The organism is Thermogemmatispora argillosa, from assembly GCF_059696725.1.
Genome location: NZ_AP019377.1, coordinates 2417816 through 2475486, shown reverse-complemented (window position 1 = coordinate 2475486; position 57671 = coordinate 2417816). Strand labels below are relative to the sequence as shown.

The 57671-nt window shown below is 59.6% G+C and carries 47 protein-coding genes, 1 tRNA gene and 1 riboswitch (2 of these 49 running past the window's edge); of the genes, 21 read left to right on the top strand and 27 right to left on the bottom strand.

The genetic code is table 11. The annotated features are described in order from the left end of the window. From AC6H1L_RS09690 to AC6H1L_RS09675, 4 genes are all read left to right on the top strand, one after another. Window positions 1-488: the 3' portion of an ABC transporter ATP-binding protein gene (locus tag AC6H1L_RS09690; RefSeq protein ID WP_497601288.1), read on the top strand. It extends 283 nt beyond the left edge of the window; only the last 488 of its 771 coding nucleotides appear in the window; its start codon lies beyond the left edge, outside the window; its stop codon occupies window positions 486-488. Beyond that, window positions 485-1276: an ABC transporter permease gene (locus AC6H1L_RS09685; RefSeq protein WP_497601287.1), complete on the top strand. Its 792-nt coding sequence runs from the start codon at window positions 485-487 to the stop codon at window positions 1274-1276. Before AC6H1L_RS09690 ends, AC6H1L_RS09685 begins: the two co-directional genes overlap by 4 nt. A 69-nt stretch (window positions 1277-1345) precedes the next feature. Next, the gene (locus tag AC6H1L_RS09680; RefSeq protein ID WP_497601286.1) at window positions 1346-2416 is read left to right on the top strand and encodes an ABC transporter substrate-binding protein; all 1071 of its coding nucleotides are present in this window, start codon (window positions 1346-1348) and stop codon (window positions 2414-2416) included. 360 nt (window positions 2417-2776) lie between these two features. Further along, window positions 2777-4987: a WD40 repeat domain-containing serine/threonine protein kinase gene (locus AC6H1L_RS09675; RefSeq protein ID WP_497601285.1), complete on the top strand. Its 2211-nt coding sequence runs from the start codon at window positions 2777-2779 to the stop codon at window positions 4985-4987. An 88-nt stretch (window positions 4988-5075) separates the two neighbouring features. On the opposite strand, the gene AC6H1L_RS09670 is transcribed toward AC6H1L_RS09675, so the two are convergent. Next, window positions 5076-5723, bottom strand: a complete 648-nt coding sequence (locus AC6H1L_RS09670; protein WP_497601284.1) for a thiamine diphosphokinase — start codon at window positions 5721-5723, stop codon at window positions 5076-5078. Between the two features lie 386 nt (window positions 5724-6109). Between AC6H1L_RS09670 and AC6H1L_RS09665 the strand changes: the two genes are divergently transcribed. Further along, the gene (locus AC6H1L_RS09665) at window positions 6110-7471 is read left to right on the top strand and encodes an FAD-binding oxidoreductase (protein ID WP_497601283.1); all 1362 of its coding nucleotides are present in this window, start codon (window positions 6110-6112) and stop codon (window positions 7469-7471) included. Between the two features lie 8 nt (window positions 7472-7479). Then, window positions 7480-8217: an SDR family oxidoreductase gene (locus AC6H1L_RS09660; RefSeq protein WP_497601531.1), complete on the top strand. Its 738-nt coding sequence runs from the start codon at window positions 7480-7482 to the stop codon at window positions 8215-8217. Window positions 8218-8228: 11 nt separating this feature from the next. Here the strand turns inward: AC6H1L_RS09660 and AC6H1L_RS09655 are convergent, their stop codons facing one another. The 8 genes from AC6H1L_RS09655 to AC6H1L_RS09620 form a co-directional block, all read right to left on the bottom strand. Then, window positions 8229-10832: an ArnT family glycosyltransferase gene (locus AC6H1L_RS09655; protein ID WP_497601282.1), complete on the bottom strand. Its 2604-nt coding sequence runs from the start codon at window positions 10830-10832 to the stop codon at window positions 8229-8231. 239 nt (window positions 10833-11071) lie between these two features. Then, window positions 11072-11827, bottom strand: coding sequence for a 23S rRNA (guanosine(2251)-2'-O)-methyltransferase RlmB (rlmB, locus tag AC6H1L_RS09650; protein WP_497601281.1), 756 nt, complete (start codon window positions 11825-11827; stop codon window positions 11072-11074). A gap of 204 nt (window positions 11828-12031) precedes the next feature. Then, window positions 12032-12799 (bottom strand): ribonuclease HII, encoded by a 768-nt coding sequence (gene rnhB / locus AC6H1L_RS09645; protein ID WP_497601280.1) that lies wholly within the window; start codon window positions 12797-12799, stop codon window positions 12032-12034. A 317-nt stretch (window positions 12800-13116) separates the two neighbouring features. Beyond that, window positions 13117-13584: a 50S ribosomal protein L19 gene (rplS, locus tag AC6H1L_RS09640; RefSeq protein ID WP_497601279.1), complete on the bottom strand. Its 468-nt coding sequence runs from the start codon at window positions 13582-13584 to the stop codon at window positions 13117-13119. Between the two features lie 379 nt (window positions 13585-13963). Beyond that, window positions 13964-14257 (bottom strand): 30S ribosomal protein S20, encoded by a 294-nt coding sequence (gene rpsT / locus AC6H1L_RS09635; protein WP_497601278.1) that lies wholly within the window; start codon window positions 14255-14257, stop codon window positions 13964-13966. A 68-nt stretch (window positions 14258-14325) separates the two neighbouring features. Further along, a complete protein-coding gene (locus AC6H1L_RS09630) occupies window positions 14326-14484 on the bottom strand; it encodes a hypothetical protein (protein WP_497601277.1) in 159 nt (52 codons plus the stop codon). Between the two features lie 533 nt (window positions 14485-15017). Then, complete coding sequence (locus AC6H1L_RS09625; protein WP_497601276.1) at window positions 15018-16703, bottom strand: L,D-transpeptidase; 1686 nt, start codon at window positions 16701-16703, stop codon at window positions 15018-15020. A 301-nt stretch (window positions 16704-17004) separates the two neighbouring features. Beyond that, window positions 17005-18144 carry a cystathionine gamma-synthase gene (locus AC6H1L_RS09620; RefSeq protein ID WP_497601275.1) on the bottom strand — a complete coding sequence of 380 codons (1140 nt, stop codon included), beginning with the start codon at window positions 18142-18144 and terminating at the stop codon, window positions 17005-17007. A gap of 534 nt (window positions 18145-18678) precedes the next feature. On the opposite strand from AC6H1L_RS09620, the gene AC6H1L_RS09615 reads away from it, so the two are divergent. Continuing rightward, window positions 18679-19692 carry an alpha/beta hydrolase gene (locus tag AC6H1L_RS09615; protein ID WP_497601274.1) on the top strand — a complete coding sequence of 338 codons (1014 nt, stop codon included), beginning with the start codon at window positions 18679-18681 and terminating at the stop codon, window positions 19690-19692. Between the two features lie 19 nt (window positions 19693-19711). After that, on the top strand, window positions 19712-21220 hold the full coding sequence (locus AC6H1L_RS09610) for a hypothetical protein (RefSeq protein ID WP_497601273.1): 1509 nt from the start codon (window positions 19712-19714) through the stop codon (window positions 21218-21220). A 705-nt stretch (window positions 21221-21925) separates the two neighbouring features. On the opposite strand, the gene AC6H1L_RS09605 is transcribed toward AC6H1L_RS09610, so the two are convergent. Continuing rightward, a complete protein-coding gene (locus tag AC6H1L_RS09605) occupies window positions 21926-23116 on the bottom strand; it encodes a rhomboid family intramembrane serine protease (RefSeq protein WP_497601272.1) in 1191 nt (396 codons plus the stop codon). Between the two features lie 784 nt (window positions 23117-23900). Next, complete coding sequence (locus tag AC6H1L_RS09600; protein WP_497601271.1) at window positions 23901-24536, bottom strand: MarC family protein; 636 nt, start codon at window positions 24534-24536, stop codon at window positions 23901-23903. A 156-nt stretch (window positions 24537-24692) separates the two neighbouring features. Between AC6H1L_RS09600 and AC6H1L_RS09595 the strand changes: the two genes are divergently transcribed. Next, a complete protein-coding gene (locus AC6H1L_RS09595) occupies window positions 24693-24896 on the top strand; it encodes a hypothetical protein (RefSeq protein ID WP_497601270.1) in 204 nt (67 codons plus the stop codon). Window positions 24897-25071: 175 nt separating this feature from the next. Here AC6H1L_RS09595 and AC6H1L_RS09590 read toward each other — a convergent pair whose 3' ends face one another. After that, window positions 25072-25455, bottom strand: a complete 384-nt coding sequence (locus AC6H1L_RS09590; protein ID WP_497601269.1) for a GlsB/YeaQ/YmgE family stress response membrane protein — start codon at window positions 25453-25455, stop codon at window positions 25072-25074. 381 nt (window positions 25456-25836) lie between these two features. On the opposite strand from AC6H1L_RS09590, the gene AC6H1L_RS09585 reads away from it, so the two are divergent. Genes AC6H1L_RS09585 through AC6H1L_RS09575 form a run of 3 tightly spaced genes read left to right on the top strand, consistent with a single transcriptional unit; the run spans window position 25837 to window position 28356 of the window. Then, entirely contained in the window at window positions 25837-26319 is a 483-nt protein-coding gene (locus AC6H1L_RS09585) for a hypothetical protein (protein WP_497601268.1), read from the top strand. Window positions 26320-26321: 2 nt separating this feature from the next. After that, complete coding sequence (locus AC6H1L_RS09580; RefSeq protein ID WP_497601267.1) at window positions 26322-26966, top strand: hypothetical protein; 645 nt, start codon at window positions 26322-26324, stop codon at window positions 26964-26966. Continuing rightward, complete coding sequence (locus tag AC6H1L_RS09575; RefSeq protein ID WP_497601266.1) at window positions 26950-28356, top strand: MFS transporter; 1407 nt, start codon at window positions 26950-26952, stop codon at window positions 28354-28356. The genes AC6H1L_RS09580 and AC6H1L_RS09575 overlap by 17 nt, the downstream gene beginning before the upstream one ends. Window positions 28357-28600: 244 nt before the next feature. Here the strand turns inward: AC6H1L_RS09575 and tatC are convergent, their stop codons facing one another. The 13 genes from tatC to AC6H1L_RS09510 form a co-directional block, all read right to left on the bottom strand. After that, the gene (gene tatC / locus AC6H1L_RS09570; RefSeq protein WP_497601265.1) at window positions 28601-29437 is read right to left on the bottom strand and encodes a twin-arginine translocase subunit TatC; all 837 of its coding nucleotides are present in this window, start codon (window positions 29435-29437) and stop codon (window positions 28601-28603) included. 77 nt (window positions 29438-29514) lie between these two features. Continuing rightward, window positions 29515-29892 (bottom strand): Sec-independent protein translocase subunit TatA/TatB, encoded by a 378-nt coding sequence (locus AC6H1L_RS09565; protein ID WP_497601264.1) that lies wholly within the window; start codon window positions 29890-29892, stop codon window positions 29515-29517. Window positions 29893-30096: 204 nt separating this feature from the next. Further along, the gene (locus tag AC6H1L_RS09560; RefSeq protein ID WP_497601263.1) at window positions 30097-30399 is read right to left on the bottom strand and encodes a hypothetical protein; all 303 of its coding nucleotides are present in this window, start codon (window positions 30397-30399) and stop codon (window positions 30097-30099) included. Next, window positions 30377-31207, bottom strand: coding sequence for an RNA polymerase sigma factor (locus AC6H1L_RS09555; protein WP_497601262.1), 831 nt, complete (start codon window positions 31205-31207; stop codon window positions 30377-30379). Before AC6H1L_RS09555 ends, AC6H1L_RS09560 begins: the two co-directional genes overlap by 23 nt. Window positions 31208-31744: 537 nt before the next feature. After that, a complete protein-coding gene (acpP, locus tag AC6H1L_RS09550) occupies window positions 31745-32005 on the bottom strand; it encodes an acyl carrier protein (protein ID WP_069802715.1) in 261 nt (86 codons plus the stop codon). Then, complete coding sequence (gene nusB / locus AC6H1L_RS09545) at window positions 32005-32427, bottom strand: transcription antitermination factor NusB (RefSeq protein ID WP_497601261.1); 423 nt, start codon at window positions 32425-32427, stop codon at window positions 32005-32007. Before nusB ends, acpP begins: the two co-directional genes overlap by 1 nt. A 265-nt stretch (window positions 32428-32692) precedes the next feature. After that, complete coding sequence (locus tag AC6H1L_RS09540) at window positions 32693-33025, bottom strand: Asp23/Gls24 family envelope stress response protein (protein ID WP_497601260.1); 333 nt, start codon at window positions 33023-33025, stop codon at window positions 32693-32695. Window positions 33026-33152: 127 nt separating this feature from the next. Then, on the bottom strand, window positions 33153-34193 hold the full coding sequence (gene fabD / locus AC6H1L_RS09535) for an ACP S-malonyltransferase (RefSeq protein ID WP_497601259.1): 1041 nt from the start codon (window positions 34191-34193) through the stop codon (window positions 33153-33155). A gap of 210 nt (window positions 34194-34403) precedes the next feature. Continuing rightward, on the bottom strand, window positions 34404-34595 hold the full coding sequence (gene rpmF, locus AC6H1L_RS09530; RefSeq protein WP_112431204.1) for a 50S ribosomal protein L32: 192 nt from the start codon (window positions 34593-34595) through the stop codon (window positions 34404-34406). Window positions 34596-34684: 89 nt separating this feature from the next. Further along, the gene (locus AC6H1L_RS09525) at window positions 34685-35224 is read right to left on the bottom strand and encodes a YceD family protein (protein WP_497601258.1); all 540 of its coding nucleotides are present in this window, start codon (window positions 35222-35224) and stop codon (window positions 34685-34687) included. A gap of 162 nt (window positions 35225-35386) precedes the next feature. Further along, a complete protein-coding gene (locus AC6H1L_RS09520; protein ID WP_497601257.1) occupies window positions 35387-36052 on the bottom strand; it encodes an ATP synthase subunit B family protein in 666 nt (221 codons plus the stop codon). Between the two features lie 320 nt (window positions 36053-36372). After that, complete coding sequence (gene coaD, locus AC6H1L_RS09515; RefSeq protein ID WP_297161557.1) at window positions 36373-36888, bottom strand: pantetheine-phosphate adenylyltransferase; 516 nt, start codon at window positions 36886-36888, stop codon at window positions 36373-36375. A 1188-nt stretch (window positions 36889-38076) separates the two neighbouring features. Further along, window positions 38077-38167, bottom strand: a tRNA-Ser gene (locus AC6H1L_RS09510). 318 nt (window positions 38168-38485) lie between these two features. Here AC6H1L_RS09510 and AC6H1L_RS09505 point away from each other — a divergent pair. The 7 genes from AC6H1L_RS09505 to AC6H1L_RS09475 all read left to right on the top strand — a co-directional run bounded on the left by AC6H1L_RS09505 (window position 38486) and on the right by AC6H1L_RS09475 (window position 48693). Next, entirely contained in the window at window positions 38486-40003 is a 1518-nt protein-coding gene (locus AC6H1L_RS09505; RefSeq protein ID WP_497601256.1) for a PP2C family protein-serine/threonine phosphatase, read from the top strand. A gap of 262 nt (window positions 40004-40265) precedes the next feature. Beyond that, entirely contained in the window at window positions 40266-41033 is a 768-nt protein-coding gene (locus tag AC6H1L_RS09500) for a DUF72 domain-containing protein (RefSeq protein WP_497601255.1), read from the top strand. Between the two features lie 108 nt (window positions 41034-41141). Next, window positions 41142-41447, top strand: a riboswitch (cobalamin riboswitch). Between the two features lie 147 nt (window positions 41448-41594). Further along, window positions 41595-42584 carry an ABC transporter substrate-binding protein gene (locus AC6H1L_RS09495; protein ID WP_497601254.1) on the top strand — a complete coding sequence of 330 codons (990 nt, stop codon included), beginning with the start codon at window positions 41595-41597 and terminating at the stop codon, window positions 42582-42584. Between the two features lie 285 nt (window positions 42585-42869). Beyond that, a complete protein-coding gene (locus AC6H1L_RS09490) occupies window positions 42870-43307 on the top strand; it encodes a flagellar biosynthesis anti-sigma factor FlgM (protein ID WP_497601253.1) in 438 nt (145 codons plus the stop codon). 378 nt (window positions 43308-43685) lie between these two features. Continuing rightward, the gene (locus AC6H1L_RS09485) at window positions 43686-44048 is read left to right on the top strand and encodes a 4a-hydroxytetrahydrobiopterin dehydratase (protein ID WP_497601252.1); all 363 of its coding nucleotides are present in this window, start codon (window positions 43686-43688) and stop codon (window positions 44046-44048) included. Between the two features lie 402 nt (window positions 44049-44450). After that, window positions 44451-45254: an SGNH/GDSL hydrolase family protein gene (locus AC6H1L_RS09480; protein ID WP_497601251.1), complete on the top strand. Its 804-nt coding sequence runs from the start codon at window positions 44451-44453 to the stop codon at window positions 45252-45254. A gap of 178 nt (window positions 45255-45432) precedes the next feature. After that, on the top strand, window positions 45433-48693 hold the full coding sequence (locus AC6H1L_RS09475; RefSeq protein ID WP_497601250.1) for an ABC transporter permease: 3261 nt from the start codon (window positions 45433-45435) through the stop codon (window positions 48691-48693). A gap of 140 nt (window positions 48694-48833) precedes the next feature. Here the strand turns inward: AC6H1L_RS09475 and AC6H1L_RS09470 are convergent, their stop codons facing one another. After that, entirely contained in the window at window positions 48834-50966 is a 2133-nt protein-coding gene (locus tag AC6H1L_RS09470) for a serine/threonine protein kinase (protein ID WP_497601249.1), read from the bottom strand. A gap of 821 nt (window positions 50967-51787) precedes the next feature. Between AC6H1L_RS09470 and AC6H1L_RS09465 the strand changes: the two genes are divergently transcribed. Next, complete coding sequence (locus tag AC6H1L_RS09465; RefSeq protein ID WP_497601248.1) at window positions 51788-54562, top strand: BACON domain-containing protein; 2775 nt, start codon at window positions 51788-51790, stop codon at window positions 54560-54562. A 93-nt stretch (window positions 54563-54655) separates the two neighbouring features. On the opposite strand, the gene AC6H1L_RS09460 is transcribed toward AC6H1L_RS09465, so the two are convergent. Further along, the gene (locus AC6H1L_RS09460) at window positions 54656-55960 is read right to left on the bottom strand and encodes an MFS transporter (protein ID WP_497601247.1); all 1305 of its coding nucleotides are present in this window, start codon (window positions 55958-55960) and stop codon (window positions 54656-54658) included. A 638-nt stretch (window positions 55961-56598) separates the two neighbouring features. Between AC6H1L_RS09460 and AC6H1L_RS09455 the strand changes: the two genes are divergently transcribed. After that, window positions 56599-57671, top strand: the 5' end (the start) of a protein-coding gene (locus AC6H1L_RS09455) for a S53 family peptidase (protein ID WP_497601246.1). 1207 nt of this gene lie beyond the right edge of the window; 1073 of the gene's 2280 nt are visible here — the first part of the coding sequence; its start codon is at window positions 56599-56601; the stop codon falls past the right edge of the window.

Genomic DNA, 57671 nt, shown 5'->3' with positions numbered 1-57671 from the left:
TCGAAGAAAACGTTATGCTGGGCCTGGATATTCGTCGTGTTCCGCGCAAGAGAGCCCAGGAACAGGCGCGTGAGCTCCTCAAGCGCTTTGGCCTCAGCGACTTTGCCGGACACTATCCGGCCTCGCTCTCCGGCGGCATGAGCCAGCGGGTGGCCTTGCTGCGCACCGTCCTCTTTCATCCCTCGTTCCTCCTGCTCGATGAGCCGTTCGGGGCGCTCGACGCCCTGACGCGCCTCTCCTTGCAGATGTGGCTGCAGGAGCTATGGCAGAGCCTTAAGGCCAGCATTCTCTTTATCACCCACGACGTACGCGAGGCTATTCTGCTCTCTGACCGCATCTATGTCTTTAGCGCTCGCCCGGCACGGGTGCTGCGCGTGGTCAGCGTAGGGCTGCCGCGACCGCGGCGTCCAGAGCAGCTAGCCACGCCTGAAGCCGCTGGCCTCGAACAAGAATTGATCAGCTTGCTGCTAAAGGAGCAAACAGCATGAACGGTGGTGCCCTGGGTACGCTGCGCAAATTGGCCAGCTATGGGCCGGCCATCATTCTCGCCACTCTACTCCTCGTCCTCTGGGAGAGCTACGTACGCCTCGCCCGTGTCAGTCCTTTCATTCTGCCAGCGCCAACAGCCATGCTGCAGGCGCTGGTAGCGAATTGGGATCTGCTCTACGTGCATACCTTACAGACGCTGGTCGAGACGCTCATCGGCCTGGCCATCTCGGTGGTCCTGGGTTTGCTCATCGCTATCCTGCTGGATCTCTCCACCTGGGTTCGGCGCGCGCTTTATCCTCTGTTGCTTACCTCGCAGACCATCCCGATGGTGGCGCTGGCGCCCTTACTATTGGTCTGGTTCGGCTACGGCCTCTTGCCAAAGGTCCTGCTCGTGATTCTCTATTGCTTCTTCCCGATCGCTGTAGCCTGCGCTGATGGGCTGCTCAGCGTCGAGCCTGAGCTGATCAAGCTCCTGCGGAGCATGCGCGCCTCACGTTGGCAGATCCTCTGGTTGGTCCGCCTGCCTGGGGCCTTGCCGGCCTTCTTCTCAGGCCTGCGCATCGCCGTGACCTACAGCATCACAGGGGCCATCGTCGGCGAGTATGTCGGAGCCGAAAAAGGCCTGGGCCTCTATATGGAGACTTCGGCTAACTCCTTTGCCATGGCCAATGTGCTGGCGGCCGTCCTGATTACTGTCGTCTTGACCATTCTGCTCTTTGGCCTGGTGGCCCTCTGCGAGCGTCTGGCCCTGCCCTGGTATTTTACACAGGCGCGCACGCGCTTCTGAAGCACGGCCTTTCTGCTTTGAGCTATTTGTTGTTTTTGAAATGCATGAACGTATGAGGACAAGTCGCCCATGAGCAACAGAGCACGTTTGACTTTGAGCATTGTGATTCCGCTGCTGGTCGTGATAGTGGTCGTCGGGGCCTTCCTCTGGCAGCAGCATCTCAGCAACTCCGGGAGCGCAGGCCCCACCGGCGGCGGCACTGGCACGGTCCGCCCCCTGACGACAGTCAAGCTGGCGCTGGACTGGACGCCCAACACCAATCATACGGGCATTTATGTGGCCTTGGCCCAGGGTTGGTATGCCCAGGAGGGGATCAAACTGGAGATCCTGCCGTTCTCGTCGAATGTCTCGCCTGATGTGCTGGTCAGCACGGGCAAAGCTGATGTGGGCATTAGTTCTACCGAGGGCGTGGTCACCGATGCGGCTCTTGGTCAGCCGGTGATCTCGATTGCGGCCATTATTCAGCACAATACCTCGGCCCTGGTAACGCTGGCCAAATCAGGCTTGCGACGTCCGCGCGACCTCGACGGCAAGGTCTACGCGGCGTTTGGGGCGCCCTACGAGACGGCGGTAGTCAGCGCTATTATCAGGCATGACGGGGGCAAGGGCGTCTTTCGTAGCGTAACCCTCGATGTCGATAGTATGCAGGCTCTGGAGAGCGGGCGCGTCGATTTTGTTTGGGTCTTTGAGGGCTGGGAAGTGATTCAAGCCCAGCGCCAGGGGGTACAGCTTAACGTTTTTCCCGTGACCAGCTATGGCATTCCCGACTACTATACGCCGACCATCATTACGGGGCCGCGTCAGATCAAGGAGGAGCCAGATGTCTTGCGGCGCTTTATGGCAGCCACAGCGCGCGGCTATGAATATGCGCGTCAGCATCCGCGCGAGGCGGCGCAGATGCTGCTCAATACGGCTCCCAAAGGGACCTTTCCCGATCCCGGCCTGGTCTACGCCAGTCAGGAGTTTTTGAGTCCGCGCTACGCTGATCCGGGCCGTCAATGGGGCTGGCAGGATGCGGCCCCCTGGCATGGCTATCCCCAGTTTATCTTGAATACGGGCCAGATTAAGAATAACGCCGGTCAGGTGGTGCATACCCTTAACTTCGACTCGCTCTATACCAATGCTTTCCTGCCCCATTGATGGCGGTGATCGCGGGCACTGAGCAACTGGGCACCGCGGTCAGGGGACAGAGCGGGAAGGGCCAAGTAGTAGGTAAGTCGCGCCTGGCCATTAGGAGATAGCGTAACCCAGCAATGTGGTGACCAGCGGGAGACCGCTCGTAGAGAGGCTGCCCGCTGGTCGCTTGGCTATGAGCGGGGCTGCTCTGGGCCGCTCATGGTACTGCTACTTCTGATGAGCCCGGTGAAGGAAGCAGGCAGGGAGGGAGAAAGCAGATACCTTAGCGCACTCTCTTCGTTTCATCTAATAGATGGATAACGTGCCTTGCTGGACCTGTCTGCTCAATGAGCGGCGCTAGCCTTTGGACGAAGAATCACTGTGATGCGAGTCTCCGATCAGTATCTCTTTTGCCCGGTTTGTGGTGCCGCCAATGACCGCGATGCTCAGGCCTGTCGTTCCTGTCACGCTTCTCTCTCCTCCTCTGTTGCTCCTGCTGCTACCGCTGATCCTGGTCAGAGCGAAGGCGAGCCGGGCATCAGAGAACTTGAGCCATTAACGCTGGAAGAGCCTGCTGACAGTCGCTCTCTGGTACCGCTCTGGCCGGGCACCGTTCTGCGGGAACGCTACCACATTCTGCGCATTCTTGGGCGCGGTGGCTCGGGGGCCGTCTATGAAGCCAGCGATCTGCATGAAGGCGAACGGCGGGTAGCCATCAAAGAGATCGTGGCTTTCCATCTGGAGCCGCGTGTGGCGGTGGAGACAATGGCGGCCTTCTACAGAGAGGCCTCGCTGCTGGCGACGTTGCGTCATCCCAGCATTCCAGAGGTCTATGAGTATTTTACCGAGCAGGACTGCTGCTATTTGGTGATGGAATTTATCCAGGGCGAGACGCTAGAGGCGCGGCTGCAGCGCAGTCGCGGTGGCCGTCTTCCGCTAGATGAGGCGCTGGAGATCGCCATTCAGCTCTGCAGTGTGCTCGAATACTTGCATTCGCGCCCGGTCCCGATTGTCTTTCACGATCTCAAACCCGCCAATATTATGCTTGATAGCGCTGCCGGGCGTGTCTGCTTGATTGACTTCGGCATCGCACGGCGCTTCAAGCCGGAGCAAAGCCGCGATGTGCTGGTCCTTGGCTCCCCCGGCTATGCCGCTCCCGAGCAGTATGGCAGAGAGCAGAGCACGCCCCAGGCCGATATCTATGGCTTGGGGGCCACGCTCCATCAGATGATAACGGGAGTTGATCCCTCGGAAGCGCCCTTGCACTTTGGCCGGCTCCGCTCCTTTGATCCTTCGCTCCCTGCCGAGCTGGATGAGCTGGTCGCGCGCATGGTAGAGATCTCTCCTCGCAAGCGTCCAGCCAGCGCAGCGGAGGTACGCCGCCAGCTTGAGTTGATCCGGCTGCATCTGCCGCGTTCTCTGCGAACAAGCAGGCGTGAGCGGCGCCGGCAACCTCTAGCGCCGCCGCCGGGAAAGCGCCAACGCCCGGAGGCTCAGCCGGCGCCAACCCTGTCGCGGCGTCTACTGCTGATCGCTGGCCCCTTCGTTCTGGGGACGGTCGTGGGTATAGTGGGGGCGCATGAGCTGGATCTCCCTCTGGTGCCGGCCTCGGCAAGCCTCCAAACGCCGACGGTTTTCGCGCGCACGCCGGCAGCCCTGACCCTGCTCCCTCGTGTCAGTGTGCGTCTGGCCTTTAGCTATGCTGGCCATCAGGCTCCAGTCAGGGCTGTGGCCTTCTCCAGTGACGCCCAGTATCTGGCCTCCGGCGACCTGGCCCATAGCGTTCAGGTCTGGGAGCCCTTATCTGGTGAGCTGTTGCTGCGCTATGATGATCATCGCGCTGCTATTACCTCGCTGGCCTGGCTGCCTGGCATGCCCGTGCTGGCCTCCAGCAGCGAGGATGGCACGGTGCAGGTCTGGGATGTGTTGCAGCGGCGCCGGCTGCTGGTCTATCGGGGACACCGCGGAGCGGTGCGCGCTGTCCGGGGGTGTGGCGTGGGCTGGTTTGCCTCGGGCGGAGCCGATGGCACAGTCCAGGTCTGGGATGCTCGCACTGGCGAACGCAGCCTGTTGCTCGTCGAAGAGCAACGCGCGCCAGTCAATGCTGTGAGCTGGTCGCGCACAGCGACTCTGCTGGCCTCTGCCGATCAACTGGGCAACGTTCTGCTCTGGGATATAGGCAGCGCCCGCCTGAGTGCCCGTCAGAGCGTGGTCGATGTGCTGAGCGGCAAGCCTGTGGCTCTGCTAGCGCTGGCCTGGTCACCCGATGGCTCGCGCCTGGCGGGCGCGGGGGCCGATGGCCAGGTGATCTTGATCAGCCTGGACGGCGCTGCCTTTCTCGGCGGCCAGGTGACTTCTGAGTTTCCCTGTACGTCTCTGGCCTGGTCACCTGACAGTCGTCTGCTCCTTGTCGGCAGCGGCGCGCAGGCTACCATCTGGTTAGCCAGCACGACAGCTTATAGCCCGCTCTATACCTATACAGAGCAGGCGGGGAAAGTGGCCGCGGTAGATTGGTCGCTCGATGGTGGACTGCTGGCCTCCGCAGGAGGGAGCAGCGTGCGCGTCTGGAGCGTGAGCAGCAGCAGCAACAGTTAGCGTCTGGGATGAGGAAGGACGAGCGCGCGCCTGAATCCACCCGTTATCAAGCCAGCCGCTGCGCTGCCGGCGAGCAGGTCAGGCGTGGTCAGAGGAGATCGCTGCGTGTATGGATGATCAACAACTGACCACTGACCAGGGTGACGCTGGCTTCTGGCTGGGTCAATTGATTGCTAACGCCACGGGGGCGGCCAAAGACCAGCGTCTCCCCGTGCAGGGGGTAATAGAGGCCCACGGTAGAGATGCCATGTGCATCGCCCGCCAGAGGGAGGAGGGAGACCAGGTCACCACTGTGACCTCGGATCAGGGTGGAACCGGGGCCGCGCAGGAGCCAGCAGGTTGAAGGCCCGTCGATCAGGCGCACATGCGCCCGGTCATAAGCTGCCAGCAGAAGCACATTGGCCAGCGCATGATCGCAGCGGGCGCCGCCCAAGGCTCCCAGAATGGTCACAGTCGTTGCCCCCTGCTCGATGGCATACTGGAGCGCCAGCTCGCTGTCGGTCTCGTTCTTCTCGACTGGCGCCTGCACAAAGCGACAGCCCGCGGCCTCCAGTTGGGTTACCAGGGCCGGAGCGAGCGAGTCCAGATCTCCCAGCACAATCGTTGGCTGTCTGCCCAGCCGAAGCGCGCTCTCTGCGCCGCCGTCCGCCGCCAGGATGAGATCGGCCTGATGTAACGCCTCCTCAACCAGGATACTCGGGCGCAGCGTCCCGCCGGCAAAGATCACCGCGTGCATCTCGCCCTTGGTCTCCTTTCTCTGCTCCGTTTGCTGTTCCTCCCGCCCCGCTGGGCTTTTGCGTAGCCCAGGCGGGGCGGCTGATCTTGACTTGACAGCAGTGCATTGTACCATGTTGTCTGCATAGCAAACGAGGGCCAGAAAGGGGCAGAGGCGTGCAAAGCGACGGATAATGACGTACAATGGCCCTGGTTGGCTGGAAGGCTTGTGGCTGTCTGCTGCGCTGCTGCTGCTGCTGCTTCTCCTTCTCTAATCATCGGTGAACTGCCTGCCTCTTGCCACTGACAGACATGCTGCCTTGCCTAACTGGCCAGCACGTAGCCCTCTCGCAGGGCTATCCGTTCTACAGATGGAAGTCTTCACTTCGCACGTGGGGGAAACAAACGATGCTTTCCACGCAAGCGATACCGCAATCCTGGGGACGCTATCCGCGGGTCAAGCCAGCGCGTGTCGTCCCGATCTACTGGCGCGATCAACTGCCCGATCTGCAGGCACTGCCTGGGCCGCTGCTGGCCTACGGCTACGGTCGCAGCTATGGTGATAGCTGCCTCAATGAAAATGGTACGGTGCTGGCGGTCAGTCACCTGCGGCGTTTTCTGGCCTTTGACGAGGAACAGGGCTTGTTGCGCTGCGAAGCCGGCGTCTCGCTGGCTGAGATTCTTGATCTGATTGTGCCTCGAGGCTGGTTCCTGCCTGTCTCTCCCGGTACGAAGTTTGTATCGGTAGGTGGGGCGATCGCTAATGATATTCATGGGAAAAACCATCATAAGGCAGGAACTTTTGGCTGCCACGTCACTCGCTTTGAGCTGCTGCGCTCGGATGGCACACGCCTGATTTGCTCGCCGACTGAGAACCGTGAGCTGTTTGAGGCCACGATCGGCGGCCTCGGCCTGACGGGGCTGATTCTCTGGGCCGAGTTTCGCTTGAAGCGCATCCATAATCCTTATATCGATATGGAGCGTATCCGCTACGATTCGCTCGAAGAGTTTATGGAGCTATGTGCCGAATCCGACGAGCGCTATGAGTATACGGTGGCCTGGGTTGATTGTCTGGCCAGCGGCAGCAAGCTCGGACGGGGCATCTTTATGCGCGGCAATCATAATGAATCGCCTGAGTATGCTCGCAAGCCGCTGCCGCGCAAGCTGCCTCTGGCGGTCCCCGTTGATCTGCCGTCCTTTACCTTGAATACGTTAACGCTCAAGATCTTCAATACGCTCTACGATCATTCTCAGCTTCAGAAGCGTGTCTCTAAAGTTGTGCCTTATGAACCTTTCTTCTATCCTCTAGACTCTATCCATGACTGGAACCGCATGTATGGACGACGCGGCTTCTTCCAGTATCAGTGCGTGGTGCCCTATGATCAGGGCTACGATGTCATGAAAGAGATTCTGCAGCGTATCAGTCGTTCCGGTCAGGGGTCTTTCCTGGCAGTGCTCAAGAAGTTTGGTGATGTACGTTCGCCTGGTTTGCTCTCCTTCCCGCGTCCGGGCCTGACCCTGGCCCTCGATTTTGCCAATCAGGGACCGAAGACGCTGCGCCTCTTTGATGAGCTGGATGCCCTGGTGCGCGAAAGCGGAGGAGCGCTTTATCCGGCCAAAGATGCGCGCATGCATGGTGAGGATTTTAAGCGCTTCTTCCCACGCTGGCAGGAGTTCATGCGTTATATCGATCCGAAGTTCTCGTCCAGTTTCTGGCGACGCATGGCCCTTGTTCCTGCGCGAGAACAGTCTACCACGGTAGAGGTTTGACTATGGCCTTGCAGAAAGTTGTCATTGTAGGCGCGACCTCGGCCATTGCTTACGAGGCGGCCCAGTGTATGGCGGCCCAGGGAGCCGAGCTGTTCTTGGTCGGGCGCAACCCGGCAAAGTTGGAGACGATCGCCGCCGATTTGAAGGTGCGAGGGGCGCAGCGTGTCGAAACCTTCCTCTTGGATGCCAACGAGGTGACGCGTCATCAGGAGATGCTGGATGCTGCTGTGGCGGCCTTCGGCTGGCTGGATGGCCTGCTGATCGCTCACGGTACCCTGGGCGATCAGCGCAAGTGCGAACTGAGCGTTGAGGAGACGCTGCGTGAGTTCCAGACAAATGCTCTCAGTGTGATTGCCCTCTTGACGCTGGCGGCCAATTATTTTGAGCAGCGCGGCCGCGGCTGCATTGCGGTGATCTCCTCGGTGGCGGGCGACCGCGGACGCCCCAGCAATTATGTCTATGGTGCCGCCAAGGGAGCGGTCTCGATCTTCCTGCAGGGTCTGCGCGCTCGCCTGGCCAAGCGCGGGGTGGCTGTGGTAACCATTAAGCCGGGCCTGGTCGATACTCCAATGACCGCTCATTTGCGCAAAGGGTTGCTCTTCTCTAGTGCGCGCCGCGTTGGCCGCGGCGTCTACCGCGCCATGCAGCAGGGCCGCCCGGTGGTCTATTTGCCTGGCTATTGGCGTCTGGTCATGCTCGTGATCCGTCTGATCCCTGAGCGCGTCTTTCAGCGCCTGTCGCTTTAGCCTGTGTGCTTTCAGTGCAAGGGGATGTACATGACTTGCCCGTCAGGGCCGATCTCTAGAAAGTAAAGCGGACGCCCCGGAAAGGCCTGACGCAGACGCTCGAATTGCTCTGGTTCGCTGGCTTCTGCATAAATGATATCTCCTTGCTGTAAGAGAGGGTCATTGAGAGGAAAGAGAACGAAGTCGTAGATAGCGAGATCGTTCGTGACCACAATGGCGTGATGGACCGACGGGTGATAGATGGCCTGGAGATCAAGCCGTGTGCCGGCTGGCAGCCCGCTGTAGTTGTGGTAGAGGCTGATCTGACGGGGAGTGTAATACAGCAGGTTGCAAGCCAGTAGCCCGATGAAGAGCAAGGCCGTCAGCGGACAGGCTCGCAGCAGGGCCTTAGCTCTGGCAAGAGGCTGCCTGACGGCTGGGGCATCCTCTACCGTGGGCAAGAGAGCCACCGCTTGCTCAGGCTGGGGCGCTCTCCTTCTGGCTAACCAGCGTCTCGCTGCCTGCTCAATGGCTTCAGCGGCGAGCTGCTCGCCTTGGGCCAGTGTGATCAGGCCGCGGGCGCTCAGCATGAGCAGGAAAGGCAGCGTCTCGTAGAGATAGCGCGGCCCTAAATAGATACCGTGGTAGAAGTAGCCCACGAAGACCAGCGCGATCAAGGCCGTCCCTGCTAGCAGCAGCCAATCTACGGCCCGGCTCCGGCCACTGACGAAGGGGATTAGCAGCAGGGCCAGGGTGAGATAGAAGGGCCAGCCAAAGAGATCGATCGCCAGTATCGTGAGCTGCTCATCGAGGTTGACCAGGCCGGCAGCCAGGGTATGAGCGCCGTAGAAGCCGATGCCCTGGCCAAAGCCCCAGCGATCGCCAGCAAAGAAGAGTGTACGTGGAGTGAGCAGCGGATGCCCCGTCAGGGCCATGTTAAACAGCAGGTCGAGTATCAGAAAGACCTGGAAAATGATGACCGAGGCGATCAGCATCTGGAGCCAGGAACCTGGCCACGGATGCCAGCGCCGCCAGGCTGCCGCAAGGATGCTGCCGCTGAGCATCGCGATGTAGAGCAGGGCCACCTGCTCGCGCGTCAGGTATGCCAGACCGAAACAGAGCGCCGCCAGCGGCAGCCCCCACAGCTTACGCTCCTGCAGGAAGCACAGGAGGGCCCAGAAGCCCCAAACGAGATAGAAAAGCGTGACAGTATGGCTGAGATAAGAGGCTGCCAGATAGCTATAGAACGGCGAGAGTGTCCCCAGCAGCACGGCCAGAGTTGCTGTTAAGCGATCGTAGAGGCGGGCGGCAATCAGGCCGATGCCCAGCAGGGCCAGCGTGCCCAGCACCGGCTCAACGGCGTAGGGCAGACCCAGCCAGAAGCCGGGCACCAGCGTCAGGGCGGTACCCGGCGGATACTGGGCAAACCAGCGGCCGTCGAACTGGACCATAAAAGGGCCAGGAAAGAGATCGGGCGTTGGCGGTAAGGGCACGGCTAGCCGTCCCTGGGCATACATTTTGGCGGCGAAGACGTAGGCCGCGGCATCATAAATGTGCGGTTGGCCATTGTACTCAACACGCGCGATCCAGAGCGTGTAGCCTAGAGAGCCGCCCAAGGCGAACAGGGCCAGGGGATGGAGTGCTCCTGTTAAACGCTGCCACCGGCCTGCCAGTCGAGCGGGCAAAGTGTGGTTGCTACTGCCGCGGGTGAAGAGCTGAGGCCAGCATCGGCGCTGGCCGAGGCCAGCCCGGGCAGTCTCTCTGCTGTCGGCAAAGATCTGGAAACAACAAGTTGCGCTCGGGCCTTGGCGCAGGAAGAGCCGGAGACTGCTTGCGGCTCCTCTGACCAGCGTCAGCAACAGAAACAGAGCTGTGGCCCAAAGCAGCGAGCGCACAAGTGTATCGGCGACTTCGGCGCCGAAGGGCACGACGTCGAGTGGAAAAAAGAGGCTGCGATCGTCGAATTGTGGGGTAGCGGTGCCTGGCCGGGGAGAGTGCTCAGGAGCAAGCCAGGTCACGCTGAGACGGCGATCGTTGCGATCAAGCATTATTTGCACTACGCCGCCGGCGGCGGTCACCAGGATCAACGAACGAGGGGTTTCAGGGCGCTGTAGCTCAAGGCGCAGACGCAGCGTGCTACTGGCCGGCAGGCGCACTGTTGTCGCGGGAGCAGGCCAAGATATAGCCTGGATTACATGATTACCGCTCCAGATTTGCAGATTACGCCAGCGGCTATATCCCTCTAAATCGCGCATCCAGCTCTGAAAGCGATAGTACCATGACGACGAGAGGCTATGCATATAGGGGAGATCAAGCGTAAAATTATTGGTGCTATCACTCCCATCGATCTGATACTCATGGAGAACCGGGTCCTGAGCCGGAAAGCGGAGCTGGATCAAAGGAGCCAGATGGCCCAAAGGGACCGACTGGCTGCCAACGAATAGCGTGGTCGTATCAGCCTGGCTCACCACCTCCACCGGCAAGGCGGCCACCTGATAGCAGGCGGCGTCGAGGCCCAGCAATAGCAGCAACATGCCACTGAGCAACAAGCAGCGCCGCAGCCAACGTAACCCTGAGCGTGTCCGTCGCAGCCGCGCCTGCTCTCCAGAAAATGGAGGCCGGTAGCTATCTAACATACTCACCTGCTCCCCGGTCCAGTCCTCTCTCAAGACAGGCAGTCATCCCAGAGCCACATAAAGCTTCCCGGCTCCTCACAAGCGGCTGGCGCCAGCCATCGCATAGCTGAAGTTCTCTTCTCGGTGAGCGCCCTGAGCGCGATGCCAGGCCAGGCCTTTGATCCTGGTCTGCCATCCCTCAACGGAGAGCAGATGGCGACCTCCAAGTCACCCGCCCAAACCTGGCGCTCGCCGTCTCTTCACCGTGAGGAACGCCTGCGCTGCTCTTGCTGACGCAGGGCTTCATACAAAACGATACTTCCAGCAACAGCCGCATTGAGCGACTGAACACGCCCGCGCATAGGAATGCTCACCAGCAGATCGCAATGCTCGCGTACCAGGCGGCGCAGGCCCTTAGCCTCACTACCCACCACGAGCGCCAGTGGTCCTGTTAGATCAACCTCAGTATAGCGCTGGCGAGCCGCAGCATCCAGCCCGATGACCCAAATATTCCGCTGCTTCAAAAACTCAATGCAGCGCGTCAGATTGGTCTCGCGAGCAATTAACAGATGCTCAGTAGCGCCGGCGGAAGTCTTGACCACGGCGGGAGTAATCTCCGCGGCGCGGTGCTCTGGAATCACAACCCCATGCACGCCGGCGGCCTCAGCGGTGCGCAGCAAAGAACCCAGATTCGTCACATCCTGCAACGAATCCAGAATCAACAAAAGAGGATCTTCCCGGCGCTCTGCGGCGCAGGCAAGGATCTCATCGAGGCTAACATAGCGTCGCGACTCCACCACCGCGATACAGCCCTGGTGCACAGCGCCACTGCTTAACTGATCGAGGCGCAGGCGAGGCAAAGTCTCGATCGGGATCGAGCGGTGCTGTGCCTCCTCAACAATGGCCCGAAGGGCCGGCGCCTCGCGCAATCCCTCGGCCAGTAACAAGCGCTTCACCCGGCGCGACGAGCGCAACGTTTCCAGCACCGGATTGCGGCCCCAGACATAATCGGGCATAGCGCTCCCCCAAGATCAACGCTAGTAAGAAGATAGGACTGGACTGATCGCCAAAGCATCTCTGACCTGGCTCTGCCCTGCAGAGGTTGGGCATGCAAAGCTGGCCAAGCCTGACCGACCGCCACGCGGAGCGAAGGGAAAGGCAGCCTGTCGGGGGAGAGTAGCAGCCACAGGGGAAAGCAAGGCCGCCCTCTAGCTAACTAGCTAGGATTGAGCATCGTCCTCCTGCTCGACAGACTCCCAAGACGTAGACGCAGGCGGCAGCGACCCCTCTGCCGCTTCGGGCAGAGTGCTGAAGAGACCGGCGACCAGCTCGCGCACTGGGGCAAAGCTCCGGCGATGGTGAGGACTGACGCCATAACGGCGCAGGGCAGCAAGATGAGCCTCTGTTCCGTAGCCTTTATGGCGGTCGAAACCATAGACGGGAAACTCCTCGTGGAGACGCTCCATCAGGCGATCGCGCGTCACCTTTGCGATCACGGAAGCGGCGGCGATTGACAGGCAGCGGGCATCACCCTTGATCAGAGCGCGCTGAGGCAAAGGCAGACCAGGCAGCGTCAGCGCATCCAGCAGCAGGGCTTCGGGCTGAAGCGATAGCTGGGCCAGAGCCTCGCGCATAGCCCAACGCGTGGCCTCCAAAATATTCCGCTCGTCGATCAGCTCCACAGGAGCGATTCCCACGCCCAAGGCAAGCGCCTGCTGCTGAATCACCGCATACATCCGCTCGCGCTGCGCTGGAGTCATCTGTTTCGAATCGCGCAGCCTGGTGCATAACATCAAAGCAGCCGCGTCCTGATCGGACTCGGCTTCAGATGCGGCTATCGTCAAGCGGGCCAGCCGCTCTACAGGGAGAATCACAGCAGCAGCCACCACGGGGCCAGCCAGGCAACCGCGGCCAGCCTCGTCAAGGCCAGCGACAAAGCGATATCCCTGAGCGAGCAGCGCTAGCTCTTCCTCTAAGGTCGGCTCCATGTCCTCTCTGCTGCCTTGAACTTGCCCCTGTGCTTCCTTCTTGCTTGCAACTCTGCCGCTAGGCCAGCGAGAGACTCAGAGGCTACCCGATGAACAGCACTTCTGATCACCTGGCTAGCTCTCCGGCTGACAGCTTGCCATCGCGCTACGGCGGCTCACTCCGCTCCAGGGCTGATCGGCGCCTGAGCCATCAAAAGCGCTGTCTGTAGCGAGGTGCGCAAGCCTAGCGCTTACCGAGCGATGGAGAGAGAACGGACAAAGGAGAAGCGACAAAGCGTCTCGACAAAGCACAAGGGAAGGCTGCCGGCAAAGAAGGATTACTCTTCGCCTCCCTGCTCCTCGGCCAAAGCCTCGCGAGCCGCAGCCGCGGCAGCCTCCCGGGCAGCAATCTCGGCCTTGCGCATGGGACGGACCTCCTTCAGGCGGGCCGACTTGCCAGAGCGCTCGCGGAGATAGTAGAGCTGCTTACGACGGACGCGCGCATGACGCAGCACTTCAATCTTCTCAAGGCGAGGCGAATGGAGCAGAAAGGTGCGCTCAACCCCGATCCCATGTGCAGCGATGCGGCGCACCGTAAACGTTCGATTGACGCCGCCGCCATGTAGACGGATCACTACGCCCTCGAAAGGCTGAACACGCTCATCCTTCCCTTCACCGACACGCACAAGCAGACGAACCGTATCGCCGGACTTAATCTCTGGAACATCCTTTCGCATCTGCGAGCGCTCCACTGCCTCCAGCAGGGCACGCCCGGCGGGCTTTGGAATCTCCTGTTTCTCGGCCATATTCCCAGAAACCTCCACTCCGCTCCGTTACGCTGCCAGGGCAGACAAATGCGGAAGAAATCTCAACCACCATCCTGCGGCGATCACTCAACTATGCCCCTGCTGGCCAGCCCCTGGCTGGTTAGCCGCTGGCTGACGTACAGCAGCGCCTTAGTAAAAGGCTAACCGCAGCGCAATAACGACGGCCCGGCCAGGCTGAGCTGGCGCTGATCCCTCCGGCAGCGTTTGGATAGACGGATTGAGACAACACCACATAGCAGCGATAGATAAGCCGGCTTTAGAAAAGCGGCTCTGGACGCTGCTCTCCATCATCGTAGAGTATTGACAGCACGGACGGGAAGAACAACTCTCCTCGTTGCCTTCAGTCCCGTCGCGTCACCTAGCTAGCAGTCGAGGCCTGCTGAGCGGAGCTAGCGGCTTTAGCGCTATTGAAGAGCTTCATCAAGCGTGACTTGCGGCGCGCAGCATTGTTGGGATGCAGGACACCTTTCTTGACCGCTCTATCCAGCGTACTGATCGCATTGCGCACCGCTGCCTCAGCATCAAGGCCGCTCGCGATCGCCAGGCGAGCCTTCTTAATCGCCGTCTTAACCGACGACTTGACGCTGCGGTTATACAAACGCCGCTTGCGCTCCTGGCGCAGGCGTTTCTCCGCGGACTTCGTATTGGGCATAGAAACTTATCAAACCTCCCCGCTCCTTAGCGATAATCACACGACAGCTGCTTGTTGGCGCCTTTCACTCACACGACGAGGGCCTCGCTGCTCGTCTTAGCAGCTCGCCCGTTATAGCCTTGCTCTCTGCTCTCCTTGAGGAGCGCGCCTCGGCGGTGGGGTCCAGCGCAGGTGCTGCGTCGTTCGTTATAGCCCAACAACGCAGGCACCCCATCTGTCTGAGACATCGGAGATGAAGATCCCTCCCAGCCAGGGCGGTCTGTCTAATCTGGCCTTGCCGCCTGGCCTGTGCTGGCTGGAGGTGACTCTCTCGTGCCTGCTCGCTGTCTACGGATCGTTTGGCTGACTGCTGACTTACTTCGAGCAGGCAAGCAAACAAGATAAGACCGGCATATTAGACGCCGGATTGGGTGAGTGCTCAAGGATTGTAGCATAGCTGGCGCTGGTTGTCAAACGCTTTGTGCGCTTCAGCCTCACCATCGTGCCCCTGGCCTTGTCTGGGGGAACCCAAGGCAGGCAGAGCGTGCCCTCTAGCAGCGGCGAGCAAAACAACAGTGGACGCCGACCGCGCCGGGTCGACGCCCATTGGGCAAGTTCGAACTCGGGACCAGAGCGGAGCGCAGCCAGGCCTGCAAGCTCACTGGCTAAGCAAGGCGGGCGGAGAGCAACCTGCCACTCCGCCCGGCCCACACGGGCTTATGCTTGCTAGCTAAAGCCGCTTAGAGAAGGCTGCTAGTCTCTAACTACAACACGACTACTACTAATAGATAATGAGCGGTGTCCCGTAGGTCGTATGATGATAAAGCCAGCCAGCCTCGTCCTCCTGCATATTGATACAGCCGTGGCTGCCGTTACCGGCAAACTCCTCATCGCCGCCGCTGTCATAATGCGGAAACTGAGTTCCGGGGCCGTAGTCGGCGCGCCACCAGCTATCGTGAATGAAGTAGCCATCGCTGCGATAGGCCATAGCATAGTTAATCTTCGTGTCGGGATACCAGAAGGCTGAGCCTTTCGGCTCGCTTGACTTAAAGATGGTTGGTGACTCCCGATCGAAGATATGGTAGATGCCTGGAGGCGAGGGCCGCATGTACTGACCCGTAGTCACGTAGAAAGCGCGGACAAGCTGCCCATTGTTGTAGAGGCGCAGCACCTGCTCCACTAACGAGACGACCATGACCTCACCCTGCATGAACCCATAGCGCGCCATCAGCTGTAGATCGGTGCTATGCGCTTGATTGTAGGGCGTCTGATCGTTGTAGTCAGCCTCCATTGCCTTTAGCAGGGTCATGCTGCGATTGATGAAATCGATCGCAGCCTGGTAGTCGTCGATGGTCTGGGCGGTCTGAACCATGTAATCGGCGTCCGAGCCGATCCCCTGGTCCATATATTCAAAATCCAGCTCGTAGCCGTGGTACTTGTGGCTGGCGCCCCAGCTTTTGACTTCGTCGTGGAACTGCTGAAGGAGATAGTTGGCCTTGCCGCGATAAACCGTGAGCTGGACAGCCGCAATATCATTATCGATCTGCGAGGAGACCTGCAGGTAATCGCCGATCGTTTGGGCCTGGTCAAGGGCGTGCTGATCGGCGGTAAGGCGCTGCTGGAAGGTGCTCACGTCCTGACCGTACTGTTGCGCCTGAGCGATGTAATCGCTGAACTGCTTTAATTTAGCGGCCCCCACATAGGGGATGGCCTGCGTTGACAGGACAACGGCCTGCGTAAACTGCGCATTGATTGTGCTGATGAGCTGCTGGAAATCTGCCGGCGTCTGCGCCGTGTGGAAGCTCTGCTGATCGGCCTGGCGCAACTGCTGGAGAGCCGTCGTATCCAGGTGCGAAGCCTGAAGCTGTCCGATGAGCTGGTCAAGCGCCTGGAGCTGGTTAGCGGCAGTCCCCATCAGGCGCAAGGCCTGGGTGTCCTGCCGGGCCTGATTGCTGATCTGCTGGTAGTCCCGTGGCAGCTTGGCCTTGGAAAAAGAGGTCTGCAGATTCGTCAGGCGATTCTGGAAAGGCTGCGCTTCGGCAAAGCCTTGGGCTTGGCGCTCGGAGAGCACGCTAGCGTACGCCTGTAAATCTTGCCAGGCCTGATAGTCAAGTTCATCGGTTATCTGGGCTGTCAGGCCTTCTACTTGGGTAGAGAGTTGCTGATAGCGCTGGGTCAGATTCTCATAGTATTGGATCAGGGGCTGATCGCTAAATGGGCTGATCGGGGCCCGGCTGCTGGCTAGCTGGGCCTCTTGCTCCTGAATGGTGCTGAGTAGTTCCTCGGGCACACCCGCGCTGCGCGCCTGGGCAATGAGCGCGTCTAGCCTGCTCTTGGCCTGGTTCGCTGCTTGTTGTTGGGCTGGATTCCCTGTACATGCACTTAATGTAAAAAGAAAAATAAAGAGACTAATTATAAGCGAAATTTGCCAGCAGCGCTGCTGCGCTTGCTTCGCTGAGCGATTCATTCTAGAGCAGCCTCCTGCTTTTTAGAGAGAAGGGAAGAGCGATAGATAGGAATATATAGTTTTCCTTATTAAGGATAACGCTTTCTTGCTGGCAGATCGCTCGCCACCCCAAAAAGTAACAGGGGAGCAAGGGCGAGACCAGGCGAGGTCAGCGCAGAGGTCAGCGCGACGTACCGTTGGTCTGACTGTCTGGCTGGCTTACCACCTTGCCCGTCTCTCCCTGCTCCTTGTTCTCTTCTCAAGCTCCTTCCTGCTTTGTGGCTGAGAACGTCCCTCCTTGCAGGGGGCTGACTGCGACCGCTCAGGCCAGAGCCTGCTCCAGGTCGGCGAGCAGGTCATCGCTGTCTTCGATACCGACAGAGAGGCGCAGCAGTGTATCGGTGATGCCACGTGCTTCGCGGATCTCGCGGGGGATAGAGCCGTGAGTCATACTGGCGGGGTGACAAACAAGGGACTCAATGCCTCCCAGGCTTTCCGCCAGGGTGAAGACCCGAAAGCGGCGCACCAGGCGATCAACGTCGGCGAGCGTTCCTCTGATCTGGAAGGAGACCATACCGCCGGGGCCACGCATCTGGCGCTGAGCCAGCGCATAGTCGGGGTGCTCGCTCAGTCCGGGATAGTAGACACGCTCGACGCGGGGATGCTCTGCCAGGAAGCGGGCCAGGCGCTCAGCGTTGGCCTGATGTTGCTGCATGCGCACCGCCAGAGTTTTCAGTCCCCGCAAGGTCAGCCAGCAATCGAATGGCGAGGGCACACCGCCAGCGGCATTCTGATAAAACTTGATCTGCTGATAAATCTCCTCATGGCTGGTAATGACAGCTCCGCCGATGACATCGCTATGCCCATTAAGATATTTTGTCGTACTATGGACCACGATATCGGCCCCCAGCTTCAACGGCTGCTGTAAATAGGGGGTAGCGAAGGTATTGTCGACCACGAGTAGCAGATGATGGGCATGAGCCACCTCAGCGATGGCTGCAATATCAACCAGGCGCAGCAAAGGGTTAGTCGGGCTTTCCAGCCAGATCAAACGTGTCTCGGGGCGGATACGCTGGGCGTAGGCCTCGGGGGCGCTGCCCAGGGGAACATAGTCGCAGCGAATATCATAGCGACGTAAAATGCGCTCGAAGAGGCGATAGGTGCCTCCGTAGAGGTCGTCGCAAGCGATCAAGTGCTCCCCTGCGCTGAGCAGACTCAGCACAGCGCTCTCAGCAGCCATACCCGAGGCAAAGGCCAGGCCATAGCGGCCCTCTTCCAGGGCTGCCAGGCAGGTTTCCAGGGCCTGCCGTGTCGGATTGCCTGTACGGGAATATTCAAAGCCCTTGTGCCCTCCAAGGCCCTGCTGAGCGTAGGTAGAGGTTTGAAAAATTGGCGGCATAATCGCACCGGTAGAGGGATCAGGCTCCTGGCCGGCGTGAATAGCCCGTGTGGCAAATTTCATGGATGTGCTCCTTGTTCTTGTAGTCTTTTCTTTGTCTGGCCTCAGCATCATGAGGATTGCTCACTCATGGTACCTTCTCCCCTGGCGACTTGACCAGTCCCCCTCGGCAAGCGTGAGTAGAGCAGCTAGCTCGCTGGAAGCAACAGGCAGAGATGGACAGACAGACCGATGGCCTGCGTCAGTCATTCGTTTAGATAGAGAGCCTGGCTAACCGCCCTGGGCGGAGAATGCGACCGGCATCGGCGGTCCGCTGGAACGTGGGGACCTGACGAGACGGCAACATGCCAGCCAGGAGGCGGTTGGTTGACCTCGGTGGCCTTGTCGCGGTACCATACAACAGAGAGCAGAGAGGAAGAGAAGCAGGCTCAGACAGGCTCTGGTGCCTGCGTCCAGAGGGGGCCGAGCAATCTTCTTTCTCTAGCAGTGATCAGCAGGGCTGGCTGAAACTGCGCTTTGTAGAGCGATGCTACGGTCTACTCCCGCAGACGTTGCGCGACATGCTCAGGCAAGGGCAATAGTAAGGAGGTCTCTCTTATGGCGTCCCTATTCTCAACCAGCGCCGGCCTGTCCGAAGGGAGCGCAAGGCAGGCAGCGCAGCGCCGAGAAGGGGCGGGCGTCGTGCTAGTGCACGGTCTGAACGGCAGCCGCTATGATATGCAGGAGCTGGAGATCTATCTAAGAGCGCGTGGCTTGCAGGTTGTCAATCTACTTCTGCCCGGACATGGAGAAGAAGATGCTACACGGCTGGTCGAGGTAGGCTGGAGAGACTGGGTGGAAGCAGTGCGCTCGGAAGTGCAAGCGCTCAAGCGTCGCTGCGCGGCAGTATTTCTGGTAGGCCACTCGCTGGGGGGGGCCTTGGTGCTCTACGTCAGTGCACAAGAGGCCGTGGATGGCGTCGTCGCAATGTGTGCTCCTCTGCACCTCTATTCCTGGACCCTGCCCTTTATTCGTTTGGCCCGTCGGCTGATGCCCCGTATCCGCTGGGCCTGGGAGGATATTCGTGATCCGGCGGCGCGCTACGCCTATAGCCGGCAGCGTTTCAAGCAGAGCTATCAGTGGCGGGTGTTGGTGGCCATTGAGAATCTGCTTGAGTTTCTCCCGCACCTACAGCAGGCTCTGCCGGCGGTGACTGCACCGGCTCTTATCATGGTGGCGCGTCATGATCACGTGGTACCTGCCCGCGATGGCCAGGCTATCTACCGTCAGATCAATTCGCGCGAAAAGTATCTGGTGACCTTCCATCGCTCTTACCACTTGATTACAAAAGACTACGATCGCGAAGAGGTCTTTGAGAAGACAGCCGCCTTTATCGATGAGCAGGCGCGCAAATGCGGGGTGATTCTCCAGGGAGAGAGCCACCAGCGAGCATGGCAGCAGGCCGGCGCACCTTTTGAACCACCGCCCAAGGTGGGGCTACAAACACGCTGTTGGCGCTGGTGCCAGCAGCAGTGGCAACTGACGAGTATGCGCGCGGCCCAGTTTGCTCACTGCTTCACATCCTGGGCTGCTCTCGTGTATACTCAGACGGCGAAGAGATTGAAGCCATGATGCGAGGCGGCAACTAGCATTGGCTCATCAGGTGAGTGATCCACCGCGCGCTCCAACCAACCCCGTTCCCGGGTCTCAGAGCCGCTACCTGCACCTATCAAGAATCAGCGTGTTGGCTATGCTGAGCCTGATCGGCCTGCTCCTGGTCTGTTTCAACGGCCTGCTTATCTATGGTCTCACTCCCCAGGCTCGGCAGGCGGCGGCGCGCTCAGCCACGGCTACTGTGCGCGCTCTTGAAACCCGTGTTGCCTCTCCTATTGTATTAACTCCGACTCCGACGCCTAATCCCTCAGCAACGCCGACGCCGAATCCACCGATTTTCTGGCCCAATAACAATGTATCTAATGCTGTGCTGCAGCTACCAGAAGGACGCTATTTAATCTATGAGCAGCCTTACAATCCGAATTTACCCAGTAATCCCAAGAACAGTCGTAACCCCAATAGTCAGCAAGGTAATCTCTTCCTGGCTCCTTTAGGTGGTCAGCCGGCAGTGCTCAATGCGCCAGGCTACATCTACAATCAGGCGGTGCGGCCCACGCTCACGCCCTCTGGCCAGCTTTTGTACAGTGGCGATGGTCTCTGGCTCCTTGATATCTTTAGTGGTCAGGCCACCCAGATCGCTACCATCGACGCTGACGAGGTCATTACTTCGATGGCCCTCAGCAATGACGGGCGCTGGCTTGCCTGGAGCAGTGAACCCTCCAACGGGCGAGGCACGATTAAGATCTATGCTGGGCCGCTGGCCAGCACCCGGCTTGTCTATCAGCAGTCGACTGCTGACTGTCCCTGTTTTCGGGTTTTTGCCGTGCTCCCAGCGAACAGCAAGCAAGTACTCGCCTATCTTCTGCTCACGGACAGCCGCGGCAGCCATGAAGCTATTCAAAATGGCCTCTGGGTGCTGCCGATTACCGCGGCTACCGGGCAAGAGCAACAGCAGCCGCAGGAGATTCTTGACGAGGACCCCCAGCAGGGTCCGCTGCTCCTTTCGCCTTCCGATCGTTTTCTCCTCTATTCACCCAACGAGGGACAGGTACCCTATCCCACTGATAACAGTGTTCCGGCGGACATCGCTGCGCTCTCCTATGCCAACAGCCTGAGTCTGGCCCCTCTCGCTGGCTCGCCGCCGACGCTGGGTACGGCCCAGGTGGTGCTACCGGCTCAGCGGGCGTTGCGCAGCATTGCCGACTATCACTGGGTGACTACGCCGCTCTTTACGCCAGATGAGCGCGCTCTGGTCTACGTGGAGTTTTCGAGTGACGACCAGCCCCCCTATGGGCGCCATAGTGCCCTCTATACGGTGCAAGTCAGCGATGGGAATGGTCACCTGCGCGTCGCCAAGCCTACTCTCCTGGCTACCTCGACGGCAGCCCTGCTGGAACTAGGTACCTGGCTCAATGGGCACACTGTGACCTTCTATGCCGATGGTAACATCTTTGCCCTCGACCTGAACAGTGGGGCTATCGCGACGCTGGTGCAGGCAGGAACCTATGTGCGAGCCATCGCTGTGATTGGCACGGGCCGCATTTAGGGACCGATGCCGTCGAAGCAGGGTAGGGGCCGCTCTGGCTAGCGCTCAGTAGTAGTCTGGGGTGGCTGATTTCTTCACGCCACAGTCGGCAACAAGAAAAAGGGAGCTGAGCGGGGGGGTAAAGGGCATGGATAGGATCATGTGACTCAGCCGGGTCACAGCGAGATTGCAGGCTCAGCTCCTTATATTCAGTTTACTCGGTCTACCAACAGGCAGCGGGCGCTCTCTTCTCTGGTTGCAGATTGGAGAGCGAAGGGAGGGAGCTGCGGTCGTGAGAAGGAGAGGCACGGCAGGCGCAAGGGGCCTGGGCTGGCTCTGGCGAGCGTCCGGCAGAGGGCAACGATCCCTATCTCCCACCGGCTCGGCCAGGCTGGCCACATGAGCAGAGCTGGTGCCGGCTCTGGCCTGTTTGGCCCGACGATGCGATGAAAGGAAACAGGCCTTTTCTTCCTTACTCCCTACCAGCTCCAGTGGACCACTGATCAGCTTAGCAGGATCATCTCCTCCCTCAGCGACACCGGTCCTGTCGTGGGAGCGACGGCCCTACTCGCTGCCTGTCTGAGAGCCAGAGGCTATTGAGTGCGAGAGCTGCCAGCCTCCTTCCCCACCTTGGGCTAGAGCTGAGGCGCGCCAGGCTCTCTAGCGACTGGGGGAGTGCCCTAACGACAGGGTGAGCAGGGAGAGAGAGCTAGCTAGCACCAGCGCTTAAAGCATGCGCCGCCCCAGCGGACGACCGAGCAAGAAGCCCAGAACGAGACCAGTAATGAGACCGCCGATGTGGTCGGAAATAGCGATGTTGCTGCCGGGAGCAAAGCCCAGGACCAGGTTAAGGCCCAGCCAGAAGAGCCAGTTGATAATCGCGCCCTGTCCCATAGGTCCTAGCGCGCGCCGATTCATAATAAAGAAAGCACCAAGCGCGCCGAAGGTGCCGAAGATCGCTCCCGAGGCGCCCACGCTCAACACTGTGGCGGGCATGAGAAAGTAGGTTGCCAGACCTCCTACGATGCCCGAGGCAAGATAGATGAACAGATAGCGTATCTTGCCATAGAACAGCTCGGTAGCGCTCCCAACCATGAAGAGCGACAGCATGTTGATGAAAAGGTGCAAGATGCTCGCGTGCAGGAACATCGCCGTGAAAATGCGCCAGTACTCACCAATCTGGCTAACCTCTCCTCCCATCTGATAGAGCACATTCACATCGATGAAGAGGCCTTGGCTCAGGAAAATTTCGACCACAAAAACGGCGATGTTGATTAAGATCAGGGTATACGTTACCAGGCGCGGATAGCGGCTTGCGAGGAAGCGCCCGCGTAGGGCCTGGCGTTGAAGCTGGCTGCGCTGTGACCACGGCACCTGCTCCTGTTGGGGCGGCTGGCTTGGGACAGTGGGTACACCGGATGGGGCCGGGGCAGCGCGAGAGCCAAAGCCGAAGTTAGCCTCCAGGGGAGGAAAAGCGTGCTCGAAGCGTCCGCCGTAAGATAAGCGCGCGGCTCGGGACCGAGCCAGACCGGCATCGTAGTACTGGCCCAGGGCCTGCAGAAGATAGGAGCGCAGGGCATGGGCGTAGGCATTAGCCGGGTCCTGAGCGATATACTGATCCACGAGGGCCAAAGCCTGATCATAGCGCTTATCCAACAGGGCCAGCAAGGCTTTCGCCAACAAGCTCTCCGGCCCACCTTCCGGCTGTAGCTCCTCAACTTTCCTACAAGCCAGGTTCACCACGCGGTAATCTCCCAGGCCCAGATTGGCCTCCGCCAGACCCAGGTGTACCTTGGGGTTCGCCGGGTCAATCTGGGCGGCGTGGGCAAAGGCAATAGCAGCCTCTCGTGGTTGGCCTTCTGCGAGGGCCTGTTTGCCCCGTTCCAGATAAGATTGAATCTCGGTCTGTGCTTCCAAATGTGTCTCCTCCACTCAGGCGTAGTGCCTCACTGTACCGTCAAGGCGCCTGCTCTTCGACGACTATAGTCTGCCGCGGCAAGGACTCCTTATCGTTCAGCCACTTCGCTCGGTAAGCCATCTGTTTGCAAAGCAAAGGTCACCAGTTCCTGAGCGTCTGACTGCTGCGCTGGTGTTCTGGGCACCACCTTCTACATGATACCATAGAGACCTTGCCGTCGGGGACTCCTGGGTGAATCCCAAGCAGGGCAAGGGAGCCTACTTTCGCCCTTCCTCGCTTGGGCCTGTGTGATCAAATCGAGGTCCCGCACGTCGCGAAAGCCCCTTGAGCGCCAGAGCACTGACTGACTGACTGACTGGCTGGCTATCTGATTGCCAGCGTGTCTCACGTGTCCATCAACGGCGGTCGATCAGCTCGGAAGCCCGGGCCGCTCAGGCCGCATGGCGGATAGACCTCCGCCAGAAAGCGGAGGATGTTAACAAAAAATACTACGTATGGGCTGGCAAAAGGTGACATCTCCCCTCCTTCCTATTTTTGTCCTTGCGCTTGCGTGTTTGATCTGAGCGAGGTACTCAAAGGCCGCCTCTCATAGCGCGGGCAGCTCGGCCTAGACCGCTTGAGAATGCCGGCGTCAGGCCTACCTCTTTCTCCCGAGATCAGGTGCTCGCGGTGCAAGGTCAGCAGGCAGCAGAGACCGGGGAGAGGCCAGCCAAATCAGGCGATCGGTGTGGCTCTCCTGGCTGCTGATCTATCCTATCTATGCTTTGGCTGGCTCAAGCGCTTTCAGTGGAGCAGGCCGCTGCTATGGATGAAGGTCAGCATTCCATTGAGAATGAACTGAATCGCGAGAGCTGCCAGCAGGATGCCGAGGATGCGCGAGAGGACCAGAATACCGGTCCGTCCGATGTGCTCCATGATCCAGGCGCTGTGGCGCATGACGATCCAGGCCACCAGCAGCGAGGTGGCGATGGCCGCTGCCACAGCGAGTAGCTTAAAAGGGTCAGGCTGGGCCTGATCCACGTAGAGAATGGTCGTGGCAATGGTCCCCGGCCCGGCAATCATGGGAATAGCCAACGGAAAAACGCTAATGTCCTCCCGCGTCATGGCCTCTTCCTCTTCGGCAGCCGTGCGGCGCGTCCCCGGCGCGCGCCCGAAGAGCATCTCTACGGCGACCAGGAAGAGCAAGGCTCCCCCGGCCATATTAAAGGCGTAGAGCGTGATGCCCAGGCGGTCAAGTACAAAGCGCCCTACCAGCGCAAAAAAGGCGATAATGGCGGCACTGATCAGGATCGCACGTGTGATCACCGCTCGACGCTGGGACTCGTTGAGATGAGCCGTGAGAGCGATGAAGACCGGTGCTAACCCGACGGGGTCGATGATAGTAAAAAAGGTTACAAAAGCACGAGTTGTAAAGACCACTGCAACGCCTCCCTCACTCGACTAGCTTGCTGTAGTATACGGGAGAAAAGGCACTCTGGCAATGCTGATCTGGGGGAGTCGCCTTCGCCAGCCGCGCAAGGCGACTGGACTGGGGCCATCGTGCCGTCACTGGGGGGCAGCAGCCAGGTGGGCCGGATGCTTGAGGTTGCGATCCTGGGACCGGGGGCCACTGCGCATGTGGTCGCCATCCTGTTCGAAGCCAATCGAGGCGAGGCGCTGCGAGGGCCTGACATCCTGCTCTGGTATCATCACCTGGTACGCGACGATGAGCAGTCCCAACGGCGAGGGAGCAAAGAACTTGAAGAAGCTCTGAGACATCTGGACGCCGGACGCCATTGACTTGCCTTGCAGCTAGCGAGCGAGCGAATGAGCAAGAGATGCGCAAGGTAAGAAAGAGGGGCACCGCTCCCAAGGGAAAGGGAGCGGGTTGCCGGGGCCTGCTTCTCTGACCGCGGCCAGCTTCGTGCGGAAAGCAGGTCCACCGGCATAGCGGGCGGCAATGCCAGAGAGTGGGCTAATCGCCGCGGCGATAATAGGGACGGCGATGGCGCCAGGCGCTAAAGGTAATCAGATGCCAGAGGAAGACCAGCAAAACGGCCCCGATGAGCGCTCTGAAGATGGGAACGCCGTAGACGGTAGGGTCGCCGGTAATCGTGAAAGGAAACACATGGGTAAAGAGCCAGATGCCGATTAGGCCGGCAATAACCGCTCCAATGATACCGCCGGGGAGGCGCCAGCCGACGATAAACTCAGCCAATAGGCCGGCGATAGCAGCGATCACCAGATAGATGATCGTCCCAACGGTGACCGTCCAATGAAAATCTCCAATGTTGATAGTAAAGAGCGGCGAATCTGAAGTGAGAGCCGCGATGGCTGCAGACGTCACGAAAGCAAACATAGGAAGTTCCCTCCTTCTCTTCGAAGCGGGCCACCTGGCCCGAGCCGACCTCCTCTCGTGCCACCTCATCCATGATCCCTTGCTTTGACAATACACGCATAAGGTGGGCCAGAGCAAGTCAACAATAAAACGCTCAGCATTTTCTCAGCGAACGCTCAGCTTTCTAAGGGATGCGTCTGGTAGGGGGCGAGCTGTCGCCAGAGCGCGACCAGAGGCGTATACACATAATGAGAGCCTTGTCACTGGCTTATCTCTAACGGGGCTGGAGAGAGACGACCGCAAGCAAGATCACACCTGGTCCTGGTGGTCGTTGTTTAAGGCCATGCGTTATAATCAGGTAGTACGGGCTTCTCTAAATCTTTGCCGGGAGGTCTCTTTCTTATGCAAAGCGCAAAGCGCTATTTGCTGGTGATTGGGATCGGGGTGCTGGTGCTGCTCATCGTAGGCTTTATCCTGGCTGCTCTCTTTCATGTTTTGCTGGCAGTGCTCTATATTGCTCTGATCATTCTAGCAGCAACAACGCTGATCGCCATTGCGCTTCTCATCTATGCTATTCTCGTACTGTTACGAGCGATTACAACGGTGCGTAACGAAATGCGTCCGCTGCTCGCCTCGGTTCAGGAGACGGTTGGGGTGGTCAAAGAGACGGCGCGCACGGCTGGTCATACCGTCACCACAGTTGGCAGCGCAGCACAACTGGCGCGCGAATTCGCGCTAGCTCCTGGGATTCGCGCTGTAGCAACTGTGCTGGCGGGGCAGCAGGTACTGCGCATCTTCCTGGGCAAGGGCCGCGCCCGCCGCAGCGAAGAGCGTCGACGCCAGCAGATGCGCGCCATCCGTGCTCATGAACTTGGAGGAAAGTAGCTATGTTCGGGCCTGTTCTGGCTGCTCTCGCTGCCGATCCGCTGGAGACCTGGGGGCAGATTGCGGCAATCGTACTGGCGATCGAGCTATTCGTTTTTATCTTGCTAGCTTTGGGGCTTTCCATTGGTTTGTTTTTTGCCTTTGCCTGGGTGCAAGAGAAAAGCGAACTGATCAAGCGCCTGCGTCCCGCAGTTGACCAGCTCAATCAGGCGCTGGAAAGCAGCGCGACTGAGCGGCCTGCTGAGGGAGCCCTGGAACACCCGCTTGTGCAAGGAGTGGTGAGCGTTCCAGAGCGTGTACGTGCCATAGATCGGCGTGTCGAGCAAGGGAGTGATCGGGTAGCAGAGGCAGTCATCGAGTTTCGTGCACGTACTCTGATGGTCAAGGAAATGGCCAAAGCCTTTTTCTTGCCGGGATTAGTGCGGCGTGAGGCCCGCGAGCGCGAGCAGCTTCGCACAGCCCGGACTGCTGAGATGCCGCGGGAAGCGGCCCCGCAGCCGACGGGTCGAGAGGCCGCTGATAGCCTGCCAGCTACCTCAGAGATTGAGGAGGCTGGCCAGCGTAGCGGCCTGGAAAAGCTTTCCACCAGCGAGGGGATGCCTGTCCGCCAGGCCGTGCAGTCTATGCGCCATGTCACTCCTCGTTGACTACGTGCGTCAATTCACTCGTCTGCAGCGGAATGCCCGCCTCTATCTTATCAGCAACGCTCTTAGCGGCGTTTCGCTTGGTATTCTGCTGCTGCTCTACAATCTCTATCTCGATGCGTTGGGCTACCGCGCTGACTTCATTGGGGCTGTGCAATTCGCGGCTACGGTGGGGGCAGGGCTGGCCATCTTTCCCGCTGGTCTCTGTGTCGACCGTTTAGGGGGCAAGACGGTGCTGATCGTGGCCAGCCTGCTGATTGGGCTACTCGGGGCTGGTCAAATCCTCTTTCGGCAGGCTCTGCCCTTACTGATCACAGCCTTCCTGGCGGGGGTAGTCAGCGCGGCCCTCCTCGTAGTGAACGCCCCCTATCTCACGCAAAACAGCCAGCCGGCAGAGCGCTCTCACCTCTTCAGTCTGAATCTGGTCGTGACCCTCGTCAGCTCAGTAGCCGGGCGGCTACTTGGGGGAGCTTTGCCCGTCTGGTTCCGGCAGCTTCCCTGGCTCATGGGGCCGTTGCCGTTTCCTCTCAGCGTGCTCCTGGCGCCTCAGCCGGAGGCGCGGATCTATCAGCTCGCTCTCATCAGCGCTGGCCTGCTGGCCATCCCGAGTCTTGTCCCTCTCTTTCTCCTTGATCCCGATCCTCGGCCCCAGACAGCGCAGCCTTCCAGAGAAGCCACAACCTCCGCCCTGGCCAATCGTCTCGCACAGTACCTCGGCGACAGCGTCGCAGGCTGGAGACATAGACTGAACTGGGAGTTATGGAGACTGTGGCTGGGCAGCGCCCTGGTTCTGCTCACGCTCGAACAGGGACTTATTGGTTTCGGCGCTGGCCTCTTTATCCCCTACTTCAATCTCTTTTTTGTGCGCCAGCTTGGAGCAAGCTCCTGGCAGTTTGGCCTCATTGACGGGGCTGCCACTGCTCTTACTGCCTGTGCGACCCTCCTCGCGCCCTGGTTGGCGGCGCGCCTGGGCAAAGCGCGGGCGGTTGTAGTAACCCAGGCTCTCAGTCTCCCGCTCATGCTCTTGTTAGGGTTCAGTCGCTCGCTGCTGCTGGCGGCCTTGCTCTATCCTCTACGTCAAGGGGCGATGGACATGACAATGGGGGTACTACAAGCCTTCTCGATGGAAGTTGTACCGGTGCGCTGGCGCGGTCTAGCTAACAGCAGCTACCAGGCTGTCTACTGGATCGCCTACTCTCTCGCGACGCCCCTGGGCGGTATCATCATTGTCCAACGGGGCTACCCCAGCATCTTTGTCCTGGCGGCCATGAGCTATGCTCTGGCGATACTCGTCCTCTGGTGCGGTTTTGGGCGTGGCCGTCGGCGCGAGGAAGCAGCCCAGGCGGCGCAGACAGATCGGGGAGCAGTCAAAGCCCCAGCCCAGCCTCATTGAAGCGAGAAAACTGGACGGCCAAGAAGCGCTCAGCGCCAATCCGATCATGAGTGAGGGATTGAATCGCTAGGCCAGTGGTCATCATGATTTCCGGCGGGCAAGGACGGGCGGTCTAGTCCAAGGTGCCTGAGCATGACCATGAATAGAAGAAGAGGCTTATATCCGTGAGCGAGCCTGGCGAGCTGAGTAAGTGGGCATCTATCTACTTACCATCGTGCTATCTTACAGGCTCGCGCAGACTCGCTCAGGTGCCTGCCTGACTTGGACGGACCATAAAGCGGATCAGGAGAATCGTCAGCTCATACAGACAGGACATCGTGACGCCCAGAATAATCGGGCTATAGAAATCGGCCCCGGGGGTTAAGAAGGTCGAAGCAATCCACAGCCCGACATGGGCCGCGGCGCGGCGGCGTTTCAGCGTCTCGACGTTCACCACTCCCAGTTTGGCCAGAAAGGTCAACACGAGAGGAATCTCAAAGACGATCCCAAAAGCCAGCAAGAAGAAGGCCACAAACGTAAAGTAACTATCTGCCGAGACCAGCTCCACGAAGTCGCCGGCGGAGAAAGCGATCAGCCATTGGACCGGGTACTGCAGAACCACGAAGCCCAAGGCAATACCGGCCACAAAGAGGATGCTCCCCATAATCAGAAAAGGCAGGGCGGCCCTTTTCTCGTGGCGGTAGAGGCCGGGGGCGATAAAGGCCCAGGCCTGGTAAAGGATCACTGGCATAGCCAGCAAAATGCCGACCGCGATCGAGACCTTGAGGAAGACAGTGAAGCCCTCGGCCAGGCCGATAGTAATCAAGCCCTTGCCCGCCAGCTCGCCATGAGGACCGAGGCGCAAGCTATCTGACAACCGTGGCAGGGGCAGCGTCAAAAAGCGCAAGATCGGCTCACGAAAGATAAAAGCCACAACTGCCCCGACAACAACAGCAATCAGTGACTTAAAAATGCGCCAGCGCAGCTCCTCCAGATGCTCGACGAGCGTCATAGAGGCGCCGTCTTCCTCTTCCTCTTCGAGGCGAAAGGTCTCATCAAGGTCGGGCATCAGGTCAGGTCGTTGTAAATTCCCCGTAGCCATGCTCTCCCTCTGCTCACTCCCGGCGGCACAGCGCGGGCCGCAGCGACTGAATGCGCCTACTCTTCATAGCTGCTGCCTCATTCAGTCTTCTGCCCGCCCTCGCTGCTGGCTGATTCTGTCTTACTGGCGCTCGCCGAAGAAGTCTGGCCCTGAGTTGACTGCGGCTGCATCTCGCGAACCAACTCGGGAGAAGGCTCAAAGAGCTGGTCCTGTCGCAGCGTGCTGCCACTACTCAAGCGGTTCAAATTATTGCGCGACGCATAGGAAGGGGAGAAAGGCTCGTCCAGAGGATCATGCTCATCTTTATCCCTGGTCAAATCACTCATCCCCTTGCGAAACTCCCTGATGCTCTTGCCGATCGCAGACCCCATTTCGGGCAGGCGCTTCGGGCCAAAGATCAGCAGAGCAACGATCAGAATGATGACCAGATCGAAGCCGTGGAATCCGGGGACCATAGTTACACCCTCTCTTTTCTTCTCTTGCCTTGCCTTATCGAAGCGAGCCGCGTTTCTTTGTGCACTCTGAAAGCGACAACACCCTTCTGATTAATTGTATCTCACACCTGCAGCTTCCGACCAGCGGCAGTCTGAAAACCCCCTACTAAGGACGAAGCCGCCGATACGAAAGCATGCAGACAGCCTGTCCAGGCCAGCCTTACGCTAGCCGGAATAGGCTGGATACGAGGACAGCTCCCGCTGATGAGGAGTCAGCAGAGACTGCACACACTCCAGGCCGAGGCTCAACACACCCGCTCCAGCGGCACCCAGCGCCACCAGAGCAGTAGCCCGGCGGCGGCTCAAGCGCTGTTCCCCTAGCAGACGAGCGATACGCTGATCACTTTTGAGCGAAGCCGCTTCCCTAATGACACTTGCCCGCAGGCGGGCCTCCAGATCAGGCGGAGCGGGGGCCTGCTCGCCATAGTGACGTAAGAGCAGCCCCTCAACAGAATCCAATGGCTGCATACTGTCTCCCATCGTGCCAGGGATGACCAGAGGCCAGGCGCTCAGGTCTCTCGCAGCTGACAGCATCTCCTCTTTGTTGAAACATCTGCTCAGGTTGAGACGGTGCCCCCTCCTCTGTATCTTCGGAAGGAGAGAGCGCTGCCTCTCCAGCCAAAGAGCCGGCCTGACGGGCGGGCGCAGGCACCAGGCCTGATTGCTGACGCGGACCATCACCGCGCTCCAGGGCATACAACTGCTGGAACTGGCGGCGGGCGCGGACCAAGCGCTGACGAACTGCCGGTTCACTCACATCCAACATCTGAGCAATCTCCGCGCTAGAGAAATCCCCCACTACGGAAAGCAACAGACAGACACGCAGCGGCTCCGGCAGGCGCTGCAGGGTCCGCTGCACAGCGTCGCGTTCAGCAATCAACTCGCCGGGATCAGCCCCAGGCAGAGCGCCGTACCCCTGCGGCTGGACAGGAACCGCCTGGGCCGCGAGGTCCTCTGTCAGATGCTCGCCCTCCGGCTCCTGATCACGTCGCTGCTGCCTGCCCAGAGAAGAGAACGGCACAAAGCGAAAGAGGCGCTTACGCCGCTCCTGCATACGGACCGTATTGAGAGCGATTTTCAGCAACCAGGCGCGAGCATTAAAATGAGGGCCACTGGAAATACGGGCGGCCTCAATACTTTTCAGCGCCTGCTGAAAAGTATCCTGGGTAAGGTCCTGGCTTTCCTCCCAATCGCCGGTCAGGCCATAGATCGTATGGAAGACCAGCCGACCGTATTGCTGAATTAGCGCCTCGACGGCCTGCGCCGCAGGTACCATCGTTGTCTGTTTCCTCACGCGCGCTCGCTCACTCACTCAACGTCAGCCGGAATCGGAGATGCCGGCCAGAGGAGGGAATCTCTCCTTACTTAAGGAGATGCCTGGGGGAGAGGAAATGTGACAGCGGGAAAGGTGAGGGGGAAGAGAGCAGAAAAGCGGCGACCTCCGCCCCACCCATCCCATGCCACGTAAGCCATCTAATCTTGCTGAGCAAACACGCCACTCCGAGCGAGCTTTGCCCGGCTGACCACGCGAGGCACTCAGCGAATCATCTCGTAGAACAAGCAAGCAAGAAAAGCAAAGAGGCGGTTTGACCGGCTGTCTGGCAGCAGACAGACCGACGCGACTGACGCACGCACGGTATGAAGAGACACAACCCTACTGCACCTACCTGTCGGCAGACAGGTGCAGATAAGAGAGCAAATAGAACCGTAGCACGAGCGGACAGCGCGCCGCCTCCTGTTTTTCCGCCTGTTGCTGCTCGTACGCTCAAAAGAGCGAATGAGTGCGCATCGGATCAGCGCAGCTCAGAGCAGCTCAGCGCAGATGTTCCTCGATATATTCCTGGGCCTCGCCCACCGTCGTGATCTTCTCAGCGTCCTCATCGGAGATCTGGAGCTTAAACTCCTCCTCAAGGGACATAATCAGTTCCACCAGATCCAATGAGTCCGCGTTCAGATCTTCGACGAAGGAGGCACTGGGGACCACTTCGCTCTCGTCGACACCGAGCTGCTCGACAATAATCCGCTTCAGGCGCTCGGCGACAGAGCCGGAGCCGGAGCCAGAGCCAGAAGCCATTAGGATGTCACCTCACTTTCCGCAGTTGGAGTGGGCTGCTGTTGCTGTGCCCGCGCAAATATCGTACCAAGGACACCATTGACGAAGCGGCTGGACGAATCGCTGCCAAAGAGCTTGGCCAACTCGACCGCCTCATTAATGGCTGCCTTTGCTGGTACCGTATTATTAAACAGAATCTCATAGATTGCAAGTCTGAGGATATTTTTATCGATGCGGGCCATTTGAGAAAGTGGCCATTCGCGTGCAGCGCTCTGAATCTGAGCATCAATGGTCTCCAGGTGGGCGCAGGTGCCCTCAACCAGCTCAAGGGCATAGTCCACCACCCGGGGATGCAGATTGCGCTCCTGGGCATGGCGCCGCACCACCTCTACTGGAGGGTGCCGTACCGTATCGAACTCATAGAGTGCCTGCAGCGCGACCATTCTGGCCTGTCTGCGTATCCCTACCGGCATAGTGTCTTCACCCGATCGCTGGTCTACCTCACTGGTTTTGTCCGGCTGCGTGCACTTGCGCGCAAGCAGGAAGCTCGCCTCTGTCGAACGCACCTCTGCATATCTGCCACAACTCCACCCTCTCTCTACCTAACAACCTGCTGACTTACCTCACGACTTACCTGCCTACTCCCCACTCCTCCAGCTCCCTTCCCTTCCTTTCTTCTCTTCCTGCCTCTTTTCAGAGCACAGAGCACTAAGCCACATCCTGGATGTAGACATTGATCTCTCGCACCTGCATCCCGACCATATGCTCCAAGGCGGCAGCTACCTCCTCCTGAACGGCAGTAGCGACCTCGACGACATTCACGCCGGAAGCCAGGACCAGATAGAGGTCGACACTCACGGTATTGTCCTTGACCGTCAGAGCCACCCCCTGGCGAGGAATCTCGCGACCGGCGAAAGCCGGCCAGCGCTCGCTACCGCGAGCGAGGCGGACGACGCCGTCCACGCCTAGCGCCGCGTTTGAGACGATTGTAGTCAAAACCTGGCGGGCGACGCGCACCACGCCTGGAGGCTCGTTGGTCATATAGTGTGCTTCCCTTCTACTCGGCAGGATACTCGTGGGACGCTGGCCGCTCCATGCCATCTTCTCCCCGCCTTTCCTCCTTGCCGCCTTGCCCTCTCGGCAGCAACCCTTGTTTAATTATACCGCATCAGTGCTGGAGCAAACCCTGCTCCTGCAGGACTGTAACCGCTTTGTCTAGATCGTTAGCGCTGCTGATCGTCAAGGTCGTGGCCTCACGCACAATGCGCTTGACCAGACCCGTCAGCACTGAGCCGGGGCCGATCTCCAGATAGACGGTCACTCCAGCGGCAGCCAGGTATTCGACGCTCCGAATCCACTGCACAGGGGCAACAATCTGGCGCGCCAGCTCCTGGCGCAACGCCTCCGCATCGGTCAGCGGGCGAGCCTCAATATTGCTGATGATAGGAATGCTGGCATTCCGCAGCGGTGCAGTCGCCAGCGCCTGGGCCAGGCCCGCAGCGGCAGGCTCCATGACTGGTGAGTGGAAAGCGCCGCTGACCGCCAAGGGGATTACCCGCTTAGCGCCACGAGCCTTAGCCCGCTCCATTGCCAAGGCCAAAGCCCGCTGCTCACCCGAGATAACGATCTGGCCGGGAGCATTCAAGTTTGCCACGCTGACCTTACCCCAGCCAGGATGCTGGGTTTGTTGCGGCTGCCCTGACTCTTGCGCGCGTGAAGCCTCCTCGGAAGCCTCACGGCAGATCTCCTGTAAGGTCGCCTCATCCAGCCCAATGACCGCCGCCATCCCGCCGGGGCAAACACTTCCCTCGTGGTGCATCAGGCGTCCCCGTTCGCGCACCAGGCGTACGGCGTCCTCAAGATCAAGGGCACCAGCGGCGACCAGAGCTGCATATTCACCAACGCTGTGCCCAGCAGTAAAGGTGGGGGTCAAAGGCGACGACCAGCTAGAGTGGGGAGCAAGCCGCTCCTGGAGAGCGGCCAGCAGGGCGAGGCTAACGGTGACAATCGCGGGTTGGGCGTTAATCGTCTCACGAAGCTGTTCTTCGGGTCCCTGAAAGCAAAGAGCACTCAGCTCCATGCCGAGAGCCTGGTCAGCCCGCTCGAAGACCTGGCGGGCCGCCGGCGACTGCTCATAAATATCGGCTCCCATGCCGACCGTCTGACTGCCTTGCCCGGGAAAGAGGAAAGCTAATCCTTGTGCTGCCATAGAATTACACTCGCGTGAGGGACAAGCGCGGCGCGAGCGAGGCTTCAGGCGGCACCTGCTGCTTGCTCTCACCTGCCTGCCTGCCTGCCTGAGCTTACCTCGCTCGACCGCGATCCTTGCCTGACCTCACACTCTCTCCTCTTCTCGTCGTGGTTTCAAATTGCTTGTTCCAGTCAGTAAAACGCGCACTGATACACTGCGCCCGCGCCACTAACGCTTACGCTCCTTGGGCCAGAAAACCTGGCGACCGCGGTACGTGCCACACTTCGGACAGGCATGGTGGGCGAGTCGCGGCGAGCGACACTGTGGGCAAAGCACCAGCTGAGGCAGCTTCAAATGAAAATGTGCGCGTCTCTCGCCCTTACGGGCATGAGAAACTCGCTGTTTTGGTAATGCGCCCATAGAAAAGGCTCCTCCTCTATCTCCTACATCGGGCTGACTGGCGGGAATGAACCAGGTGGCCAGCGAACACAGCAAACATAGCGAGCACGTCAAGCTTGCGATGACAAGCGCTGCTGCAGCAGTTCGGCCAGAGCGCTCCAGCGCGGATCGATCTCCGGCTGGCACTGGCAGGGGCCCAGGCTCAGATCGTGGCCACATTGTGGGCAGAGACCTGGGCAGTCCTCGCGACAAAGCGCGCGCATTGGCAACTCTAGCAGCAGATGTTGGCGCACAGCCTCGCTCAAGTCAAGCTGGTGGTGCTCGTCGATCGGAAAGCCCTCATCCTCACCCAGGGGTGGGGGAACAGGCATACCGCTGGTGACATCGATGGTAGGATAGAACAACTCCTCGAAGGTGATATGCATGGGCTGCTCAAAGGGCTTCAAGCAGCGGTCGCAGACCATCGGGAGGGTCAGATCCACCCAGCCATCGACCAGCAACCCGTAGTCGGTACGTCGCATGCGGACGTGGCCGTTGACAGCGCCGAGTATCTTTAGATCGCTATCCAGCTGAACATCTTCTTCATGAATATCTGCCTGGAAGGCGGTACCAATAGACGCCTTCAGCAGTTGCGCCACGTTGTACTGCATAAGAAACGGAACCTCACTTTTCGCCCCAGAGTAGACGACTGAACGGGAGAAGGGCTGCAAATAGTGCTGAACAGGTCAGGCTGTCTGTCGATGGCGCAAGTCTGGAAGATACTCAGCTTCTCACGTACGCTGGTTCATTATAGGTGACCCTGAGAAGGTGTGTCAAGCCCTGGGCTCGGGGCGGTGGGGGGGCTCGCCTGGACGCCCCAGCATCGGGCCGCCCATCGTATCGGCAGCCAGGGAGGAGCGACGTGGAGAAGGATGGGGGGGCAGGGCATCCTCCGCCTCTTCCTCATCGGCGTAAAGGTCATAGTTTGCCTCTGACAACACTTCAGGGGCCTGATCCTCGCCCTCCTCGTTATAGGCGGAGGCTTCCAGGCTTTCCAGGCCCTTCTCGATGCTGAGAATGGTGCGGCTGATTTCCGTTTCGATGGCTGTCAAGTGTTCATGCAAGGAACGCAAGGTTTCCGCGACGTAGGCATTAGCCTCGCTCTTGAGCTGCTGAGCCTGCTCCTCTGCCAGACGTACCAGCTCCTGTGAGCGTTCCTCGGCCTGGCGCAATAGCCCCTCTCGATCCATCACCCGCTCGGACTCCTCGCGCGCCTTGGCCAGGATGCTAGCCGCTTCGGCCTGTGCCTGTGCCAGAATGCGCTCTTTTTCCTGTAGAAGGCGTCGAGCCTGTTTGACCTCTTCAGGAATCGCTGCACGCATTTGATCGAGGATCGCCAGGATCTCGGCCTCCCTGACCATGATCTGATTAACAAAGGGCATCCTGCGGCTGCTGGCGATCAGGTTTTCCAGGCGATCTACCAGATAGAGTATATCCACACTGACCCTTCCTCTTCCTCGTGCTCTCTTGCCGCTGATTGACAGGACGGCTACCGGGCAAGCATTGGCTCAATCAGCTCGACTCTCCTCGTCTTCCCCTGCCATCAGGCGGAGGAGAGGTTTTCTCTGGTGACATCCCGCGGCGCCGACCAGGTTACCTGCTCCACCCAAGCGGCAGCCTGCCGCCTGCGACCCAACCGGCGATAGCACCGCCCAGCCGTAGGAGCACGGCTCGCGCTCAACACGCTGGTGAGCTGGCTGGCGGGGCTTCTGATCGCAGGCACCCGCTCGGCGCTAGCCTCGCATGGTGCTCGCTCACTTCAGGCCTCACCGTGACCAAACTTGCGCTGCAAGGCCCTGATTACTGCCGGCGGCAGCATATCGCTCACGTTCCCTCCCAGGCGGGCTACCTCTTTCAGCAGCGAAGAGCTGACGAAGAGATGTTGCAAGTTGGTTAGGAGACAAACGGTCTCTATCTCTGGGGCCAATTTGCGATTCATCAGCCCTTGCTGAAACTCTGCCTCGAAGTCGTTGGGAGAGCGAAGGCCCTTGATGATCACCGAGCCACCAACTGAGCGGACAAACTCGACAACGAGGCCATAGAATTTTTCCACGCGGACATTGGTGAGGCCCTCAGCGGCAATGACCTCCTCCCAGAGCTGTACCCGCTCGTCAACAGAGAAGAGCAGGTTTTTGTCGGGAACAGCGTAGACTGCCACGATCAGCGTATCGAAAAGGCGGGCGCCGCGCCGCGCGATATCCAGGTGACCATGCGTGAGCGGGTCAAAGCTGCCCGGATAAACGGCAATCCGTTGACGTTTCTCTGCGTTGCTCACACGAACATCCCTTCACGATGCTGAAGCGGCCATTGTCTATCTCTTCGCTTAGAGTGACCGACCGCTGCCTCTGCCAGGGCGATCAGGGGAAGGCTTGGCAAGCAGGCAGACAGCAACCCATCTGGATGGGCCAATTCTGCCAGGAGTACCGGCAGGGAAAAGGCTGACGCTTCTCCTGCCCGCAGCCTCTGCCGGTTGAGCGATCGGCTTCAGCCAGTCAGACTGGCCCGCTTGCTTGCCCTTTCTGCTGCCGTTCCTTGCCGTCTGGCATCTTGCTCTGTTGCCTATGATACCATACCTGCTGGAGATGGGGCAATGCATGGGACCCAAGCCGACCGAGAGGATAGATGAACAGGCCAGGGAGCAGTCTCTGTGGGAGCGGCGTGAGAGAGCTGGGTAGCTGGCGCAAAGCAGCAAGGTGGAAGAGGCAAGCAAAAAGGCCAGCTATCTCAAGAAGGCTGGCCTTTTAAGAGCTACTATTAAGGGCAGGGGCGGCAGGACTCGAACCCGCAACCTGCGGTGTGGAGCGGCTCTCCCGCAACCCATCTTACAGGGCTGCTGGTGCTCTCCCCGAACCGGACGTGCACCTTTCGATGCATCCGGCTCTCCAGAGGTTCAGGCCCTACATACAACAGGCTACGCTCGACCTGGTCGAACGTAGCTAGGTGAAGGAGTGGGCTGACCTCCTGCATCCCTTCCCCATGTCTCAGGCATTACCCTGAGCCTTTGAGTACTATGGATGCTCCGTCGCCATGCACCTTGCGGTGTTTAGGCGATCCCCCAGTTGCGCTTCTGCTCCGCTCCGGGTTTAGGTGCCTCGTTCGCCGCCACGCTCGTCAGGGGACTGACGAGAGCCTCGCTGGAGAAGCGGTTACCAGCCCTCCAAATTACGACTGGCAATCCAACGAAGCGAGCGACTGAGGTTCAAGCAATCCAGCCTTCACCATGCCCGGCCTAGCTGCCCGGCGTTCATCTTCCCCTGTCTGCTGGGGAGGGCGCCGGACTTTTCGACCATGCTGTTGTCCCCGCCCCCTTTCGGGTGGCCAGGTAAGGTCGTGCTTTAATCACACCCGCTTCAGTGATGTTGCACTACCGCAACAAGAACAGAAGCACCACAGGGGCGCACTTTGGAGACCGCTGCTCTACCATTGAGCTACACCCCTGTACACAGACCACTGCGCTACGGTCTGGCGGAGAGGGTGGGATTCGAACCCACGAGGGACTTTTGATCCCTAGCGGTTTAGCAAACCGCCGCACTAGGCCTCTATGCGACCTCTCCTTGCGTGTTGATGGACAGGTTCTTTCTTTCTTTGCAGTTGCTAGGACCTAGGATACTCGACTTGTTGCGAATTGTCAAGCCCCCTTTTGGCGCTGGTGGCAAGATGGTTCTGACTGATTCTTCCGCTAGAAGCGGGGCGCTGCTCTCTGCTCTCGGCTATCTGCGGGCGCGTGTACCAGGAATTTTGGATGGTCATGCTGTACACTATGCGAAGTGTGGAGTATACTTAATATTGTCGGCAAGAATTGCAAGAGAAGCATGATGTTGAGCTGATCGTGAGTGCCCGGCACGGCCTGGTAAAGAGAGGATAGCGAAGCGATGCTGGGGCAATTCAACATCGGCTATGGGGTCCGCCGGCTCCCGCTCTTCGTGCAAGCATGTGGGTGGCTCTGTGCGCTGGCCGTTCTGGTTTGGGTCTCGCAAGGTTTCCCTCCCCATGCCTGGCTGCTGCTCTGGCAAAAGCTCCAGCAGCTTCCAGCACTGTGGGCCGTACGCGGGCCTGCTCTTCTTCTCCCTCTCTTGGGTTTGGCCTTCTTGAGCCTTCTCCTGGCTGCGGCCTGGATAGGGCTAGTGCTCGCTGGCTGGCATCTCGCGCAGGCCGCCTGGCGCACTTTGGAAGAGCGTCGCTTGCTCAGGCATGAGCTTGAGCAGTTGCGCGAGGTTGAGGCCCAGACGATGCATGCTGTAATGGGCCATCGGCCCGCTGCTCCCAAGTCCTCCAGTGACGCGCCGTCTCCGCCGGCTCCATCTCAGTCAAGGCTCTCCCCTCATCGATCCTCCTCGTCTGGTCTGGAAGGTGCTGCTGTCTCTCAGGCATCGCAGCAGCGTGCTCTCTGGGCCGATTTCCCTACGCAGGTTGATCTGCCTCTCTCAACACCTGCTACGCTGTCCGCGCTGGTGGCAGCTCCTGCAGAGGAACAGCTAGCCTTCCCCATAGAGAAGCAGACATCTCCGCTGGAGACTCCTCCTTCGCTCAATGGACAGATTGAGACTCCCGCGGTCGTGAGCAATGGAGAGCAACAGGCATCGCTGCATGCCGATGCCCGCCCCAGGGGAATGCTGGTCATCCGCATGGGGGCAGCTACTGATCCTGGTTTGAAGCGCAGGTATAAGCCGAATGAGGACAATATTGCTGCTATTCAGCAGCAGCGAGCGCATACCGGTCAAACGTTCGGTCTCTGTGTGGTGGCCGATGGCATGGGGGGCCATTCCAATGGCCGCGAGGCGAGCCGCCTGGTAGTGGAGACTTTCTGTGAACTCACTCTACCGGCTTTGACTAATTCCGTGGAGAACGATGAAGCCTTTTTGACAGGTATATTGGTTGATGCATTACAGCACGCTAATTTGAAGCTCTATCAGCGTAATCGCGTTGATAAAGCTGATATGGGCACAACGGTGACGGCGGCCCTGCTACTTGATAGCACGGCGTATGTGCTGAATGTGGGCGATAGCCGGACCTATCTCTATCGTCCGGCGGTGGGCCTGACTCAGGTGACGCAGGATCACTCGGTCGTTGCTCGTTTGTTGGATGAGGGAGCGATTTCGCGTGAGGATGTCTATCATCATCCGCATCGCAATCAGATTTACCGTTGCCTGGGCGATCGGGCGGCGGTCGAGGTTGATGTTTTTGCTGTGCCTTTATTAAGGGGCGATAAGTTGCTCCTGTGCTCAGATGGCCTCTGGGAGATGGTGCGTGATCCACAGATTGAGCATCTACTAGGCCTCAATGCCGATCCTCTGACGATTTGCCAGTGCTTGATTCAGGCGGCCCTCGATGGTGGTGGCGATGATAACGTCAGCGTGATTGTGGTCGAGGTCCTCCAGGTGGCTACCTGAAGGATGCGGCGCTCTCTGCTGCGCTTGGCCGAGGCCTTGGCTTGCGACCCTTTGTCTGCTGATCAGGCTCTGTCGCTGGCTGGCGAGGGCAGCCCTTTGCGGCTCGCTAGACCGCTGTAGTATCTTCTAAAGAGAGCGCAAGGGAAGAGGCGAGCGTCCTGGAACCGGCTCGCTATCCTGCTCTGGCCGCTGTGAGAGCGCAATGGGTACGCAGAGGGGAGGGCTTTCCTCTGGTTAAGTGAGGGTTCGTGGAGGCCGAGCGATGACCATCTGGATTGGCACCTCGGGCTGGATCTATCCGCACTGGGTTGGGCGCTTTTATCCGGCTGCTTTGGCGCCGCAGGAGTATCTGCCTTACTATGCCCGCCATTTTGCTACTGTAGAGATTAATAGCAGCTTCTATCATCTGCCTCCGCGTTCGCAGTTTGCTCTTTGGGCCGAACAGGTAGCTTTTCATCCGCGCTTTCGCTTTGCGGTCAAGGCCAGTCGTTATCTGACGCATATGAAAAAGCTACGCGATGCGGCTGAGCCACAGGCGCGCCTGCTGGAGGCAGCGCGTGGCCTGGGTCCGCGCCTGGGTCCCCTTCTTTACCAGCTTCCGCCGCATTGGCGGTGCGACCTCGAACGCCTGGCGACCTTTCTGCACTTGCTACCGCCAGGGTTAGAGGTGGCTTTTGAGTTTCGTGATCCTTCCTGGCTCCAGGGGGCCGCGGCTGAGCGCCTGTGCGCGCTGCTGGCAGAGGCTGGCTGCGCCCTGGTGATTGCCGTTGGGGGAGCGCTCTCCACGCCGCTGGAGCTGCCGGCCACTGCGCCTTTTCGCTATCTGCGCCTCCACGGTGGGCAAGCTGGTCCCTGCTTCGACGAGGCCGAGCTGACTTTCTGGGCTGCCTGGTTGGCCAGCGAAGCCAGAGAGGGACGTGAATGCTATGTCTATTTCAATAACGATGTTGAGGGCTATGCTGTGCAGAATGCGGTCCGTCTGCGGGAGCTGGTTGCGGCCCGTCTCGATGCTGCGGCGGTAGCTTCTTAGGTGTGAGCCGGACGCCCTGCCTGTCCGTTGCGATTCTTGTCCCGGAACGGCGTGCGCTATGGGTTGACAGCCAGCTAGCCTCTTGCATATACTTCCTCTGCTATCAGTAAGCTGTGCAACGCATCAGGTGGCCGGAAATGCCTGCGCTCATTTCCGGCAGAATAGGGAAGCCGGTGCAAATCCGGCGCAGTCGCGCTACTGTGACTGGCGAGCATCTCGGCGGCCCGCCTGCTCCTCGCTGCGGGCGGGTACGAGCAAGAATCAGCAACCAACAAGCCACTGTTCCTGTATAGATCAAGCGGCCTGTGTTTGAACCAGGTCCAGCCAAGCCAAGCTAAGCTAAGGGAATGGGAAGGCGCGTCGGGGTGCGCTTGAGCCAGAAGCCAGGAGACCTGCCTGATGCCAGTGGCCCTTGTTCCTTCGCGTCAAAGGAGCAGGCGTACTATCAACCACCGAACCGAGCTGACCCGCTGCGTTTCCGGTCCTTCTGTGTTGTGGTTGCGCCCCCTCTACGCGAGGTGACAATGGACGGCTATCTTTTGCTGTGGAGGAGTGAGCTTTATGAGCATCCTTGTCATCTCCAGACGGCTATTTCTGTGTTTGCTCGGGCTGAGCTTCCTTCTGCTCGCTGCCTGCGGTCAGGGTCAGAGCGGCGGCAGTGCGGTGCAGTCCAGCCCTACGCCTACGCCAACGGTGGTGCGCGATATCTATGGTACTCCGGTGGTCTTTCCTAAGACAGCCCCGCAACGCCTGATTTCCTTGGTGCCGAGCATGAGTGAGATTCTGGCCGCGCTCCATCTGGAGAGCCGCGTTGTCGCCGTCGACTACTATACGGACTATCCTGCTCAGCTGACGCGCCTGCCGCGTATCTCGGATGCCAATGGTAACTACAATGTTGAGCGTATCGTCGCGCTCCATCCCGATCTAGTTCTCAGCTCCGGCGGTCTCACCGAGAAATACGATGCGCAGTTGGCGCGTCTGGGCCTGCATGTAGTTGATTTGCCGGACAATACTATTGCACTGATGCTGGCCGAGATTCAGACTGTGGGGCGCCTGACCTTCACTGAGAGCACAGCCAATGCGCTGGTCAAACAGCTACAGCAGCGCATTGCTCAAATTCGCCAGGCGGTCAAGGGAACGACGCCGCCGACGGTGATGCTGGAGGCCGATGATAGTACACCTGGCAAGCCTTATGTCTTTGGTGGCGGAACCTTTGGCGACGAGCTGTTGCAGGATGCCAATGCCATCAATGTCTTTCACAACAATACCAGCAACGGTGGCTATCCCCAGGTGACCGATGAGGCGGTGATCCGCGCCAATCCCCAGTATATTATTCTGACTGAGGACCCGCGCTATGGGGGCGATCCCCAGTTGGTCTATCGCCGTCCCAACTGGAACCAGATTACGGCGGTCAAGCTGCACCATGTCTATCACCTCAACACCGATCTGATGCAGCGTCCTGGGCCACGTCTTGTCGATGGCCTGCAGTGTCTGGCCCAACTGCTCCATCCTCAGAGTTTTAGTGGTTCGCTGCCGGCCTACTGCCAGTAGCGTAAGCCGGCTGGATTGCCGCGGTCTGGGGCAAGACAGGAGATCGGGGCCCGGGCTATGCGCCGGCAGGGGACCAGGCGTGCGACGGTAATCAGGGACTTCTGGTCTCTTGAATCAGCGACAAATACCTCTTACCTGCGCCAGGTTTGGCCTTTACACTGGAAAGTGGCAAAAGCTCCATGTAGGAAGGTCACTGGTCCGTCGCCGGTGCCCGTGGCAAGACTGTCCGTGTCTGTTGCTGGCGACGCAGTGAGTGAAGGAAGAAAGAGAGGAGTCCTGATCACAATGCGTATTCGGCAGGTGACTCGGGCGGGCAAGCAGTCGGGGCGCAGCAGGGCGTCGCGCGCGAACGCTGATACGGCTCAGGCAAGTGCTCCGGGAGAGGGCTGGCAGGCCTCTTCTCTGCAAGAGAGAGGGATCGGTTGGCAGCCCTGGCTCCGCGGTCGCGATGAGGAGCGCTATCTGCAATCCGCACTGCCTCGCCGGCGACGTTCCTCCTCTGCTAGCAACAGACCGGGCGGACAAGATGCTTTCAGTGAGACGGCTGCCACTCCAGAACCCGAGGAGTCAGGGGTAGCTGGGGCAAGTCTGGCTGCTTTGCTGGAGGAGGAGCGGGCGGAACGTGTGGCGATGCTGAGGGCGCGGGTGGCTGCGGGTACCTACGAGGTTGATAGTCTGGTGTTGGCTCGCAGGATGCTAGGAGAACTTGTCAGGGACGGGTGAGCGCTGAGCGGCAGTCAGCGCGCGTGGAATGGGCTGCTCTTTCCGTGTATGTGCTGCGGTGCTGTGCGGAGGGTGGGTGGTCGGGCATGGAGCGGGAGCGTGCCGGGCACCCCCGGTCAGGAGAGGAGGCAGGTTTGCCGGTCTGGAAGTGACCAGGAGGCGAACCTGTCGGTTCAGCCAGGCGGGGAGCCTGCACGCTCTCGTTTTGTTTTGGGGTCGGGGAGTGGCAAGCGCTGGACCTTCTTGGCTATACTCTCCTAAGAGCACTATGAGATGGGCAATGCGTGAGCTTCGCCTCTCACGCTTGCCTGTCTGCCGTTTAGGTGCGTTGTCCTCGTGTTCGTCTGCTTTTCTGACAAGGGAAAATGGGAGGCACCTATGCAGGATTTAGCGCAGATGCGCTGTGTGCCCTGTCGCGGCGGTGAGCCAGCGCTGACAGAGGCCGAGATCAGCAGCTTGCTGACTCAGATCCCCGGCTGGCAGGTGGTCGAGGTGGATGGGGTTAAGCGCATTGAAAAGACCTTTCGCTTCGATAACTTTGCTCACGCTCTTGCTTTCACAAATGCCGTTGGAGCGCTTGCTGAGGAGCAAGACCATCATCCCCAGATCGTGACTGAATGGGGGCAGGTGAAGGTCGCCTTCTGGACCCACGCCGTGGGCGGCTTGCATCAGAACGATTTTATTATGGCGGCCAAAACCGAGGCGGCCTTTGCTCAGGCCGAAGGTCGTAAGGCCTCGTAGCGCTTGGCTCCGGTAGTGAGTGAGCGCTGTTCTTCGCTCCCATACCCGCTATGGGCGTTAGCCTGGCCAAGCGGCGGCACCAGTAGGCGAGGGTCATGCTTCACTCTGCTCTGCTCCGAGCGCTAGGCTGGCTCAGGACCGGGCGCAGGGTCAGGCTCTCGACTCTCGGATGCTGGGGCCGTTGCTTCTTCCTCGACTCCCGGCTGACCACTATGCCTTACCTTCTTCCTGTCCGACTGACTGAGCTGGGCCAAACGGCGAGCGCCTTCTATCCATCATATTGATATAGTATGATATTCAAAAAGATGATATAATCCACATTAGAGAGGCAGCTATTCACCAGAGCCGAGTACCTTGCATCCATATCTGTGCATGAGAACGCCAACGAAGGATTGGACTCCTGTGGCTGACCGCTGCAGGCCTGGGTACGGCAGCCCCGAGGGCAAGGATGACCAGCCGCACCCCTGGCCGGCGCGCGCTCGGCCTGGACGCTGGTCAGGCCGGGCGTGGCTGGTCAAAACCAGCCTGTGGCTAGTGGTCGGTCTTCTCTGCAATCTCTGTCTGCTAAGCGCCTGTGGCTCGACGGATGAAACGCCTATTGCCGCTAACGAGTTGGGAGCGGTTCATAAAGGTCTCGTCTACGTTGCCATTGGTGCCTCCGACTCCTTTGGTTTCGGTACCGCTGATCCCTATGCCGATAACTGGCCCATCGATTTAGCCCATAAGCTCGGCCCGTCCGTCCATCTGGTGAATCTTGGCATTCCGGGCATCCATGTGCATCAGGCTCTGCGCCTCGAATTGCCCGTCGCGCTCGATGTTCACCCCGATATTGTGACCATCTGGCTGGCCGTCAACGATCTGGCCGACCGTGTGCCGGTAACGGCCTATGCGCGCGACCTGGATCTGCTCCTCACACGCCTCCAGGCCGGGGCACCGCGGGCGCGGGTTGCCATTGCCAACGTGCCTGATCTGACGTTACTCCCGCATTTCCGCTCTTTCGACCAGGATTGGCTACGCGAACAGATTCAGCAGTATAATGCTGCTATTGCTGATAAGGTCAGAAAGCATCATATGATTCTCGTGGATCTGTCGCAGCAACGCTACAACCTGGCTCGTCATCCTGAGTACGTCAGTGAGGATGGCCTCCATCCAAGCGCCATTGGCTACGTGGCTCTGGCTGACCTCTTTTACCGGGCGCTGCGCTGAGCGAGCGAAGCCGAGGAGCCAGATAGAGCGGTCCTGACCACTCCTTGCTACCGGACAGCAAGGTGGGCAAGGGGGAGAGAGGTGGTCTGACCGGCGCTGCAAGGCGCAGGCTGCTGTGAAAGAGGGCAGTGCTGACAGGAGGAAACAGCAAAGCTCAGTCTATCCGTAGAAAAGTGGCATGACAGAACTCTTTGGCATCCCGCTTGATACTCTTAGCACGATTCTGCTGATCGTGACGCTGGCGATTGTGGCGCTGGTCCTGCTACTGGCGTTAAGCAATCGGCTTTTTTTTAAGATCGGTGTGCGCAATATCCCGCGACGGCGCATGCAGATGGTGCTGATCATTTTCGCGCTCATGCTCTCGACGACTTTGCTCTCCAGCGCTCTGGCGACTGGCGATGTGATCACGGGGGCGGTGCGCAGCGTCGCAACCTATAATGTGGGCAATGTGGACGAGACGATCGAAGGCGGTTCTGGTGATCTGGGCTTCTTCGATGCGTCCATCTATTACCGCTTGCGGGAGCAGGTGCGCGACGATCCTGATATTGCTGCCCTGGGCGCGGCCATTATGGAGCATGATTTGCTGGTAGCCGACCAGACTTCGCGCCAGGTCCGTTCGGGAGTCACCGCTCTGGCGGCCATCCCGGGCAGTGAGGATGGCTTCGGCGGCATTGTGGCCGAGAACGGTCAGGGTCACTTACATCTGGCCTCGTTGGGTCGCAATGAGGTCTATCTGAATCGTTCGCTGGCGCAACTTCTCAACGCTCATGCCGGCGATCGCCTCTATCTCTATTCGCAGCGCTGGCCAGGGCGGCGCTATGAAGTGCGCGTACGTGCGATTGCCGCTAGCAGCGGCATGATCGGCGAAACCCCATTCATAGTCAGTCAAGTCCAGCTATTCCGGCAGATCGAGCAGTGCGGCGACGCCATCACTCAAATCTTTGTGGCCAATCGTGGGAGTGACGGCCCCGATAGCATCGCAATCTCCGACCGCGTCACCGAGAAGCTAGAGCAGCTCATCCCGCGCAATGTCCACGTTATCGAGGTCAAAAAACTGGCGATTTTGAATTCTGAGAAGGCGCAAGATATTTTCTCCCGCATCTTCATGCTGTTCTCCCTCTTTATCGTGGCCATTGGCATGCTGCTGATCTTCCTGATCTTCGTGCTGCTGGCGGCGGAGCGGCGGGTGGAGATGGGGATGGCGCGCGCTGTTGGTGTGCTGCGGCGGCATCTCGTCTTGACCTTTCTCTTTGAAGGGGCTGTCTATGATCTGCTGGCCTCCTTTATCGGCTTAGCGCTGGGGGTAATCATTGGGGCCTTGCTGGTGCTCTTGCTCGGTCCCGTTCTGGCGCGCTTCGACTTTCCGCTCAAACTGACCTTTCAGCCGCGCAGTCTGCTCATCGCCTACTGCCTCGGTACTATCTTTACCTTCTGTGCGGTAACGGTCTCCGCCTGGCTGGTAAGTCGTATGACCGTGGTGGAGGCTCTGCGCAATCTGCCAGAGCCGGAGCGGCGACCGCGCACGCTCAAAGAGCTGCTGAGTCTGCTGGCCCTGGTTGGGAAGGCCCTGCGCCAGCGCCGTCGTCGCCTGTTCAGCTATCTCGGCGAGCTGTGCATTGAGGGAGGGCGTGCGTTGGTGCTTGCGGGTCTGCTGCCCCTGCTCGGGGGCTTGTGGCTGCTCTCTTATGGCCTGGCCGAACGTCTGGTTGCGCCTTTCTCCCTTGGTTTCTCGCTGCTAGTTATTGGTGGCTGCCTGCTGCTCAAAACCGTGGCTGTGGCCCTGAGTCCGGCCCGGCACAGACCCAGGGTGCGCCGTCTCTGTGATCGCCTGGTGCCAGCTATTGCTGGCCTCTCCATCTGTGCTTACTGGGCGGTGCCATTTGACCTCTTCGCCTCACTGGGGCTGGTACGTTTCCGCTCCAGTATTGAGGTCTTCTTTCTGGCCGGCTTCATGATGACCCTGGGGGTGGTCTGGGCCCTCATCTCGAATGGAGAGTTGCTAGTCAAGCCGCTGCTTGCGCTCTCGCGTCTTCTGCGCCCACGTCTGCACCTGTTAGCACGCCTGATGGCCTCCTATCCGCTGCATTACCGCTTTCGCATGGGATTGAGCGTGACAATGTTCAGCCTCGTGGTTTTCGCTTTGACCGTGATGACAGTGATCACGGCGGCCATGCAGCATAGTTATGCCGACATTAATCTGCAAACGGGTGGCTATGATATTCAGGCTATTCCCTACTTTCGTCCCCTGCTTTCCGGTCAAGGCAGGCAGGCCCCTGATGAGCAGTTGCGGACCATCCTGGCCCGGCATGGTATTGATCCTGGGGACTTCAGTGCTCTGGGGGTGCGGACCACGACGCTGGTAGGGGTCATTCAGCCGACGGCTCCTCAACCAGCCTGGCGCCTATACCCGGCTCAGGTGATCAGCGGAAGCTTTTTGCAAGGTTACGGCTTGCATTTGGTGGCGCGGGCGCGTGGCTTCAGCAGTGATGCTGCTGTCTGGAGGGCCTTGCAAGAGCACCCGAACTATGCTTTGATCGATAGCAGCGCTCTAGAGGCCAGCCTGGGGGCGCGCAGTTCGCCTGGTGTCTATGACCCCTCGGCGCCGACGGCCAACGAGGCTGGAGTCCCGCTCACGCCGCCCGGCCTGGACCCATATTATGCCTTTGCTCTCAGTGGGATTTCTCTGGGGGAGACAAGCTTCACGCCGCAAAGCGTCTGGGTGACGCGCTCGCCGACTAGCAACGAAGATCTCTCCTCTGCTCTGCTCAATGCCTCGGTCGCCAAGCTGACCATTATTGGGGTGGTCGATAATAGCAATGGCGATCATTTCGGACTCTACATTTCACAGCGCCTCTATGGTTCGATCACGGTTGACGATGACCATCCCGAGGTTCAGGCTTACTACTTTAAGGTGGCGCCTGGCCACGATAAGCGGGCGCTGGCTCTTCAGCTTGGCTCGGCTTTTCTCGATGATGGCCTGGAAACCACGGTGCTGGAAGATGCCATTTGGGAGGTGCGGGGGCCGCGTATCCTCCTTAGCGATATCATGATTGGCATTGTGGGGCTGGCGCTTCTGTTGGGCGTGGCGGCTCTGGCCATCACCGGTACGCGTGCCGTGATTGAGCGGCGCCAGCAGATTGGGATGCTGCGGGCCTTGGGCTGCAGTCGCCGGCTGGTTAGAGGGGCCTTTCTGGGCGAGTCCTTGTTAGTAGCGGTCCTCGGAAGTCTCATCGGTCTCGTGCTGGGGTTGCTGTTAGCGCGCAATCTGTTTGCTGCCAACTTTTTTGAGCGCTATCAGACCGGTCTGGTCTTTGTTATTCCCTGGGGCCATCTGGCTCTCATCGTCGGTATTGCTCTAGGGGCTGCGCTTCTGGCGGCGCTCCTGCCGGCCTGGCAGGCGGGACGCGTTACCCCAATCGAGGCTTTACGCTATCAGTGAAGCCGGCGCCGAACCGCTCCAGTCGCGCGCAGGCCCGGCCTGTGAAGCTCCAGGCTGGCGCGGCGCTGGGGGGCCGACCATAGAGGGGCCTGTCCACTGGCTATGATGCCGATGCCGCCAGGTGGGCAGTGGAGGCGCGGCTAACAGGTCCAGGCGACGCTGGCGGAGGTGCCGTCTTGGGTACGGAAGAGCAGCTTGCCGCTGCGGGGGCAGGAAGCATAGATGTAGACAGTTACCTGCTGCTGGCTGCCAGGCTCCAGCCAGCCTTGTTGTGGCGAGAAGAAGGCGCGCACGTTGGAGCTGCTGGCGGACCACTGGGTGGTGTCGCTTGCTGAGGAGGAGAGCGCGATGGTCACCTCGCAGCGGAAGGTAATGCTGTCACGGTTGCAGTCGTTTGGCCCGTTGAGCTGGGTCGGGCTGACGGTCAGCAAGGGTGGTGGAGGGGTAGGGGTCGGCGAAGGTGTCGGGCGTGGTGTGGGGCTAGGGGTCGGGCTGGGCGTAGGCGATGGCGTAGGAGTCGGTGAAGGAGTGGGGGTCGGGCTGGGCGTGGGCGTAGGGGTCGGAAGCACCGTTGCAATAACGGTGCTGGTTGGCACGCCTGGCGTCTGTTGTGCAGTCTGGCGCCACAGACCGGCTGATAGCAAGGGCAGGAGCAGGATAATGAGCAGGCTCAGAAGGACAATCAGGCTGACTACTCCCATGAGAATCCAGCGTCCTTGTCTGGCCTCGCGCCAATAGTTGATGCCCTGGGGACTCCGACGGGCGCCAGCGCTGGCAGGGCCGGCCACGCGGCTGAAAGCTGGCCTGATGCTCTCACTGACGACTGTAGCCTCTTCGTTCCACGGGAGTGCAGGCGCCGCCGCTGTGTCCTGCGGTGCTGGCTCACTCGCTTGCTGGGATGCCGCATCCGTTTGCTCTAGACCAGGCATGGGAGCGGGTGAGACCGGCCAGAGGACGCTCGGAGGGTTGCTCTCTGAATGGGTATCCCTTTCAGGGGCGCCAGGGACGGCTCCCGACGGCGGTGATGATTCGCTGGTCAGACTCTCTTCGCCTGCAGGGGGGGCCGCCGCCGCCTGATCCTGATCTGATGAAGGCGGCGTCTGCCCCTGAGAAGAGAGCGACGGATAGGGCAAGGTCTCCTGCTCGTAAATAGAGATTTCTTCCTCTGTCGATGCCTTGCTCGTGGAGGGGCCAGCGGACCCGTAAGAGTAAGAGCCTGGAACGGCACCGCCCTCGCTGCTGGGGGCTGGCTCTGGGGACCTGGCGGATTGAGGTCTGCCGGAGGAAGCCGGACCGCTGGCCTGAGCGCTCTCCAGGCCGCGGCTGGCATCACTGGGGCGGAACAATTCCCCACGCGTTGGTGAGAACTCCATAGGGAAGAGCTTCGCCCGCCCTCCTGGCGCTGGCAAACCTGGGACGGCGCTGCTGGCTGGTGCAGGCAAGCTGCCGGCTACAGCGGAGGAGGCTGGCGGGAAGAGCGCTGCCATGAATTCCTTCACGTCGGCGAAACGCTGGTCGCTTTCTTTCGCCAGAGCTTGCAGCAGCACCTCATCCACGCGACGCGGCAGCAGCAGATTAAGCTGAGTCGGTGCTACGGGCTGCTCGTGGGCGTGCTGGTGGGCCAGGGTTGCGAAGTCCGTGCCGCTGAAAGGAGGCCGTCCGGTCAGCAGCTCATAAGCGATGCAGGCCAGAGCATACTGATCGCTGGCGCGGGTTGTGACCCCAGCGAACTGCTCGGGGGCCATATATGGCCAACTGCCGGGGCGTAGTGCCGGCTCACCGTCAGTTGCGGTTGCCCAACTGAAATCAGTGAGCCACAGCTCCCCTTTGGTATTGAAGAGGATGTTCTCCGGCTTCAGATTGCCGTGCATTACGTTGAAGTGGTGGGCATAGGCCAGAGCATCGGCAACCTGCTGTAGCAGCGTCCCAGCCTCCGTCAGGCTTAGCGGCGTCATGCCCTGGCGCGCCAGCCGCTGACGCAGCGAGCCGCGCAGCGCATATTCGCTCATCAGATAGACCTCATCCTGATCGATGCCACTCTCCAACGGAGGAAGCAGATGGGGATGCCGCAGCATGCGAAGCAAGCGCACCTCACGAAAATACTGCTCGCGGTTGCGCGGGAAAGGTGGGTGGAAGAACTTGATTACCACCGTGTGGCCGGGAGCGGTCAGGTGCTGAGCCAGATAAGTGCTACTTGCTGGCCGGTTGCCGAGACCTGCAATGATTCGATAGTGACCGATCACTCTATCGATATAGCGATTGCGCTCACGCATAGCTCCTCCACCGGCACATGAGGACTCTCATCCACAAGCGACCTTTGCTGCTCCCGCAGGGCGTTGCTCCCTCTGGCCAGGGCTACTATTCCGTTTGCTCCCATCCGCTGACCGCATTCTGCCTCCGTTTGTGCGATGCTCGACAGCTTGCCCCCCAAGGACAGGACCTTGCCCCTTCACTACAAAGAAGCAATCCCTTGCGACCGACATGTGCCTGCCCACAGACATGACCTCCCGAAGAACTCCCGGTGATTTGAATCCTCGGCGCCCAAGCGGCGACAGTGCGCGTGACATTGCACGTAGCCTGGATGTAGGCCCGATTGATCGCGACGTTCCATAGATGGCAGACCTTTGCCCGAGCTGCCGCCCTCACGTTAGGGTGCCCGCGTCCGCTTTGAGCGCTGCTCAGGGGAGCTAGAAGCCCGCCCAGTCACAATCTTGCTCGCAGGATAACGGTGTGAGAGGGCGTAATGTAATGCTTACGTCTCCTTTACTCTTCTCGCTTGCTTGCTTTTAGGGCGCGCATACAGGACTATCCTACTCCAGAGCAAAGAGAGTATAACCGGCGCATCTGCAGGGTGTCAATGAAAGAGAGAAATGGGGGATGACAATAGCACACTGTGCCTGATATTATCAAGACGAATGGGCTGTAGCCTCTTCTGAAGTGACTCACTCGTGAATTCTTCGTTCTCTATTCAGAGCAGTATTGGAGCTGTCTATTCGATCTTGGTTGATCATAGGATGTGGCTTGCGAGTGTAGGAAGGGTCTGGTGACAATGAATCGGTGCCTCTACTGTAACAGACCATGTGAGCATGGGGTGGTGTTCTGCGACGAATGTCGGGCGCTGCTGCTGCAACGTCATGCCCTTGCCGAGCATGAAGTGATGTTTTCCCCAAAAGGTGAAACACGGCAGGAGACTCTCCTATCTGACGCTGATGGCTGGCCTCCACCCTCGCTGCGTGGTTTCCCGACAGTGCCCATGAGCGCCGCTGATGACGATTGGCCGGAAGGGCGGGCTGACCCACTGACGCGCTCTGGGCTGGGACCATCTTTGGATCAGAGGACAAGTCAAAATGGTGGCTGGGAGACTCAGGAGCCTGAGCCAGGTAACTGGGACCAAAGTCAGCCCGCCTGGCGCTGGTCCTGGAAGGCCCGACGCTATGCCTGGCCTGAAGATCGGGTTTCCTCTGGAGTTACAGGCGATGAAGAAGGAGACGTATCTGCCTCACAGGCGAGCAAGGACATCTACACCGGAGCGCCGGAGGCAGTACACGCTACCTCGGTAGCCGGCCTGTCTGCTGCTGATAGCGAGGGCAACGCGCGAGAGAGCGGGCCAGCGCTCGGTGGCGACGCTAGGAGGAGCCTCTCCGCCTTAGATGGCCGACGCTGGACACTGTGGCGGAGGCGGCCAGGGCGCGGGCACTGGGTGCGCTGGCTCTTTGTCGGGCTGACAATAGCGGCGCTTGTACTCATTGGCCTGAATGGATGGCTCATTCGCTCTCGCTTCTCAAGTGTCCATCAGCCGGCCCTGTCGGCGGCACAACCTCCATTCTTGACAGCGACGCCGGCGCTGGTTCAGGCCGGTCAATCCGTGCATCTCCACCTTGATCATTTTCGGGCTTTTGCTCAAGTCTATTTCAGTTACGATGTCGGTGAAGCTCTGGCGCCAGTTGGCATGGCCCCCGTCGTGCAGCTAGGAGCGCAGGGCAGCGCCGATGTGACGGTGACCATAGGACGCGATTGGAGTCCTGGGGACCATACCATTCAAGCCGAAGACATCGCCACACACTATACTGCCAGCACAACGATTCAGGTGGTAGCTGGCGGTCCGCTGCGCCCTCCGGTATTGCAAGTCAGCCGCAGCAGCCTGGACCTGGGAACAGGAGTGCAGGGCCTCAACAGCATAGCACCGCTCTGGTTGAGCAACGGTGGGGATGGCAGCCTGTCATGGACGGCCAGCACTGATCAGCCTTGGCTGCTAACTACTCCAGCACAGGGCGTACTCAGTGAGCGTCAGGCGATTCTGATTGCGGGATCGCGGGCCAATCTGCGACCAGGCGTCTATCGTGGAACTGTTACCCTCAGCTCTGATAGTGGTACCTCTTTGCATATCCTGGTCACGATGCGCGTCGTGGCGGCCTCCGCGAGCGACACGGAGCGACAGGCGCCGCCGCTCACAGCCATACCAGCAGCTCTGGCCTTCTCCCTCACCGATGGTGGTCCGGCACCTCCTGCGCAGTTTGTCACCCTTACTAATCCTGGGCAAGCAGCTATGACCTGGTCCAGTCGGATCGTGGTGCCGCCGGAGGGGCGTCAGCAAGCGCCTCTAGCGGTCGGGGCCGACTGGCTCCAGCTCAAGCCTGCTCAGGGCAAGCTAGCCGCCGGTGAAAGCCTGTCTGTGGAGATCACTGCCCAGGGGAGACATCTGCTGCCTGGTCTCTATCTGGCTGTCATTCAACTCAATAGCTCGTACGCCGCTGCGTCGACTACGACCCAGGTACTGGCGGCCTCGCTCACGGTTCTCCCTTCGTGTCGACTCTCCCCGAGCGCTCAGAGCCTGACGTTTACCATCGGTCCGGGGCAGGAGATAGGAGAAAGCCAGCAATTGCTTGAATTGGGCCTGGCTCCGGGCTGCGCCTCGGGCCTCAACTGGCAAGCATTTACATCGGCGAGCTGGCTCAAGGTTGACCCAACCAGTGGTCGCGTTGATCCCACCCACGGGATGAGTGTCCGTGTCAGCATTGCTGTCAACGAGTTGAATGCTGGCACCTATAGCGGCTTTATCCTCTTCTCGATGCAGCAACGGACCCAGACGGTGGCGGTCCTGCTGAATTTGCGAACCTCGGGAGTCCCGCAGAGTGCGACGAGCGGCTCCACGACGACGGCTGTCGCCGATACACCCGGACGTACTCCGCTGGGGGCGGTGCTCTCGCCCGGTAGCCTGAGCTTTACGGTGGAGCAGGGGGGAGGGCCACCTGCCTCGCGCTCTGTGCTACTGAGCGCTACTCAGCATCCATTGCAGTGGTCCGTGACGCTCAATACGGTGGCGACTCCCTGGCTCAATGTAACGCCGCTCAGCGGCATGCTGGCAGTTGGTCAGACGACACGCTTGAGCGTTGCTGTGAACCCGGCGGGCCTGGCGCCAGGAGGCTATAGCGGACAGTTCACGGTCTCGCTGGAACCTGCCGACGGAGCGCCGGCCAGTCCCAGCCAGCTTGCACAGGTAGTCACCGTCACCCTGACGGTCCTGGCCCCCTGCGTGCTGGAAGTGACCCCCAGTGGATTAAGCTTTACCAGCTCGCTGCTGCAGCCGAATCCACCTCCACAGACGCTCTCGTTGCACATCGATGGCGGATGTCCCCGCCCAGTGGCCTGGGCCGCCGCCGTCGATAGCGATAGCACCTCCTGGCTGCATGTCAGCCAGACAAGTGGCAGCGATAGCGGTTCTGGCACAACGATCGCGGTCTATGTGACGCCTCCACGTCTGCTGCTGAAGACGCTGCGTGGGCAAATCACCATTACGGCCAGCGACGGCGGGCAGAACCCGCTGCAGAGCAGTCCCCAGGTGGTAACGGTCACTGTGAGTCCAGGCTGAGGCAAGCTGAGATCAAGGAACTCTCCTCAGGCTGACTTCGTTTCGCTTGCGAGTAGGCTGCACGGGTCCGGCGAGAGGAGGAGCCTGCCTTTCCTAGGGAGAGCCGGGCTCTGCCAAAGAGCGAACTGCTGGGCGCCCGCTGAGCAAGATGAGACTGAGCAGGCCGACAATGGCTCCCGCTAGAACGACGGTCGGCGGGCCACCGATGAGCGCGATCAGGCCACTGGCGCAGAAGTCGCCAAGTGGCCTGATCGCCATGATCATCAGCGTGTTGAGACTCATGACGCGCCCCCTCATCTGAGGAAGAACGCGCGTCTGCATCAGGGTGATCGTGGTGGCTGCGATCACATTCTGCATGGCGCCAACAATGAAGAGCGACAGCAGCGAGAGCCAGAAGCGGTGGCTCAGGGCAAACGCAAGCAGGGCCACGGTCCAGAGGATGAAGGCTAAAATAAGCGCACGGCCCTTGCGCCTGACCTCGCCAAGGGAGGCCAGACCGAGGGCCCCCGCCACTGTGCCAACGCCCGAGGCGGAAAAGAGCAGTCCAAGTTCAAGCGGTGTCAGATGGAGCACCTGGACTGAGAAGTAAGGGAGGATAATAGCCGCTGAGGGATTGAAAAAAAGCAAAACCCCATAGGCGGCCAGAACCCAGGGTAAGACAGCGTCGCGCCTGATCGTCCCAAGTGCCTCGCGGATCGCTTGCAGCAGGTTGCCAGTGCTGGCGCTCGCAGCCAGAGCCTGGCCTTGACCTGGATGTTCCCCCGGAGGAACGCGCAAAATGAAGAGCACGACGAGGACACCCAGATAGCTGAGGGCGTTGAGGAAGAAGTTGCCAGCGTAGTGAATGAGGCCGATGGTCAGGCCTGCCAGCGATGGACCAATAACTGCCGCCCCGTTAAAGACCGCCGACTGCAGAGAAATGGCGTTCATCAGGTCTTCGCGGGGCACAAGCTGAGGGATGAGGGCGGAGCGCGCCGGCTGGTCGAAGCTCAAAACTGTGCTGTTGCAAAAGGCAATGAGAACAATCATCCAGACCTGGATGACGCCAGTGTAAGTGAGCACCCCGAGCAGAAAGGCCAGCCCCATCGAGATGCTCTGCGTACAGAGCAACAGTCGGCGGCGATCGAGGCGATCGGCGACGCTTCCCCCAATGAGAGCGAAGAGCAGAAAGGCGCTGGCCTGGGCAAGCGAGACGATCCCCAGCGCTAGCGCGGAATTGTGGGTCAATTTAAGAACGAGTAGGCTCTGAGCAACGATCTGCATCCAGGTCCCGACCGAGGAGACGATCAGGCTGATCCATAACAGACGATAGTTGCGATGGCGCAGAGCACGAAAGGTGCTGAGCCGCCTGCGCTCGGCGGCAGGCAGGTTGTTGCGAGCTGTGGAAGTGGTAGACAATCGGTTCACGGATGTGGGCCGCTCTCTTGTGCTTATGATCTAAATTTCTACATCTGATAGTAATTATACTTCTTCGCTCCCTCCTGACGAGCTATCAGCCGGGTTCCCCCTTGACATGTTGATCTACAGGGAAGGGCCTTGACAAAGGTCGCTCCGGGCTGCTTTCTTTTCCTTCTCGTGGCCTCCTTGCGCTTTTTTAGCGTTTCTGTGCAAACGGAAGAGATGACGGTATCTATGCCCCGGGTCCTATATACTTGACAAACGTGATCTGCATCGGTATTATTAACTACAGGCTCGTCTTGTATAAAGGAAGCAAGCGGGGAACATGGCTCCCCGGTGCCAGCTGCTTCCGTTGTATGAACCACTGGTAGAGTTTCTTCTGTGTCTGTAGTCTTTTTTGCTACTACAGAGAGCCTTCTGTCGAACAGAGCAAGAAGATTGCTCAACATGTAAAGGAGGTGTCTGCCTCAGTCCCCGACGAATCCTCTTAGCGTCTAAGGGAGGGTGTTTTTGACTGTCTACCTCCCATCCGATCCACCTTTTGCCTGTACTACCAGATGATAGGCTGTCTCTGACCATGTTGTCCGGCCAAGTCTAGCGGTACACTGTTGTACCGATCTTGCAAGCTAGAGGTGCCGATGAACATCGCAACATTCTTCCGATCTGCACGCCGCCTCGCCCTCGTTCTACTTGCGCTCTGTGCCAGTGGCGTGGTGGCTCTGCTCCTGTTTGTTGGACCGTCCGCCGCTTTTGCCCAGCTTCACGGTCAGGCCCCAACCAACCGGAGTCTGATCCGTGGGCACATGGTTCCCCTGCTAAGGAATCACAAGCCGCTACACAGCGAAAGTGCTGACCATACCCTGCAGCTTTCGATTGCGCTCAAACTACGCAACGAAGCCCAACTCGACGCCCTGCTTGCGGCCCAGAATGACCCAAACTCGCCGCTCTATCACCACTACCTCACGCCGCAGCAGTTCACCGAGATGTTTGGGCCGACGCAGGAGAGCGTCAACCGCGTAGTAGCCTACCTGAAGGCCCAGGGGTTGCGCGTCACTGGAGTCTCACCTAACCGCACACTCATCAATGCCAGTGGCAGCGTCGCCCAGATTGAGCAGGCCTTTGCTATCACGCTGGCCGACTATCAAATGGGGAATCGCACCGTCTATGCGCCGACCGGCGAACCATCCGTACCGGCGGAGCTAGGTAGCCTCATCCTTAACATTGCTGGACTCGACAACGTGGCCCACTATCGTCCTCTGGGCTTACAGCGTCTCAGCGCCGGCCAGGCCCCGCACACTGGTCCTGGCGGTGGCTACACCCCCAGCGAGCTGCGTACAGCTTATGATATGAACTCGCTCATCAACGGGGGAAACAACGGAAGTGGCCAGACCGTCGCCATCTTCGAGCTGGATGGCTACCGCGCCTCAGACGTTAATGCTTACCTGAGCTATTATGGACTCGGCTCAGCGAAGTATTCCAATGTGCTGGTCGATGGTGCGACAAACACCCCTGGCTCGGGAGCGATTGAGGTTGAGCTGGACATGGAAGTCGTCTCGGCCATCGCACCGGGAGCGAACCAGAAAATCTACATTGGCCCCAACACCGTCACGGGAGTCAACGATACCTATAACCGCATTGTAACCGATAACCTGGCTAAGGTTGTCAGCATTAGCTGGGGCGAGTGTGAGGCGGCGGCAGGAACCTCGGAGCT

Coding starts and splice junctions, on each gene's coding strand:
- AC6H1L_RS09490 (WP_497601253.1), top strand. CDS start 42,870: ATGCGTATTCGGCAGGTGACTCGGGCGGGCAAGCAGTCGGGGCGCAGC.
- AC6H1L_RS09675 (WP_497601285.1), top strand. CDS start 2,777: ATGCGAGTCTCCGATCAGTATCTCTTTTGCCCGGTTTGTGGTGCCGCC.
- AC6H1L_RS09585 (WP_497601268.1), top strand. CDS start 25,837: ATGCAAAGCGCAAAGCGCTATTTGCTGGTGATTGGGATCGGGGTGCTG.
- AC6H1L_RS09670 (WP_497601284.1), bottom strand. CDS start 5,723: ATGCACGCGGTGATCTTTGCCGGCGGGACGCTGCGCCCGAGTATCCTG.
- AC6H1L_RS09615 (WP_497601274.1), top strand. CDS start 18,679: ATGGCGTCCCTATTCTCAACCAGCGCCGGCCTGTCCGAAGGGAGCGCA.
- AC6H1L_RS09470 (WP_497601249.1), bottom strand. CDS start 50,966: ATGCGTGAGCGCAATCGCTATATCGATAGAGTGATCGGTCACTATCGA.
- AC6H1L_RS09500 (WP_497601255.1), top strand. CDS start 40,266: ATGACCATCTGGATTGGCACCTCGGGCTGGATCTATCCGCACTGGGTT.
- rpmF (WP_112431204.1), bottom strand. CDS start 34,595: ATGGGCGCATTACCAAAACAGCGAGTTTCTCATGCCCGTAAGGGCGAG.
- acpP (WP_069802715.1), bottom strand. CDS start 32,005: ATGGCTTCTGGCTCTGGCTCCGGCTCCGGCTCTGTCGCCGAGCGCCTG.
- AC6H1L_RS09525 (WP_497601258.1), bottom strand. CDS start 35,224: ATGCAGTACAACGTGGCGCAACTGCTGAAGGCGTCTATTGGTACCGCC.
- AC6H1L_RS09495 (WP_497601254.1), top strand. CDS start 41,595: ATGAGCATCCTTGTCATCTCCAGACGGCTATTTCTGTGTTTGCTCGGG.
- AC6H1L_RS09665 (WP_497601283.1), top strand. CDS start 6,110: ATGCTTTCCACGCAAGCGATACCGCAATCCTGGGGACGCTATCCGCGG.
- AC6H1L_RS09540 (WP_497601260.1), bottom strand. CDS start 33,025: ATGACCAACGAGCCTCCAGGCGTGGTGCGCGTCGCCCGCCAGGTTTTG.
- AC6H1L_RS09685 (WP_497601287.1), top strand. CDS start 485: ATGAACGGTGGTGCCCTGGGTACGCTGCGCAAATTGGCCAGCTATGGG.
- tatC (WP_497601265.1), bottom strand. CDS start 29,437: ATGGCTACGGGGAATTTACAACGACCTGACCTGATGCCCGACCTTGAT.
- AC6H1L_RS09595 (WP_497601270.1), top strand. CDS start 24,693: ATGCTTGAGGTTGCGATCCTGGGACCGGGGGCCACTGCGCATGTGGTC.
- AC6H1L_RS09565 (WP_497601264.1), bottom strand. CDS start 29,892: ATGGTCCCCGGATTCCACGGCTTCGATCTGGTCATCATTCTGATCGTT.
- AC6H1L_RS09505 (WP_497601256.1), top strand. CDS start 38,486: ATGCTGGGGCAATTCAACATCGGCTATGGGGTCCGCCGGCTCCCGCTC.
- rpsT (WP_497601278.1), bottom strand. CDS start 14,257: ATGCCCAATACGAAGTCCGCGGAGAAACGCCTGCGCCAGGAGCGCAAG.
- AC6H1L_RS09630 (WP_497601277.1), bottom strand. CDS start 14,484: ATGTCTCAGACAGATGGGGTGCCTGCGTTGTTGGGCTATAACGAACGA.
- nusB (WP_497601261.1), bottom strand. CDS start 32,427: ATGGTCGCGCTGCAGGCACTCTATGAGTTCGATACGGTACGGCACCCT.
- AC6H1L_RS09680 (WP_497601286.1), top strand. CDS start 1,346: ATGAGCAACAGAGCACGTTTGACTTTGAGCATTGTGATTCCGCTGCTG.
- AC6H1L_RS09655 (WP_497601282.1), bottom strand. CDS start 10,832: ATGTTAGATAGCTACCGGCCTCCATTTTCTGGAGAGCAGGCGCGGCTG.
- AC6H1L_RS09475 (WP_497601250.1), top strand. CDS start 45,433: ATGACAGAACTCTTTGGCATCCCGCTTGATACTCTTAGCACGATTCTG.
- fabD (WP_497601259.1), bottom strand. CDS start 34,193: ATGGCAGCACAAGGATTAGCTTTCCTCTTTCCCGGGCAAGGCAGTCAG.
- AC6H1L_RS09560 (WP_497601263.1), bottom strand. CDS start 30,399: ATGCAGCCATTGGATTCTGTTGAGGGGCTGCTCTTACGTCACTATGGC.
- rlmB (WP_497601281.1), bottom strand. CDS start 11,827: ATGCCCGATTATGTCTGGGGCCGCAATCCGGTGCTGGAAACGTTGCGC.
- AC6H1L_RS09590 (WP_497601269.1), bottom strand. CDS start 25,455: ATGTTTGCTTTCGTGACGTCTGCAGCCATCGCGGCTCTCACTTCAGAT.
- AC6H1L_RS09485 (WP_497601252.1), top strand. CDS start 43,686: ATGCAGGATTTAGCGCAGATGCGCTGTGTGCCCTGTCGCGGCGGTGAG.
- AC6H1L_RS09555 (WP_497601262.1), bottom strand. CDS start 31,207: ATGGTACCTGCGGCGCAGGCCGTCGAGGCGCTAATTCAGCAATACGGT.
- rnhB (WP_497601280.1), bottom strand. CDS start 12,799: ATGGAGCCGACCTTAGAGGAAGAGCTAGCGCTGCTCGCTCAGGGATAT.
- AC6H1L_RS09620 (WP_497601275.1), bottom strand. CDS start 18,144: ATGAAATTTGCCACACGGGCTATTCACGCCGGCCAGGAGCCTGATCCC.
- AC6H1L_RS09625 (WP_497601276.1), bottom strand. CDS start 16,703: ATGAATCGCTCAGCGAAGCAAGCGCAGCAGCGCTGCTGGCAAATTTCG.
- AC6H1L_RS09575 (WP_497601266.1), top strand. CDS start 26,950: ATGTCACTCCTCGTTGACTACGTGCGTCAATTCACTCGTCTGCAGCGG.
- AC6H1L_RS09580 (WP_497601267.1), top strand. CDS start 26,322: ATGTTCGGGCCTGTTCTGGCTGCTCTCGCTGCCGATCCGCTGGAGACC.
- rplS (WP_497601279.1), bottom strand. CDS start 13,584: ATGGCCGAGAAACAGGAGATTCCAAAGCCCGCCGGGCGTGCCCTGCTG.